Origin of the sequence: Brevibacterium sp. 91QC2O2 (assembly GCF_024580695.1) — a bacterium.
GTDB lineage: Bacteria > Actinomycetota > Actinomycetes > Actinomycetales > Brevibacteriaceae > Brevibacterium > Brevibacterium moorei.
Window position 1 is genome coordinate 1 of record NZ_JANIJY010000020.1, and the last position, 57671, is coordinate 57671.

Here is a 57671-nt window from a genome sequence, read left to right on the forward strand (position 1 = left end):
GATCAGGAGGTCCTGCAGATGCAGGACCTCCTGAATGATCGTCCGCGGCGGACGCTTGAGTTCCGTACGCCTCGTGAGAGACTGGATGAACTTATCAGTGGTGTTGCACTAGCACCCTGAAACCGCCGCCCGGATTCCAGACCAAATCGCCTGCGAATCAGGGCGGGACCAGACCAAAGTGACTGCTCACCGGGAGGGTCCGAAGCTTGCCCGGTTCTCAGAAGGCGGACTGGGCCAGGTCCAGGCCCGGCAGCGCCGAGTCGGTGTCCTTGACCTTGCGGCCGCCCTGCAGGACAACGCGCACATTCGCCGGGTCTGCCAGCGCGGCGATGTCGGCCAGCGGATCCACGTCGGTGATGACCATGTCGGCCAGCTTCCCGGCCTCGACCGTGCCCAGGTCCCCGTCCAGGCGCAGCAGCTGCGCGGCATTGCGGGTGCCGGCGGTGATCGCGTCCAGCGGGCTCATGCCCAGCGACACCAGGTGCTTGAGTTCCATCAGGTTCTCACCGTGGGGGCAGATGCCCGAATCGGTGCCCGTGGCGACCTTGACGCCGGCCGCGATCGCAGCGGTCACGCGTTCGCGCGCGATCGCCGACCACTTGACCTTCTTCTGGTACAGGTAATCGGGAACCAGGGCGGGATCCGGCACGCGCAGCGCGCTGGAGAGGGTCGGCACCAGGAAGGTGTCCTTCTCCAGCATCAGGTCGATGCCCTCGTCGTCGATGCCGTAGCCGTGCTCCACACTGGACACACCGCCGCGGATCGCCTCCTTGATTCCCACCGGGCCCTGTGCGTGGGCCGCCACGGGCTGGCCGGCGCGCTTGGCCATCTCCTCGACGATGATGGCGATCTGGTGGGCGCCGATGCCCACATCGTCCGGGGTGTCGGACGGGCTGGACACGCCACCGGTGGCGCAGACCTTGATCGCGTCGGCGCCGGTGCGCACCAGCGTCCGCACGGTCTTGCGCACTTCGTCATCGGAGTCCACCACGGGGTTGACACCGGCGACGGTGGCCGACAGCCCGGAGTGCACGCCGTTGGCCAGGTGGGCATCGGTGTGGCCGCCCGTGGGCGACAGGGCCGCGAGCGCCAGGTGCATGCGCGGGCCGATGATCTGCGCGCGAGCGACCGCATTGCGCAGGCTGGGGTCCTGACCGCCCAGGTCGCGCACCGTGGTAACGCCGGCGAACAGGGTCTTGCGAGCCACCAGGGCGGCTTCGAAGGCGGACTCGCCGGGGAACCGGGCCTCGACCTCGGCTGCGGGGGCCTCGATGTTGAGGCTGAAGTGGACGTGCGCGTCGATGAAGCCCGGCAGCAGGAACTTGCCGGTCAGGTCGTAGACCGGGGCCGAGGTCGCAGGCGCCTCGGTGCCCGCGTAGACCGCCGCGATGCGTCCGGCGGCCACGTCGACGGTGGCGTTTTCAACCGGGAGTGCCCCGGTACCGTCGATCAGGGTGACGCCGGTGAGGCGGTATTCATCGGTATTGGCTGGAGTGGCTGGTAGGCGGACCGGGTTCACGGTGCTTCACGTCCTAGGTTATGAGATCGGTATTGGATCGGTTGGAGATCACTTCTGACCGGGTTCCAACCTACCAAATGCGCCTGGCCGCCGAGCCGCCGCGTATGACGTCGGGTGACGTCACGTGTGACGTCGGGTGACTCCGTATGTCATCACCGTCACACATCACGGGGCCGGAGGTGTTCACTGGGGTTCACCCATCCGACAGGGAGGACTCACCATGACCTACGCACCCGGCTTCACCACCCGCTCGATCCACGCCTCGGCCGCGGCCGATACCGATGCCTTCGGTTCCGTGGTCGCGCCGTTGTACCTGAGTTCGACCTTCGCGATGGAGTCCCCCGGCGTGATGCGCGGGCCCTATGACTATGCCAGGGCGGGCAATCCGAACCGCACCGCGTTGGAGGACACCCTGGCCGGGCTGGAGGGCGCGGACTTCTGCGCCGCGGTGGCCAGCGGGATGGCCGCCGAGACCGCCGTGCTCAGCGCCCTGCTGTCCCCCGGCGACACCCTGGTGCTGCCACGCGATGTCTACGGCGGCACCGTGCGCCTGGCCGAGGACGAGTACGCCCGCTGGGGCGTGCGCATCGTCACCGTCGACACCACCGATGATGCGGACCTGGACAGGGTGCTGGCTGACGGTGCCGCGCTGGTGTGGATCGAGACGCCCTCGAATCCCTGTCTGGACGTCCTCGACATCGAATCGATCGCGGCGCGGGCCCATGCCGCGGGCGCGCTGTTGGTCGTCGATTCGACCTTCGCCTCGCCCTATGTGCAGCGGCCGCTGGAATTGGGCGCGGACGTGGTGCTGCATTCGACGACGAAGTTCATCGGCGGGCATTCGGATGTGATCGGCGGGGCGGTCCTGCTGCGTACCGATTCCCCGCGCACCAGGGAGGCCGCGGAACGGATCGAGCGCTGGATCTTCAACTCGGGGGTGGGGCAGGCGCCCTTCGACACCTGGCTGACGCTGCGCGGGGTCAAGACGCTGGCGGTGCGGATGGAGCGCCACTGCGCCAATGCGCTGGCCGTGGCCCGCTGGTTGGAGGGGCGGCCGGGGGTGGCCGAGGTCTATTACCCCGGGCTCGAATCGCACCCGCGCCACGGGCTGGCTTGCCGGCAGATGAACGGCTTCGGCGGGGTCGTGTCCTTTCGGGCCGATAGTCCGGAACTGGCCGCCGAGGTCTGTCGCAACACTCGGGTATTCACGCTGGCCGAGTCCCTGGGCGGGGTCGAATCGCTCATCGACCATCCGGCCTCGATGACGCACCGGGTGCTGGCGGACACCGAGCTGGCCGTGGACCCGGCCGTGATCCGCCTGGCCATCGGCCTGGAGGACGAGGCCGACCTCCTGGCCGACCTCGCCCAGGCCCTGCAGGCGGGGCTGGACTCTACTATCCGTCAGCTCTGAAATCGACCATTGGCGATCACTGAACTCGCCGATCGGTCAGACTGACTCGCCCAGGCCCTGCAGGCGGGGCTACGGGCGGGGCTGGAATCTATTTGATCCCGTACTTCTTCCAGCAGGCAGCCAGCGACACCAGGCTCAGCGCGGCGGAGAACATGACCCAGTACGACGGGGACTTGGCCTCGCCTGTGACCTGGGTCAGCCACAGCGCGATCGTGGGTGTCAGCCCGCCGAAGATCGCCACGCCCAGATTGTAGGAGAACGCCAGGCCGGTGCCGCGGGTTTCGGCCGGGAAGATATCGGCCATGACCGATGCCATGGGCCCGTAGTAGAACGCCTTGAACAGTGACAGCACGCTGACCAGGATGACCAGCACGATGAGCAGCGGAACCGCCTGGACCCAGGCGAAGATGCCGTAGACGCACAGCAGGATGGCCAGGCCGGCGGGCACCATCATGAGGAAGCGGTTCGTCCGGTCGGCCAGGATCCCGGCGGTGGGGCTGAAGATGAACAGCACGATGCCACCGGCCAGGGCCGCGATGAAACCGGTCTCCGGGCCCAGGCCCAGGTTCTTCACCGCGAAGGTCGGGATGAACGTGATGATGTAGTTCAGGCACGTGGACACGGCCAGCACGCCCATCGCGATGAGCATCCGCAGCTTCTGGTGTGCGAACACCTCCTTGACGGCCTGCCAGCCGGATTCCGGGGCCCTGTTCTTGTCGAACTCGGGCGATTCGGGCACGTGTCGGCGGATGATCAGGCCGGCCAGTCCCACCAGCAGGCCGATCAGGAAGGGCAGTCGGAAGCCCCAGGATTCCAGGGCCTCGGCGCTCAGGGACGTCGTGAGGAAGACGCCGATCAGGGCGGCGACGATCGTGGAAACCGCCTGGGAGGCGAACTGCCAGCTGGCGGCGAAGGCCTTCTTGTCCGGCAGGTGCTCCATCATCAGCGCGGTGGCCGCGCCGAACTCACCGCCGGCGGCGAAGCCCTGGATCAGCCGGGCGACGATGATCAGCAGGGGTGCTGCCAGCCCGATCATGTGGGCCGGCGGGGTCACGACGAAGATCAGCGTGCCGATGAACATGAGCGTGATCGTCATGGTCAGGCCGGGTTTGCGCCCGTGCCGGTCGGCGTAGCTGCCCAGCACCAGGGCGCCGATGGGCCGGATGAAGAAGGACAGGGCGAAGGTCGTCAGCGTCAGCAGCAGGGAAACGAACTCGTTGTCCGACGGGAAGAACGCCTTGGACAGGTAGACGGAGAAGTACGCGTAGATTGCGATGTCGTACCATTCCAGCGCATTGCCCACGCAGGACGCCAGGATGATCTTCCAGGGTTTGAGCTGCTTGCCGGTGGGGGCTTCAGGGTTCTGCGCTGCGGTCTGTGCGCTCATGCCCTATCGCCGAACCAGTCGGCGGGGTTGCGGCTCAGGTCGGCGAAGACCTCGCGCATGATGGCGTAGCCGGATTCCAGGATCGAAACCAGCGCGTGCTCATTGGGCGCGTGCTGATTGCAGCCGGGGTAGGAGTGCGGCAGCCAGACCGTCGGCAGGTTCAGCACCTCGGCGAACACGTCGTTGGGGATGGTGCCACCCAGGTTCGGTTCGATCGCCGCATCCGTGCCCGAGGCCGTGCGCACCGCCCGCGCGGCCGCCCGGGCCGCGGGGGCCTCGGGATCCAGGCGCGTGGCGTTCATCTGCTCGCCGGCGCTGACCTCGACCCCGGTGATGCCGGCGTCGGCCAGGGCCCGGCGGACCGCGCCTGCCAGGTCGGTGTCGTCGGTGCCCACCACGTAGCGCAGCTGTATCACCGCGCGGGCGGAGCCGGGGATCGCGTTGACGGGGGCGTCCGGGTCGCCGGCGGTGAAGGCCAGGACCTCCAGGACGTTGAAGCCCAGGACCTTCTCATCGGGGGTCAGCCCGGGTTCGCCCCAGGTGGGGTCGACCGCGGGGTCGTCGGGGGCCGGGGGCAGGTCCGGCAGGGCGTCGATGGTGGCGCGCACGGAGTCCGGGATGCGGCCGGGACGCAGGGCGGCGGGGCGGATTCGGCCGGTGCCGTCGACCAGGGCGTTGATGGCCGCGGCGATGACGGTGGCGGGGTTGCGCAGTTTGCCGCCCCAGTTGCCGGAGTGGTTGCCGCCCTCTCGCAGATCGCAGACGAGGTCGAAGGTCGCGCAGCCGCGCGAGCCCAGGAAGATCGTCGGGGCGTCGGCTGCGTAGCGGGGGCCGTCGGAGCCGATGAACAGGTCGGCGGCCAGCAGGTCCCGGTTGGCCTCGGCGAAGGCGCGCAGGCCCAGGGAGCCGGATTCCTCCGCGGTTTCCAGGAGCACTGTGACGTTGTAGCCCAGGCGGTTGTCCGGGGCCGCGGCGATCGTGTCGGCCAGGGCGACGTGGTTGACGGTGTGCTGGCCCTTGTTGTCGGCGCTGCCGCGGCCGTAGAGCCGGTCGCCCTCGCGGGTGAGTTTCCAGGGGTCCAGGCCGGAGCGCCACTGTTCGGGGTGGGCGAACTGCACATCGGCGTGGCCGTAGAGCAACACGGTGGGCAGGTCGGGCGATTCGATCCGCTGGGCGACCAGCAGCGGGTGTTCGGTGGATTTCGGGTTCTCGTGGACGGCGGCGGTGAAGCCCGCGGCGGTCAGTTCCGGGATGATCTCCGCATTCAGATAGTGCAGCATGTTCTCCCGGCAGTTGCCGGCCTGGCTCTCCGTGGCGATGGCGACGCGACGGTCCAGAGCTTCGATGATTCGATCAATGGGAGTACTCATCCTCCCATTTTCCCACCGGCGTTCATGCAGGTGAGCAGCGAGGTGGGAAGAACAAAGCGACCCCCGCACTCCGAACCCCTGAAAGGGTTCGGAGTGCGGGGATCGCTTTGGAGTACGCCGGGGCTAGGTTAGCTCAGGCGTGCAGGTCGAACCGGTCCAGCTCGGCGACCTTGGCCCAGGCGGCCACGAAGTCGTTGACGAACTTCTCCTTGGCGTCATCGGAGGCGTAAACCTCGGCGACGGCGCGCAGTTCGGAGTTCGAACCGAAGACCAGGTCCGCGCGGGTGGCGCGGAAGACCTTCTCGCCGGTCGCGTCCTCGGTCGCCTCGAAGGCGTGCGAGCCCGGATCCAGCGGCTTCCAGGAGTACTTCATGTCGAGCAGGTTGACGAAGTAGTCGTTCGTCAGCACGCCCGGCTTATCGGTCAGCACACCGTAGTCGGAGCCGTCCCAGTTGGTGCCCAGCTGGCGCATGCCGCCGAGCAGCACGGTCATCTCCGGAGCCGAAAGGTTCAGCAGGTTGGCGCGGTCGACCAGCAGGTATTCCGCCGGCTGGCCCTGCGCGCGGGCGGATTCGTAGTTGCGGAATCCGTCGGCTGCCGGGTTCAGGTACTCGAACATGTCCGTGTCCGTGAGTTCCTGCGTCGTATCCACACGGCCGGCGTGGAACGGCACGGTGACATCGAAGCCGGCTGCCTTGGCAGCCTGCTCCACGCCCACATTGCCGGCGATGACGACGACGTCGGCGAAGGACACCTGCTTGCCGTCGGTGGCCTCGGCGTTGAAGGCCTCCTGGATGCCCTCGAGCACCGGGATGACCTTGTTCAGCTGTGCGGGGTTGTTGACTTCCCAGCTGCGCTGCGGTTCCAGACGGATGCGGCCGCCGTTGGCGCCGCCGCGCTTATCGGAGCCGCGGAAGGAGCTTGCGGCGGCGAAGGCGGTGGAGACCAGTTCGGACACGGACAGGCCGGACTCGGCGATCTTGGCCTTGATGGCGTCGACGTCGGCGGAGTCGATCTGCTTGTAGTCCGCCGCGGGGATCGGATCCTGCCAGATCAGGTCCTCGGCCGGAACCTCGGCGCCCTTGTAACGGGTCTTCGGACCCATATCGCGGTGGGTCAGCTTGAACCAGGCGCGGGCGAAGGCGTCGGTGAAGGCGGCCTGGTCGTCCTTGAACTTCCGGGAGATCTTCTCGTAGGCCGGGTCGACGCGCAGCGAGATGTCGGTCGTGAGCATGCGGGGCTCGCGACGGCCCGAACCCTGTGCCATCGGCACCATGTCGGAGCCGCCGCCGTCCTTCGGGCGCCAGTGGAAGTGGCCACCCTCGCCGACGACGCATTCCCATTCGTAGGCGAACAGGATGTGGAAGAACTCGTTGTCCCAGCGGGTCGGGTGGTAGGTCCAGGTGACCTCGATGCCCGAGGTGATGGTGTCGTTGCCCTTGCCCTCACCGAAATCGTTCTTCCAGCCCAGGCCCATCTGCTCCATCGGAGCGGCTTCCGGCTCCGGACCGTTGTGTTCGCCGTCGGGGGCGGCGCCGTGGGTCTTGCCGAAGGTGTGGCCACCGGCGATCAGGGCGACGGTTTCCTCGTCGTTCATGCCCATGCGGCCGAAGGTGTCGCGGATGTCCGAGGCCGCGGCAGCCGGATCCGGCTGGCCTTCGGGGCCCTCCGGGTTGACGTAGATGAGGCCCATGGTCGAGGCGCCCAGCGGCTTCTCCAGCCGGCGTTCCTCCGTGTAGCGCTCATCGGTGCCCAACCAGGACTTCTCCGAGCCCCAGTAGACGTCGTCGTCCGGTTCCCAGGCTTCGGGGCGGCCGCCGCCGAAGCCGAAGGTCTTGAAGCCCATGTGCTCCAGCGCGACGTTGCCGGCCAGGATCATCAGGTCGCCCCAGGACAGGGACTTGCCATACTTCTGCTTGACGGGCCACAGCACGCGGCGGGCCTTGTCCAGGCTGCCGTTGTCGGGCCAGCTGTTCAGCGGGGCGAAGCGCTGCTGACCGGTGCCGCCGCCACCGCGGCCGTCGAACACGCGGTAGGTGCCGGCCGAGTGCCAGGCCATGCGGATGATGAACGGGCCGTAGTACTGGAAGTCGGCCGGCCACCAGGGCTGCGAGGTGCTCAGGGTCTTGTCGATATCCGCCTTGACCTGGTCCAGGTCAAGGGCTTCGAACGCCGCGTTGTAGTCGAAGTCCGCGCCGTTGGGGTTGGCCACGGCGGGGTTCTTCGCCAGGATCTTCAGGTTGAGACGCTCGGGCCACCAGTCACGGTTCGTGGTGCCGAATTCCGCGGCCTTGTCCGCACCGGCGCCCTTGTAGTCCACAACGCTGGGCATGACCGGGCACTTGCCGGCTTCTGCACCATTGACATCAGTAGTCACTGTTATTTCCTTTCCTCGTGATGAGTGGAAGCTGTTGATTCGTGGGGGAACTGTGGGTCCCGGGTTTCCGGGGTTTCCTTGGGTTCCGAGGTGTCCCGGAGTTCCGGGGATTCCTGGGTTTCGCAGTCCCGGCAGATGCCGCGGAACGTCACCGCGGCCTCCAGGATGCGCATGCCGTGATCGTGATCCGGACGCAGGCAGGGGGCCTGACCGACGACGCACGCGACGTCTTCGATCCGGCCGCACACTACGCACTGCACATGGTGGTGGTTGTTTCCCACCGCCGGTTCGTAGAGGGCCCCACCGGAATCCGGGAGGTCCAAACGGCGCAGCAGTCCGGCGTGGGACAGGTCGCCCACGATGTTGTGCACGGACTGCGGGGACAGGCTGGGCAGTTCCGCACCCAGCGCCCGGTGAATATCGGAGGCCGAACAATGATGATGGCCGTCCAGGTATTCCAACACGGCAACCCGCCCCGCGGTCACCCGCAGGCCACCGGCGCGCAGGCGTTCGGCCAATGCGTCCGGGGTTGTCGTTCTGTTCATGTCTTCAGTGTACAACTTTTGAGTCATTCAAAAAAGGGGTTTGGGGAGGTTTTTTTGGGTTGGGCCACGTTCAGTCGGGGCACCCATTACCTGTCAGGAATGCATCCACGTGCTGCGCGGCTACGGCGAAACCAGGGCTGCCATGGACCCGCCCCAGCCGGTTGGCCCGCGCACTCAACCAGAGTAAGAACTCCTCGCGCGTGCTGGCACCGGACAGGGCGTCGTCGAGCGCTTCGGCGTAGGTCAGGGCTCGTGCGAGTCGGGGGCGATCGTCAGCGCTGGCATCGGCGACGTCCTCCCGGAGTCCGGCCAGTGCCTGAGTCCAGGGCGAGTTGGGGTCGTCACTGGGTTCAGCCTGGGTCTCCAGAGCTTGCAGCAGCTGAAACCGGACGCCGTAGGGAAACACGTGGTGGACTGCGTCTCCACCGCCGGCCTCACCGTCGGATCCGTCGTCGAGGCTTTGCCCGCTGGGCAATGCGAAGCCGATGAAGTCCCGCAGGGTGTGCACGTCTACTACCCGATATCCCGCACTAATGCGGGTGTCCGCCTCCGTCAGCTGTAGGGCTAGGACCAGCAGCTGTGCCTCAGGGCGCCCGCCGGGTTCGATCATCACGGAGCTACTCCCCTATTCCCTGGGCAGGTTTCCCAGTTTCGCTGCCACTTTATCTAGGAGATCCGACTTAGAGCGCATAGTCTGTCTCACCGCTGTCTTGGACCCGCATCACCCCACCGCACCCGCCTTACCAGCCACGCCCGCATTGCCCGCCCCCGAGGCCCCACCCGTGATCCGCCGGTACGCAGCCCTGAATGCGGGGTTGGGGTGGGGTGGGCGCCGGACAGTGCAGACACAACCTGGGCCATGGACTGGTCCGGGTCCACGCCCAGGTGCCGTGCCGCGTACAGCGCGGCTACCGTGGGCGTGCGACTGTATGCCTGGACGCAGTGCAGCAACACTGTGTGTCCTTCCGCGCGCAGGGTCGCCACCATGTCCGCGGCCTGTGTGAGCACATAGTCCATGTGGGCGCTACCCGCGGGGTCGCCGGCATCGGGCAGCCAGACGGCCACGCGGTCCTCGCGCGAAACCCGGGCCGGAACCTGTTTCCGGCCAATACGGCACAGCGATACGACTGCGTCCACCTCGCGGGGCAGATCGTCCAAGGCACGGACGCCGCCTAAGTACAGACCGGAATCGTGCGGGTCCTGCACACAGGTGGTGATCCTGTCCCAGGCCGAATAGTTCATCCGGTCGACTTGGGGCCAGAGGTTGTCCGTTACTTCCGAATCTTCTTCCGAATACTCAACCAGGCCTGCCTGCTCGATGGCGTTTTCGATCAGTTCCTCGCTGCGCCAGCCCGGCCAGCCGTGGATGGCCCGCTTCCAGTCCAGGGGGACTGCGCTGACGCCGTAGGTCGCGCCGATCAGCCCGCCGGCGATCGCCGCGACCGTATCCGTATCCCCGCCGCTGCGCACGGCCAGCTCCAGGGCGCGCTGCAGGTGGCGCGGGTCGTTATCGGCCCGGTCGCCTGTGTGCACGATGGACGACCAGGCCGCTTGGAGGGCGTGGACCACCCACCCGTTGCGGGAGAAGTGGGTGGGCGGGTTGACCTCGGCCTCGGCGATGCGGGATTCCCAGAGTTTCAGTGCGCTCTGCCAGCTCCGCATCATCGTCCACGCCGCCGCTGCTGACCGTGTTGTGAAAGAAGTCCGTGTCGTAGAGCCCCACCCGGATGTCCAGCTCCCCGGTGAGCACCGCGTGGGTGATCGCGGAGCTCCACAGGGCGCAGGCCTCGCGGGCGTCCTGGTGCGGGTGCGTCAGTGCGCTCTGTTCCTGGGCGTAGACGGCACCGGGACCGTGCAAGCCCGCCAGCCCCGCGGGTACGGTCCGCATGAGCGAGCCGTTGCCGGCCGCGTCAGGGAAGTGCTGCTGATAGGCGGCTGCGGCGGCCATGGCTTTGGCCGCCGACCCTTCGTCCTCGACTCCCCTATCCGTGACCGAGGCTCCACTGGACCGCCGCCGGGCGTCGCCCAGTACCGCGCGGGTCTGGTTGCCGACGTCCTTAGCGTCACGGGCCCAGTCAATCGACTGTTCCACGACCGGGTCCAGACAGTAGCTGCGCATCCGGTCTTGCAAGGTCAGCAACGGGATGGCCATGGAGGTGTCGTCGGTCCATTCGCCGGGTTCCCAGTCGAAGGCTCCGCCGCCCTTCATCTCGATGGGCATGTGGTCCGGGTAGGGTCCGCCGAATTCGTATCCAGCGCCCAGCGCATCGCCGCAGGCCATTCCCACCATGGCACCGGCAGCGCGATCACACCGAGCCCTACCGGGACTCCCACGGCAAGACCCTGGACGAATACCCCCGGCCTTCGGTGGCGGTGGACACTGCAGTGCTCACGGTTGCCGAGGATCGGCTGGGCGTGGTCGTCGTCGAACACGAGGGCGGACTCCGCCTACCCGGCACCTTTTTGCATCAAGGCGAGTCCCTGGCCGATGCGGTGGCCAGGGCTCTGCGCGACAAGGCCGGCATCACCGGCAGGATGCCGCAGCAGCTGCACGTTTTCGATGCCCAGGGGCGTGATGATCGCGGCTGGGTGATTTCCGTGGCGCATATGGTGGCCCTTCCCGCCGAGGCCATGGCCCGCTGCCGCATCATCCCCGCGGCAGGTGCCTCGGGCCTGGATTTCGACCACGATCAGATTGTGGCCCGCGCCGTGCAACAGCTACGACAGGACTACGCCGAACGCCCGGACCCAGGACACATGCTGGCCGACGAGTTCACCATGTTGGAGCTCCACCGCCTCCACAAGGCAGTAGACCCCGGCACCGCCCAGAAGGACACCTTCCGCCGGGCCATGTCGAAGCATGTCGAGGACACCGGAAGGCTGGAGGGCGGGACCGTGGGGAAGCCAGCACGGTTGTTCAGGCGGGTTGAGGGGTAGATTCCTGACGGCCGACGCCGTGGTCCGGGCGGACCCGACGCTACTTGCCGAAGCCTCCGAACTTTCCGATTGCATCCCGCACCGCAGTGGCCGTAACGCCTTCCTCCCCCACCGCGTTCAACGCTTTCTGCAATTCGCGCAGACCATTCTTGATGGCTCGTTCCTCTCCGGTCAGCTGCGATGCGAAGGATTTGTCCAGCAAGTACTCCCGGTTATCTGTGGACAGCGCCAGCACATAGTCCAAGAACATTTCCAGAATTCGTCCCGCAGTTCCCGGATCGGTGCCCTCCGGCGCAACGGGGCATAGCTGCAGCTTCCCGGCCCAGATCCGTTCGTCCAAGGAATCACGCGACAGCGTCAGCGCAACTGCGTTCCGTGAGATCTTGCCTGGTTCGACGGCCCGCACATCGTGCACGATCTGATGGAAGTGATCGTCTCCCAGGCCGAAGCCGACGAGCACCAACCGCTTGGTCACCAAGCTTGCCTTGACCAGGGCAGCCAGCACATTCCGATTGGCGTCGAAACCCAGGTAGTCATCGCGCGTCAGCACGATCGAGTCCTGGTCGGTCACAGAGCCGTGCATCTTCAACAGCCAGCGGGTAGCGTCGTCATCCGTTCCCCTATCGTCCATACTGGGGATGACCGCACAGGGTGCTCCCGCGTCTTCACTGGCCTTCTCGAAGAGGGTGTCGTAGTTCAGCGTGATGGCCTGTTCCAGCGGAAGCGAAGCCAACAGCGTCGGTGCCAGACCGTATCGGTCCACTTCAACGATTCCAGCCACGGCACGGTTGAACTTCGCTTGATCTCCATAGACGCTGAGCAGGATCTTTGCCTGGTCCAGCACGTTCTTCCCGGACAGCCTCTCGCGCTCACTATCAGTCAGACCAGCGCCGACGGCCAGATCATCCACCAGGCCGCCCCAGCTGGGGGCTCCTGCAGACATACTGACGCCCGCGCCCATAAATGGGACGATCTTCCCAGCGATTGTATCCTTCGCCAGGTCGCCGGCCATCGCCTTCAGCTCGCCGTTGAGCTCCGACCAGCCGGTCCCCGGATTCGCTCGCCGAATCCGCTGGGCCAGTGCCAGCTGGGCTGCGTCGCGGACGACCAGCACGATGTCGACCTGGTACCGTTCCGCCGCCATTACTGCAGCTTTCAGGATGGTCTGAATGAGGTCGCCGATGACCGCGGCCCCGCCACCACCGCTGGCCCCCAATACTGGCATTGCCAGCAACGGCAGAGGGCGCCCGTGCAATAGCGCACAGCTGCCCATCCCCCTGGCCCGCCTCTGTCTGGTACTCCATGCTGCGGTCGATCGCTCGTCGAGCGACAGCCGCGAATTCGTCAATGATCGGTGCGAACTCGTCGGCATCCCGAAACCTGTAGAAGGGCACCGCGGTGAACACCGGCAGTGGACCGGGCCCCGGCCAGGAATCAGGCGCTGCCGCACTAGTGCTCCCTGACAAGAAGTCCTCATTGTGAAAGCCCGCGATAGCCTTCTCAAGTTCCGAGTTATCCCTGCGCCAGTGTCGGCGTACGCTCAACGTCTGATCCGTCGGCACCATCCAGGCGCTACAGGCTACGTGCGTCAGGTCTCCACGGGTCACAAACACATGCGGGGTCACCATTGGTCTACTTTCTTCGAGTGAGCACCCCAATCTACCGTCACCCTATTCCGTACGCCGACGCGTCGAACACGCGCGGGCTCGTGTCTGAGATAGCGAGTAGCATTTGTCTTGTACCAGTCCCCACATCAAAACTATAAGCAGAGGCACCATGTCCGACCGTCCCCGCCCAGACGACCAGGCCACATCGTCCAACCACAACGGTGCACGCTCCAATGCATACATCCCAAACGGCACAGTGCCTCCTCAGCCGGTAGTGCCTCCCACAGCCAAGTTCACGGAAGGCTACACTGCCCCAGGCTTTCGACCGGTTGCGTCTTCTCCCGATCAAACCTCTTGGAAACCACCAAAACACATCATATGGGGCACCTGTGGTTTCATCGTCGGGCTCCTCGCATCTACAGTAGTCGTCGTCCTACAAGGAGTTTGGAGCTCCTCCGCTGACAATCCGAGAGAAACAGCCCGGCAAGGTCTTGCCGATGCAGTAGACCAATGTGACCTTGGAGCTTCCGATATCGCGGCAGTTGCAGGCGACGGACAATCCGTCAGTTTTGACGGGATCGGAAAGCATGGTGCTGAAGACTTCGATGACCTGCGCTGCCTCGGGAATTTTCTAGAGATGCCCGATTCCGTCACTGAGGAAATGGCACATACCCGCGCCCTCGATGGCCGACAGGAAGACGAGTGGGGAGACTACCGGGTGACTTGGAGTTACCATCCCGATGATGGCATGAATGCCGTATTTTCCGTACACGTCAACGAACATTAAAACGGCTACAAGGAAATACAGAAACATACGTCTTATTCCGGGCATTTCAAAGAAGTCTCAACTATTCCGGATAGAGGGTGTAGAGGAGTATCCAACAGGAATAGGCGTGTCGACCTCACGACTTTCACCAGACTCGGCCTACGTGCTGTTGGCCAGCACCTTGCACCGGACCAGGCGATCATCTCGTGTACCGTCGTCGAGCCAGACGACTAGTGCCACCGCTGCGGGTCTCCCAGTACTCCACGCGACATGCTGGTGCGCAGGCTTGCCCACCAACTGTCAGGCTGGCGACCGACCACTTTGCACGTCCGCCGGTATAAGTGCACAGAATGCGGACCGTCTGGCGGCAGGATATGAGCGCTACTGCCAAACCGCGCACGAAGCTGTCGTGGACGGGACTGCGGTGGGCGCTGGAGGAAATCGTCTGCCAACACCTCACCGTCGTTTGTGTTGCCGAGAGTCCGACAGCGTCCTGGGATACCGCCAGTTCCGCAGTCCTTGCTGAGGACCGCAGGGTGCTCACCAACAGACCGGAGCGCTTCACCGGTGTGAACGAACCCTCACGACGATAAATACAGCTCGAAACCGTGCCTCGCATCATGAGCCACTCTTCGGAAACAGACCCGGCCGCGACCTGGCCGACGCGCACTGCGGAATACTTCACCTGTCCGAGCTGCTGCTACCCGAACTGGCCAGCTATCTTCGTGACACCACCACAGTGACCAGGACCCTCGCAGAACGGCCTTGAGCGCTCAGGCCGAGTCTATGGGGCACTGCCCCACCGCATGTTCTACTCCCAGTCCTATGACACCCCCGTAGCCGGCACCAAAATAGGACTGGGGGTACAAAACGCGGCAGCAGAGCCCGGAAAACAAAAATGGCCCGGCATCTGCCGGACCATTTTCACACCGTGCGCGAGGGGGGACTTGAACCCCCACGACCTTGCGATCACTGGCACCTGAAGCCAGCGCGTCTACCAATTCCGCCACTCGCGCAACAAGGAATACATTACACAGCCGGGACCCCGCCGCAAAATCGAGAACCCCCGAAAATCCGCCCCACAGCCCCACTGAGACGAAGAACACACATGCAGGACGATTTCCACACCCTGTCAAATCGCCTGAGCCCCTGGTAAAACCTACTCAAGAAGGCTGTTTTACCGCTGTATTCAGCCTCAGCCGGTACCATGAACCCAGTAAAGAGCAGGTCCCGTTTGCCGGGACCTCTTGAAGTCTGTGTACGTACAGGCGGTCGACGGGACCGAGTCATCGGTACCGTGGGCCACCGGACCCTGTGGAAGGAGGCGAGCTGTATGAGCGTCATGGATCGCTTTGAGAAGCGCATCGAACGTTTCGTCAACGGGGCCTTCGCCAAGGTCTTCCGGTCCCAGGTCGAACCCGTCGAACTCGCCGGCGCCCTGCGCAAGGAAAGCGATACCCGCGCCGCCGTGGTCTCCCGCGGCCGCACGCTGACGGCCAATAGCTATGTCATCGAGCTGTCCCAAGGCGACTACGAACGCCTCGGGCCCATCGAGGACGACCTGCGCCCCGAACTGCGCCAAGTCGTCGCAGAACACGCTGCCGAACAGGGCTACAGCTGTGTCGGACCCATCACCGTGTCCTTCGAAATGGCCGACGACCTGGACACCGGCATGTACCGCGTCCGCGCGACCACCCGGCGCCCCGACGGCTCGCCCGCGGCCCAGCCGGCCAACCGGGGCGGCTACGACCCGCCATCGCGGGCCAACCCGATCGTCGCCGAGGCCTATGAGCAGTCCCAGGAGAACCGCGTGCGGTCCGGGCAGGGCAACACCTACCCCGGTCCCGCAGATTCCGCAGCCGCCGCTCGGCGCGCGGCCGGCGCCACCGGATGCAAGTACTTCTTCACGGTCGACGTGGGCGATCGCAGCTACAACCTCAAACAGGGCACCACCGTCTTCGGCCGCTCCTCGAACAGCGCGGACATCGTCTTGAGCGACCCCGGAATCTCCCGGCGCCACTTCGAGATCGCCGTCGACGGCAACCACGCCACCGCCAGTGACCTGGGTTCGACCAACGGCACTCTGTTCGACGGCCGCCCGATCACCAGCATCACCCTGACAGACGGCGTCACCCTGGTCGCCGGCGACACCCACGTGACCTTCCATCAGACGGAAACCGGAGCGCAATGACTGAGCTGACCGTCGTCACCCTGCGCCTGGGGTTCTTCGTCCTGCTGTGGCTGTTCGTGTTGATCACCGCGGTCGTGCTGTGCCAGGACATCTTCTCCCCGCGGGGCAAGCGCCGCGCCGCGCGCGCGGCGAAGAAGGCCGCACGCTCTGGAAAACCGGCGGCCGCCCCGGCGCAGCCCCGCCAGGAACCGGCGCACCAGACCGCCCCGCCCGCACCACCGGCACCGGCGGCCATGCCGCGCGAACTGGTCGTCACCTCGGGCCCCCTGGTGGGTGTCGCGGTGGCACTGGGCACCTCGGCGATCAGCCTGGGCCGCGCAGGTGACAACACCGTCGTGCTCGAAGACGACTTCGCCTCCGGCCACCACGCCCGTGTCTACCCCGGCCCGCAGGGCTGGATCCTGGAGGATCTGGGCTCGACCAACGGCACCTTCCTCGGACAGCAGAGGGTGACCGGCTCCATCCAGCTGCCCACCAACGTCCCCCTGACCGTGGGACACACGACTCTGGAGCTTCGCACGTGACCAACGATTTCATGCTCCGCACGGCTGCCCGGTCGAACACCGGGCTGGTACGGAAGAACAACCAGGACTCCGGTTACGCCGGTCCGAACTTCCTGCTCATCGCCGACGGCATGGGCGGTCACGCCGGCGGCGACGTCGCCAGCGCCATCACCGTCTCCCAGTTGGAGCCGCTCGACCACCCGGACCAGGGCTCCGACGCGATGGAGAACCTGCGGTCGTCCATCCTCACCGCCAATGAGCGGATCACCAATACGGTGGCCACCCAGCCCGAACTGGCCGGGATGGGCACCACCGTCACCGCCCTGCTGCGCAGCGGCGAACAGCTGGCCCTGGCCCACATCGGCGACTCCCGCGCCTATCTGCTGCGCGGCGGCATCCTGACCCAGATCACCTCCGACCACACCTTCGTGCAGATGCTGGTCGACGAAGGCCGCATCACCCCCGAAGAGGCCGAAACCCACCCACAGCGCTCCGTCGTGATGCGCGTCCTGGGCGATGTGGGCCAGGCCCCCGAACTCGATATGTCCATCCGCGAGGCCCGCCCCGGCGACCGCTGGATGCTCTGTTCCGACGGCCTCACCGGCTTCGCCGACATCGACGAGATCTCCACCCGGATGGAGCAGATCGACGATCCCGGCGCCTGCGCCGACGCGCTGATCGACCTGGCCCTGGGCGGCGGTGGCGGCGATAACGTCACCGTGCTCATCGGCGATGTGGTTCCGGCCGACCGCACAGGCCTGCGCACCCCGGGTGTCGCGGTGGGCTCCGTGGCGATCAACCCGCAGTACGCCCGGCTGGGCATCAGCGGCACTCCCACCGGGCAGATCCCGGAGGTCGACGAGGCTTCCGAGGACGACACCGTCGGCCTGCCCCGGGCGAACCAACCGGCGCCGGCCGCCCTGCCTGACGAGGCCTCGGCGGCAGAACCCGTGCCAGGCTTCCTCGCATCCGAGACCCCGGAAGCAGCCGCTGCAGCCGAAACCCCCGCCGAGGACGCGGAACCCGCCGCGTCCTCCGCCGCACACGATTCCGCAGACGCAGACGCAGACGCGGATGCCGAACGGGCCTGGCGCGAATCCGGCGCCCAGCCGGCCACCCAGCCCTTGACCGCGGCACAGCGGCCCGACGCCGGCCACAACGCTGGCGAACCGGCGGACTCCGAGTCCGCCCAGGACTCCCAGCGTGCCGCTGCGCGCTCCGCCGGCTCCGCGGACTCCAACTCCAAAGACGCCGATTCCGAGGGCCGGATCCCCGCCTGGCGGCTGTCGGGCACCGAGGACGAGTCCGAGGACCCGGAGCCCAAACACGCCAAGCACGCCGATTCGGCAGAAACGGAAGAGGACGCACCCGCCCCCCACGAGCCCAAGCGCCGCCGCGGCCTGGTCGCCACGATCACCACACTCGCGGTGATCGTCGTACTGGCCGCCGCCGGTTTCCTGGGCTGGCGCTATCTGCAAGCGCAGTACTACGTGACCGCCTCCGACGGCCGGGTGGCCGTCTATTCGGGGGTATCGCAGAACCTCGGACCGTTCTCTCTGAGCAACCTCTCGGAGACCACCGACGTGCAGACCGCGGACCTCAGCGACTACTCCCGAGAACGACTGGACCAGACGATCCCGGCGACCTCCAAGCAGAACGCCGACGAGATCGTCACATCGCTGCGCGAAGAAGCCCAGCAGAACAGCCAGTCCGGCGATACCATCAAGGGCGGCGCCACCGATGCGACCGCCAACGACCCCGCGCCCTCACAGGGCGGGGGTGACCAATGATGTCCGCCGCACCTTTGGCGGTGGACGCGGCGCAGGCCGAGTCCACGCCGCAGGAGCGCCCGCCGCACACCTACCGCTGGGTCGAACTGATACTGATCCTGGTAGCCGTGGGCATCAGCGCCCTGGCCTATGCCCTGGTGGGCATCGGCACCCAGGACACGGTCCCGGCCAACGTCTACGAATACACCGGCTGGCTGCTGGCCCTGGGCCTGTTCCTGCACCTGCTGACCTGGTGGCGGGCCAAGTACGCCGATCCGATCATCACCCCGGTTGCGGTGCTGCTCAACGGCCTGGGCCTGGCCATGATCTTCCGGATCGACCAGACCACCCTGGGCCGCGAACACCCCACCCACGCCGCGCAGAACCAGCTGATCTGGATGACCCTGGGCTGCATTCTGGCCTGCGTGGTGATCTTCTTCCTGCGCGACCACCGGATCCTGCGCCGCTGGATCTACCTGTTCGGCCTGGCCGGCATCGTGCTGCTGCTCCTGCCCATGGTCCCCGGCCTGGGCAAGGAGGTCTACGGTGCCCGGATCTGGATCCACATCGGCTCGAATTCCTTCCAGCCCGGTGAGATCGCGAAGATCTGCATGGCCATCTTCTTCGCCGGCTACTTCAACACCTACCGCGATCAGCTGACCCTGGCCGGCAAGAAGATCCTGGGCCTGCGCCTACCGCGCCTGCGCGACTGCGGCCCCATGGCCATCGCCCTGGTCTGCGCCTTCGCAGTGTTGGTGGTGGAGAAGGATCTGGGCACCGCCCTGCTGTTCTTCGGCATGTTCGTCGCCATGCTCTACATCGCCACCGGCATCAAGACCTGGATCGTCATCGGCCTGGCGGCCTTCGGGGCCGTGGCCTTCCTCGCCAGCCGGATCTTCACCCATGTGCAGCAGCGCGTGGACGGCTGGCTGCACGCGCTGGACCCCGAACAGTACGACAAGAAGGTCGGCAACTCCTACCAGCTGGTCCAGGGCATGTTCGGCATGGCCCAGGGCGGGCTGGGCGGTACCGGCCTTGGCAAGGGCCGACCGCAGATCGTGCCCTTCGCCAACTCCGACTTCATCTACACCAGCCTGGGCGAGGAACTGGGCATGGTTGGCCTGTTCGCCATCCTGGTGCTCTACCTGATCTTCGTGCAGCGCGGCTTCAAGACCGCCCTGAAACTGCGCGACGGCTTCGGCTCCCTGCTGGCCGCGGGCCTGGCCTTCGCCGTGGCCCTGCAGGTGTTCACGGTGGTGGGCGGCGTGACCCGCCTGATCCCCCTGACCGGCCTGACCCTGCCCTTCATGGCGGCAGGCGGTTCCTCGCTGATCGCCAACTGGATCATCCTGGGCCTGTTGCTGCGCATCAGTGACTCGGCCCGTCGCCCCCTGTCCGAACTGCCGGCGGGCTCCCTGCGCGCAGCCCCTGTGACCAGCGAGAACCCGATCGTCAGTGAGCGCGCGGCCGCCCGGGCCTCGGCGGATTCCGGCATGCTGCCGGCGGTAGCCGAGGACGCGCCCGGTTCCGCCGCCCAACCGGGCGGCCCCTGGTCGCAGGCAGCACAGGCCGGCTCCGGCCTCGGCGACCCGTATGGCACCCCCGACCCGCAAGAGGACATGGCGACCGAGGCCTTCCCCGCCCTGCGCGCCCGTGCCCAGCACAGACTCGACGAGCAGGGTTACGAACAGCGGGGCCACGACCAATCCCCGGCAGAGAACTACGATCCGTACTCCAGCCCGCAGGAGACGAACCCCGATGGAGGTGAGAACCGATGATGAAATCACTGCGCCACGTCAGTATCGTGGTCCTGATCATGTTCGGTCTGCTCTTCGGTTCGACCAGCGTGCTCCAGTACGTGCAGGCCGACTCGTTGCGCGCGGATGGACGCAATTCGCGCACCCTGATCGACGATCTGTCCCGCCCACGCGGCCCGATCCTGATCGACGGCACCCCGATCGCCAAATCGGTGCCCGTGGACGACGCCTATAAGTATCAGCGCGAATACGGCACCGGCAAGTACCCGGCCGCCATGTACTCCAACCTGACCGGCTACTTCTCCATCACCTCGGGCACCTCGGGGCTGGAGAACAAAATGAACGGGCTGCTCTCGGGCACCGACGACGCCCTGGCGTTCTCCCGGGTCCAGGATGTGCTCACCGGCGAACAGACCAGGGGTGCCGCGGTGGAACTGTCCATCGACCCCAAGGCGCAGAAGGCGGCCTGGGACGGACTGGGCGACCAGAAGGGCGCGGCCGTCGCCCTGGACCCCAAGACCGGGAAGATCCTGGCCATGGTCTCCAAACCGGGCTGGAACCCCAATAAGCTGGCCACGCACGACCGCGACGCGGCCGTCAAGGCGGCGGAGAACTACAGCTCGGATCCCGAGAAGGCCTATTACAACCGCGCGATCGCCGGCAACCGCTATCCCCCGGGCTCGACCTTCAAACTGGTCACGGCCTCGGCTGCCCTGGAAGCCGGCAAGACGGAGGATTCGACCGTCGCATCGCCCAATCAGCTCAACATCGGCAGGTACTCGATGCGCAATGCCGGTGGCGAAACCTGCGGCGACGGCAAGACGACCACGATCAAGGACGCCCTGACCATCTCCTGCAATACCGCCTTTGCCAATCTGGGCATCGACAACGGCTACGACAAGATGCTGGCCCAGGCCAAGAAGTTCGGCTTCGAGAAGAGCAATCTGCAGATCCCGCTGGACGTCGTGAAGTCGGTCTTCCCGTCGACCAACGACGACAAGTCGATGCTGGCCAAGGCCTCGATCGGCCAGCAGGACGTGCAGGTCACCCCCTTGCAGGTCGCCATGGTATCCGCTGCGATCGCCAATCAGGGCACGGTGATGGAACCCCAGCTGATCAAGCAGGTGAAGAACCAGAAGACCCTCAAGGTCATCGAGAAGCCGGGCAAGAAGAGCATGGGCCGGGCGATCAGCAAGAAGACCGCCTCGCAGCTGACCGACATGATGGAAAGCGTCGTGGACAAGGGCACCGGCCGATCGGCACAGATCTCCGGAGTCAAGGTGGCCGGCAAGACCGGCACGGCCCAGCACGCGGAAGGTGGACATCCCCACGCCTGGTTCACCAGTTTCGCCCCGGCCGACGACCCACAGGTCGCCGTGGCCGTGGTCGTGGAGAACGGTGGCAATGCGGGCAGTGAGGCATCGGGCGGCCGGGTGGCCGGCCCGATCGCAAAGGACATGATGGAAGCGGTGATCGATAAATGAGACCTCAGCCGGGAACCGTGCTGGGCGGTCGCTATGAACTCACGAGCAAGATCGCCGTGGGTGGCATGGGCGAGGTCTGGAAGGGCCGCGACACCGTGTTGGAACGCGACGTCGCCGCGAAGATCATGAAGGAGGAGTACCTGTCCGACCCCGCCTTCCTGGCCCGCTTCCGTGCGGAGGCCAGGTCGATGGGCGCCGTTTCGGACCCCGGCATCGCCGGCGTCTACGACTACGGTGAGGAGAACGGCTCCCCCTATCTGGTGATGGAGTACGTCCCGGGCGAGGCACTGTCGAACATCCTCGACCGCAACGGCAAGCTCAGCGTGCCCGATTCCCTCGAGGTGGTGGCCCAGGCGGGCACCGCCCTGGGTGCCGCGCACCGGGCCGGGGTGGTCCACCGCGACATCAAGCCGGGCAATCTGCTCATCACCCCCGATTTCAAGGTCAAGATCACCGACTTCGGGATCGCCCGCGTGGCCGACCAGGCCCCGCTGACCAAGACCGGCCAGGTGATGGGCACGGCCCAGTACCTGGCACCGGAACAGGCCACGGGCAAGGGCTCCGTGCCCCAGTCCGACCTGTACTCCCTGGGCATCATCCTCTACGAGTGCCTGGTCGGCAAGCGCCCCTTCATGGGCGAGTCACAGGTGGAGATCGCGATCGCGCAGGTCAACTCCCCGCCCCCGCCGCTGCCCGATTCGGTTCCGCTGCCCGTGCGCCGACTGGCCGAGTGCATGCTTGCCAAGAAGCCCGAGCTGCGTCCTGCCAGCGGTTACGCCCTGGCCGAGGCCGCCCGCGCGTTGAAGGCCGGGGACTTCCCCGCTGCCGCCGCCGCGGTCCCGCAGCTGGACCCCGGCTCGAACGGCACTCAGGCCGCGACCACGGTGATGCCTGCAGGCGGCGATGCGCCGACCACGGTGATGAATGCGACCGGAAGCCAGCCGACCACCGCCTACTCGCCGGCCACCGCGGTCAACCCGTCGGTGAACACCGGGGCCTATCAGCCCTATGCGCAGTACCCGGCCACCAATGCGACGGGTAATCTGCCGGTCGGCGGTGACGAGCCCGCGGCTCCCAAGAAGAAGTCGGCCGGCGCGATCGTGGGCCTCATCGTGGCGATCCTCGTCGTACTGGGGCTGCTCGTCTGGGGCGGCACCGCGCTGCTGGGCAACCGCTCGGGCGGCACGGCCACGCCCGGGTCCGGCGCATCGGCGACCCCGGGGACCATCAAGCTGGACCCTGACGACTTCATCGGTTTGAGCAGGACGGCCGCCCGCAAGGAATTGAAGGATCTGGGGCTCAAGGCCAAGTTCAAAGAGACCAGCTCCTCCCAGGAGGCCGGCACCGTCATCCGGGTGGGCAAGAACGACGACGGGGAATACGAGTTCGAGGCCGGGGACACCGTCACCCTGACGATCTCCACCGGCGATTCCTCGGATTCCGACTCCTCCGGCTCCTCCTCATCCTCGGGTTCCAGCTCGTCGAGCTCGAACGGGTCCTCGTCCTCCAGCGGCTCGTCCAGGTCCTCGGGCTCCAGTTCGTCCTCGGGCTCCAGCTCCTCCTCGAACGGGTCCTCGTCGTCCAGCGGTTCCTCGCGGTCCTCGGGATCCTCCGATGACGAGGGCGGCTCGGATTCCGAGGGCAGCAGCTCCTCTAGCGGATCCTCGAAGTCCTCCGGATCCTCCGATGACAACGGCGACGACGATGGCTCCGACAGCGGTTCCAAGGGATCGGATGAGGATTCGAACGGATCCGCGGAGTCCAGCGGCTCGTCGAGTTCGAGCGACTCGAAGGGTTCAAGCTCCAGTGCGAACGGGTCGTCGCAGAATTCCGGGACCTCGACGTCCAAGGGTGGTGCCGACAACGGCGGCTCCGGGAACAACGGTGAGGCCGCAAAGGCCGACAAGGGTTCAAACGGCTCCGACGGCTGAGGACCGCAACCGGTCCCATATGACAGGATGACCCTACAGGATTCGGAACTGACCGATTGATGAAAGGAAAGCGCACGTGACTGGCGAACGGCTGTTATCCGGGCGATACGAGGTCCGGCAGTTGCTGGGTCGCGGCGGCATGGCGGAAGTCCATGCCGGTGTGGACACCCGGCTGGGACGCCGCGTGGCCATCAAACTGCTGCGCTCCGATCTGGCCCGCGATCCGTCCTTCCACGAACGCCTCAAGCGCGAGGCGCAGTCCGCAGCGGGCCTGAACCATCCCGGCATCGTCGCGGTCTACGACTCCGGCGAGGAGACGCTGGTCGAATCCGGCGGTTCCGAGGTCCAGGTCCCCTTCATCGTGATGGAGTACGTGGAGGGCCAGACCCTGCGCCAGGTGCTCAACGAGCACGGCCACCTCACCGTCTCCGAGGCCCTCGACGTCACCGCCGGCGTCCTGGCGCCGCTGGACTACAGCCACCGCAACGGCATCGTCCACCGCGACATCAAGCCGGGCAATGTGATGCTCACTCCCGAGGGCGATATCAAGGTGATGGACTTCGGCATCGCCCGCGCACTCGAGGACACCGGCAGCCTGACCGGAACCCAGTCGGTACTGGGCACCGCACAGTATCTGTCACCCGAACAGGCCCGCGGTGAACTGGTCGATGCGCGCTCCGATCTGTACTCGACCGCCTGCCTGCTCTACGAGCTGCTGACCGGCCGCCCGCCCTTCAAAGGCGATTCGCAGCTGGCAGTGGCCTATCAGCACGTGGGTGAGGCCCCCCAGCCACCGTCCGCCTTCAACCCCGAGGTCCCGGAGCACGTCGACCGGCTGGTCCTGCACGCCCTGGAGAAGGACCGCGACAACCGGTACCAGGACGCCTACACCTTCCGCGAGGACGTGCTGGCGGCCAGGGACGGCCGACCCATGACGATCGACGTGCCGGGCCAGACCTCGGGCACGGGCTATGCCGCGGGTGCGGCAGGTGCTGCGGCGGGATTCGCCGCCGGCGATGCCGCCACCCAGGTGTTCAACCAGCCCCAGGCCTATGGCTCCCAGGGCGACCCCTACGGGTCCCAGGGACAGCCATACGGCTCGCAGGGCCAGCCCTATGGTTCACAGGGGCAGCCCTACGGTTCGGCCCCGGCCACGCAGTACACGCCGCAGGCCGCGGAGTCCGTCGGCAGTGCCGGGCCCTACGATCCGAACCAGCCCGGGCAGTTCGCCACCGTGGGCACCGGCTACGCCCAGCAGGCGCATCCGGAGACCAGTGGCATGTCCACCCTGCCCAATCGCGAGGAGGACCATGATTCCTCGCGTCGCAAGCGCGGCTGGATGTGGGGGCTCGCGGCGGTCCTGGTGATCGTGCTGGCCGGCTTGGGCGGCTGGGTCTACGTGATGACCAAGGGCCCCGAGCCCTTCGCGCTGGAGGATCTGAAGTCCAAGAGCACCGCGGAGGCCAAGCAGTACCTGCAGGACAACGGTTTGAACTCCCAGACGGAGGAGACCCACGACGACGAGGTCGACGAGGGCGATATCGTCAAGACCGACCCGAACGCCGGGACCGAGGTCACGGCCGGGCAGACGGTCACCCTCTACGTTTCGATCGGCCCCGATGTGGTCGAAGTGCCCGATGTCGCAGGCGATACCGAATCCTTGGCCAGACAGCGGCTGACCGATGCCGGGTTGAAGGCTGGGGCCAATGAGGAGAAGACCTCGGCGGACAAGGAGAAGGGCACCGTCCTGTCCACCAAGCCCAAGAAGGGCAAGGAGGTCAAGCGGCAGTCGACGGTGGACCTGGTGATCTCCAACGGCAAGGTCGAGGTGCCCAGCGTGACCGGCCAGAAGCAGGACGAGGCCTGTGAGACGCTGCGCAGCAAGAAGTACCAGCTCGAGTGCAGCGTGAAGGTCGTCGAGACCGAGGACCACAAGGCCGGCGAGGTCTACGAACAGTCCGTCAACGGCGGCAACTCGGTGGACCAGCACGCGACGATCACGATCACGGTCGCCAAGGCCAAGCCCAAGCCGACCCCGCCGCCCACGCCCTCACAGGCGCCCATCCCCACCACGGGGATCCTGCCGGGCACCACACAGCATGGTCCGGGCAGCGGTGGCTGGTGGACAGGCAACCACTGAGGCGGGCCCGCGGCGGCATCACCAATGTGACGACTCTGGGCACCGGCGTGCTCGGCTCGCAGATCGCCTTCCAAACCGCCTACGCCGGCTTCACGGTCACGGCCTATGACATCGATGAGGCCGCCGTCGCAGCCGGCAGCGCCCGGTTCGACGGCATCGCCGAACCCGAGGACATCGACCGGGTCTGGAGGATCGGCACCGGTGCACCCAACGGCCCCTTCGAGATCTTCGACGTCGTGGGCCTGACCACCGCCTACAACATCTCCAAGATGGGCGATGAGGCGTCCCAGCGCTTCGCCGACTACCTCAAGACCAACTACATCGACCAGGGCAAGCTGGGCCGGTCCTCCGGCGAGGGCTTCTACCGCTACGGGGCCTGAGCAGTCACTTAGGTCTGCTCCCCTCCCCGTGAGCAGTCACTCTGGTCTGGAATCCGGGTGATTTCTCAGACCAAATCGCCTGCTCACGGAGGGGCGCCTCAGCCCAGGGCGGCCGCCGAGGCGATCGGCGAACGTCCGGCGGCGCGCTGCGCGGCCTCGGGCAGCCCGGCCGTGGCCAGGAAGTTCCCGACCATGAGATATCCGTCCTGGGTCAGCACGGATTCCGGGTGGAACTGCACCCCGGCCAGGGGCGCGGTGCGATGCTGGATCGCCATCACGATGCCGTCCGCGGTCTGCGCGGTGACCTCGAACACGTCAGTCGGCAGGGTCGTGTCGACGATCGCCAGCGAATGGTAACGGGTGACCGTCACGGGGTTGCGGACCCCGGCGAAGATCCCGGTGCCCGTATGCGTGATCTCAGAGGTCTTCCCGTGCATCAGCTGCGGTGAGTGGGCCACGGTGGCCCCGAACACCTCGCCCAGTGCCTGATGCCCCAGGCACACGCCGAACAGCGGCTTCGAGTGCGCAGCGCACCAGCGGATCACGTCCGGGCACACGCCGGAGTCCGCCGGTGTGCCGGGTCCCGGCGAGATGAGCACCCCGGCGAACCCGGGCAGGTAGGTCTCCAGGTCCTCGGCCGCGATGTCGTCGTTGCGGATCACCGTGGTGACCGCGCCGAGTTCCTGCAGATAGCCCACCAGGGTGTAGACGAAGCTGTCGTAGTTGTCGATGACCAGGATCTGCGTCTTCGGCATCTCAGGCCCCTTCCCCGGTGCCGACGGTGGCGTTGTTGAATGGCATGAACGGAGCGATCAGCGGGAACACGTACTCCATCAGGACGTAGACCGCGGCGACCACCAGAGCCAGGCAGATGAGCAGTTTGATGAACCAGTTGCCGGGCAGGGCGCGCCAGATGAGTTCGTACATCACTTGCCCCCGGCCGTCTTGTAGGCGGGGCTGTCCTTGATGGCATCGGGTGGTCCGTCCGCCGCCGGGTGGAAGTCCGACAGCGTCGCATACGCGACATAGCGTTCCCTGGCCGAGAACATCGGATTACAGGCGGTCAGCGTCATGATGCGGTCCTTGCCGTGATATTCGGGGAAGCCGGGGACGGGGTCCAGGACGTCCACCTTGTTCGGCAGCACGATGTCGAAGTTGCGGAAGGTGTACGTGTAGTAGCCCTCCTTGGTCTGGACGACGATGTCGTCGCCCGGGCGCAGCTCAGCGATCTGGTTCAGCGGCTTGCCATAGGTCACGCGGTGGCCGGCGATCGCGAAGTTGCCCTTGTCGCCCGGCATTGCGGCTCCCGGGTAGTGCCCGGTGCCCATCCGGTTGAGCACCGGTTCCATGGCCACGCCCTCGGCGATCGTGCGATAGTAGCGGTCGCCGAAGCGCGGGATGTAGAGGATGCCGAAGCCCTTGTTCTCCGCCGGCGCCTTGCCCACCACGGGGTGGTCGGGGTCTCCCTTGGCCTGGGGCTTGTCGTCCTGCCAGTCGTTCTGCAGCTGGGTGGTCAGATCGCGGTTGTCCTGATCGGCCGCGATGTCCGTCCACCACAGCTGCCAGCCGACGAACAGGATGAGCACCAGGCCCAGTGTGATGCACAGTTCGCCGAAGGTGCGCACGCTCCCGCGGAAGAATCCCAGGGGCTCGGGCTCGGGCTCGGACTTCCCTCCGCCGTTTCCCCTGCCGCCCCCAGCCGCGCCCGGCTGTGCGGCGGGCACGGGCTGTGCGCCCGAACCATATTGTGCGCCCGGGGTATACGGCGAGGCATGGGCAGCCTGCGCGTAGGAACCCGCCTGTGCGTACTGTCCGGCGGGCGCGGCGGGGAACTGTTCGGTTGCGGGGAACTGCGGGGCGACCGGTGGCAGGTACTGGGTTGCGGCATCGGATGCGTGCTGCGCTGCTGCGGGATCCGTGCCCTGCTGTGCATAGGCGCCCTGCTGCGCATAGGGGTCGGGCTGGATCGGAATGGGCGCGGTCGAGTGAGCGCGCCGAATATTCAGGGGCGAAGCGGATGCGGAACGACCATCTGATGAGGGAGCCTCCGCCGGGGCCCTGTCGGCTTGGGACTGCGGCTCATTGCCCGGCTGGGGTGTTTCCTGCTGTGCTGCCGCGGGGTCCGGGGATTCGACGCCGGCAGCCGCAGCGGCGCGTTCACGCGCGATGCGCTCACGACGAGTGAGGGGTTGGTCCACGGAGTGCACTTTCGGTAGGTCAGCTCTTAGTCCATACTAAGACCATTCCCTGAACGCCGCCCAGCCGCCGCGCCAGGGCACCCCACCCCTTTAGGTCCACCTAAGGCGGACATGCGCATTCATGGCACAACCGTTAGACTCGGGGCGTGCGTACTGAGTGCCGCCCAGGCGGCGGTGCCCGGCGCTGAGCATGGAATACGCGGAACACGCGGCATGGATCTTCACTGAGGAGTATTGTGGCCAACTCTAATTCGACGGGCAAGGCGGACGACGTCAAGGAAACCGTCGACGACAGCGCCCTGGTCGACGGGGCCAAGGCCGCAGACGCCAAGGGGACCGAATCCAAGGCGAAGTCCTCGGCCAAGAACGAAACCAAGGACTCCAAGGACAAGGCTGCGTCCAAGGACAAGGACAAGAGCCCCAAGGATAAGGACTCCGCGACAACCGCTTCCAAGGACAAGGCGGCATCCAAAGACAAGGCCGCGGCCCGTTCGAAGGCCCGCCAGGAGTCCAAGTCCGGCAATCCGGCCAAGCGCTCGGAGGCCCGGAAGAAGGCAACCTATAACTCCGCGGAGAACCAGGCGGCGCTCAAGCCCAACGGCCGCTGGTTCGTCCCCACGATGCTGTCGGTCTTCGCGATCGGTCTGCTGTGGCTCATCGTCTTCTACATCACCCAGGGCAAGTGGCCGGTCGAGGCCTGGGGCAACTGGAACCTGCTGGCGGGCTTCGGCATCATCGTCGTCGGCCTGGGCATGACCACGCGCTGGCGGTAGGGGGCGGTGGCCCCCTCACCTCGGAGCCCCTCCGACTTCCGACTGCTGGCCGATAGGCCCCTGTGGATCCGACTCATCGCCCTGTACGTGGGGCTGGTGTTCTTCGGGACCTCGTGCGGGTTGATGATTCAGGCGGGCTTGGGCAATATGCCCTGGGACGTCCTGCACCAGGGACTGTCCAACTACCTGCCGCTGAGCGTCGGCGCGATCGCCGTCATCCTCTCGCTGGTCGTTCTGCTGCTGTGGATTCCGCTGCGGCAGCGCCCCGGCCTGGGAACCATCTCCAACGCCCTGCTGGTGGGCACCTTCATCTCCGTGACCATGGCCGTGGTCCCGCCCGCGCATGCCCTGTGGCTGCAGATCACCTATATGGTGTCCGGAATCGTGATCAACGCGGTCGCCACCGTCCTCTACATCGTGCCGAACTTCGGGCCCGGACCCCGTGACGGTCTGATGACGGGACTCGTCGAGGCCACGGGCAAGCCGGTGTTCGCGGTGCGCACCACGATCGAGGTCGTCGTGATGGCCGCCGGCTGGCTGCTGGGCGGCCGCTTCTTCATCGGCACGATCCTCTACGCCCTGGCCATCGGCCCGCTGACCCAGCTGATGCTGCGCCTGGCCGTCAGGCTGTTCGGTCCGGCCGATCCCCTGACCTCCGACGAAGCCTGAGGACCCACAGCACCGGCCTCGTCTCCCGACCCTTCGGCAGGCGATTTGGTCTGGAGATTCCATGAATCCTCGGACCAAAGTGACTGCCCCCCTCTTTGTCAGACTGTTTGTGAGTCACTCAGCGTGAGTGAGGAAGTGAGCAGTGATGGCAGGGAGAGCGGGCTACACGGCCGAAGAGATCCGAGAGCTAGTCGCGCAGTATCAAGCTCAGCCGCATGGGACGAAGGCACTATGGCTGGCCGAGCAACCGTTCACGGTCCATCAGTTCCGGCGGTTGCGGCAAATGGTGTATGAGGGGGATGTGGACAGGGAACTGATTCCCCGCGAGCATGGTGGAATGACACGCACACATGGCCAGTTGGCAGCTTTTGAGAGGGCTCGCGCCAAGGAACTCGCCGAGCACGAACTCGAGGTCGCGCGGTTGCAGGCCCGGATCGAGCAATTGGAGGGTTCGAACGAGGCCTTGGGAAAAGCTATCGGGCTCTTGCATCGGCTGAGCGGTCAAGAGCCCGATACTGCCACGACGACCGACTCGCAGGATTCATCGCAGCCGAAAACCGACTCGTGACCGAGCTGACGGGACTCCTGGGGTCGCAGCGCCGGGCGCTGGCCATGGCCGGTGTGACACGGTCGACGTGGCAGTATCGGCAATCGCCGCGGTCACCGGTTCCCGATCCTGTGCATCAGGCGGATCGGGCGTATGAGTCGCGGATCGCGGCCGGGGACCGGGACCGGATTGAGGAGTTGATCAAGCTGGCCTGGGCCCGGGGCGAGTCGGTGGACTTCGCGTACGCGACGGCATGGGACCGGGGCGTGATGTTGGCGTCGCGCCGGACGTGGTGGCGCATCGCCGCGCAGATCGAGGACCAGGTGCTACGGCCGAGGGCCCCGCGGAGGAAGGGCAAGTCGCAGCGCAGGGATGCTCCGACGGTGATTGCCACCGCGCCCGGGCAGGTGTGGTCGTGGGATATCACCGACGTGTACTCGCCGTGGAAGGGTCGTGTGTACAAGGCGTACACGATCATCGATATCTTCTCCCGCGAGATCGTGGGCTATCGCGTCGAGGACTGGGAATCCGACCGGTTGGCCGTCGAGATGTTCGCTACGGCGATCGCCGCGCGCGGTGCGCCGCGCATCGTGCACGCAGACAATGGTGCGGCCATGACGTCGACGCGTCTGCGTGACCTGCTGGCCGGTCACGGGGTCGAGACGACGTACAACAGGCCGTATGTATCCAATGACAATCCGTTTTCCGAATCGGCGTTCAAGACGATGAAGTACCGGCTGGGCTACCCGCGGATCTTCGAGACTCTTCAGGACGCGCGGGAGTACATCGACGACTACGTCGTCTGGTACAACACCGAACACAAGCACTCCGGTATCGCCTTGTTCTCCCCGTCTGAGATCGCAGACGGCGTATGGGAAGAGAAGTGGACGATCCGCGATCGGGCACTTCAGGACTATTACGAACAACATCCCGAACGATTCCGGTGCCGGCCCGTGACACCGTCACCAGCCGACACCGTCGGAATCAACCACAGGGCCAGGAAAATCGCCTAGCAGGAACCAACATGACTCCGCACAGCTTGACAACGAGCGCCCACCGCGGGGAACCGGACCAAGGTGACTGCTAAGTGGAGCGGGAACGGAGTTTGCGGACCAGGAAATAGCAGCAGCCCAGCACGAAGCCGGTGATCAGCCCGCCCAGGTGGGCCTCCCAGGCCACCTGCGGATTGAACAGCGGGTAGAGCGCGCCCAGCAGGATGAACACGAGCACGCTGCTCCAGTTGCGGTCCAGTCGCCGGGTCGGGACCAGCAGCACGCCCACCAAGCCGTACACCGCTCCCGAGGCGCCGACGAACACAGTGCCCGGTGACACCACGGCGGGCCACAGGATCGACAGCAGCAGCGGGCACAGGGATCCGCCCAGCGCGGCCAACAGGTAGGTGCCCAGGACGAAGAAACGTCCCAGGGACCTCTCCAAGAAGCTGCCGAAGAAGAACAGGCCCACCATGTTGAACAGCAAATGGGTGGGCCCGGCATGGACCAACACCACACTCAGCGCGCGCCAGGGCTCGGCGGCCGTCAACACCGGCACGAAGGCCAGGCGGGAGGTGAGCCCGGTGCCCGGCAGCAGGTTCACCAGATAGGCCAGGACGGTCAGCGCCACCAGGGACAGGGTGACAATGGGCACGCCCCGCCACCTGCGTGATGAGGTGGCGGGGCGCGGGGTTTCGCTCACGGGAGTGACCGGGTCGGACTGCGGCGGGCCTCAGGCCTTGGGCAGGACCTCGACGGTCTCGATGAACGCGGGCTCGGCCGGGGCGTCCTGGAAGCCGGTCTTAACGGCCTCGAGGGCGTCGACGACCTTCTTCGACTCATCGTCGGCGACCTCGCCGAAGATGGTGTGCGCGCCATTGAGGTGCGGGGTGGGAACGGTGGTGATGAAGAACTGGCTGCCGTTGGTGCCCTTCTTCACCCGGTTGCCGAAGGCGTCCAGACCCACACGCGTTCCGGCGTTGGCCATGGCCAGCAGGTAGGGGCGGTCGAACTGCAGTTCGGGGTGGATCTCATCGTCGAACTGGTAGCCGGGGCCACCGGTGCCGCGGCCCAGCGGGTCGCCGCCCTGGATCATGAAGTTCTTGATGATGCGGTGGAACTTCACGCCGTCGTAGAACGGGGTGGGGTTCGTCCGACCGGCGTCGTCCTTGTACTCCTTGGAGCCGTCGGCCAGGCCGACGAAGTTCGCGACGGTCTTGGGGGCGTGGTTGCCGAACATGTTCAGCTTGATGTCGCCCAGATTCGTGTGCAGGATGACCTGCTGCGTGGAGATACTCATGCCCCCTATTCTTCCATGCACACCCCGCCGTAGACGTCCAGCCCACGTTCAGCTGGGCGCGCAATACCGCCGAAAACCCCGCCCCTCCCCCGCTGTACAAGGACTTGTGCGAGGACTTGTGCGGAACTTTCCAGCTCGGCAGGCGGAATCCGGACCATAAACGGCGAGCGGATGAATAGACTAGGGGTAACAGTTTTTCCACGTTGGAGGGTGAAATGTTCAAAAAGGCCAGCCAGAAGAACAGCTGCAAGCTGCTGTCGAGCAATGTTTCCGACGTCGTCACCGGCGTGACCGAGGCGGTCCGCGAGGGCTCCGCCCAGGCGATCGAGAAGAGCGGCCCCTATCTGGAGAAGGCCAATGCCTTCCTGCACGAAACGGCCGAGCGCCTGCACGCCGCCGCCGACGATGCCCGCCCCAAGGTCACCGCCGCACTGGAATCGGGCAAACAGCGGGCGACCGAGGCCGTCTCGGATGCCCGTGACCAGATCGACGCCCGCTACGGCGACCAGATCGCCGACGCATCCGTCGAGCTGACCCGCAAGCGCGGAAAGCTGCTGGCCCAGTCCGGTGACCAGCTGACCCGTCTGTCCGCGCTGGTCGCCGGCGCCAAGACCCCCGCCGCCGTGACCGACCTGGCGACCAGGCTGACCGGGGACAAGAAGGCCCTGAAGAAGGCGCAGAGCGCTCTGGCCGAACGCGGCAAGGAACTGGCCAAGGCGGCCAAGAAGCAGGCGAAGATCGACGCCAAGGCCGGCAAGAAGGGCGGCCGTTGGTTCATCTGGGTCCTGTTCCTGGGTGCGGCCGGCGGTATCGGCTACTTCGTCTACAAGGCGCTCAAGCCGGTCGAGGATCCCTGGTCGACCCCGCTGCCGGGCAACCGCCCCGCCGACGCCCGTCCGGTCGGTTCGACCCCGGCCTCGGAAGCGGCCAAGCCGGTCGTGTCCAAGGTCGAAGAGCCCACCGCTGACGACGCAGGGGAAGTCGAGGCCGAGGTCGAAGAGGACTGACCCCAGCCGGCGCCATCGGTGCCCGGTGAGTCGCACCGGGCACCACAGGTGAGCACACGAACGCCCGCGGGCCGTGTGGACCGCCCCTTTCGGGGGAACCGTCCACACGGCCCGCGGGCGTTCTGCGCACCTGCCCGTCCAAGGGTGAACCGACCACCCGTGGATGAGCAGGCACTTTGGTCTGCTTTCGATGGGTTTTTTCGGACAAACTTGACTGCTGACGAATAGCCGAGGCCGCGCCCGGGTGCGGAATGAGTGGTACCCGGGTGCGGCCGCGGGCGCGGTATCCGATAGAGTCGGCGGAGGCCTTATCGTCTCTGCACAATGACTGCGCAGTAACGCAGATCACGTGCGTGACGACGGGGCCGTTTTGTTTGCCCAATTCGATCTCACCCAAAAGGTAGTGATTCTTTCCGAAAGGAGCCGCGTGCCCAACAGCACCCAGGTACCCATCGACGACCAGATCAGCATCATGGCAGCACAGCGCGAAGGTGCCCTGCCCGATCAGGACAACCCCACGCGACAACCTGTGAGCCCGCGCAGGGCGATCGGCTCGATGGCATTCACCGAACTGTGGGAGCGGTTCTCCTTCTACGGACTGCAGGGGATCCTGAGCTTCTACCTGCTGTACTCCCTGGACCGCGGCGGTCTGGAAGTGCCCGCAGCGGCGGCCGCCGGAATCGTCGGAGCCTATGGCGGCGCCGTGTACCTGGCCCAGCTGCTGGGCGCCTGGGCAGGTGAGCGCCTGCTCAGCCCGCGCACCATGGTGCTGCTGGGCGGCATCATCATCACGGCGGGGCACGTGTGCCTGGCCGCCCTGCCCGGCATGCTGGGGCTGGGCGTCGGCCTGGTGCTCATCATCGCCGGAACCGGGGCACTGAAGACGAACATCACCTCGATCGTGGGCTTCGTCGTCGCCGACAAGCCCGCCGCGGCGCGCGATGCGAGCTTCTCCTACTTCTACATGGCGATCAACGGCGGAGCCGTGCTGGGACCGCTGCTGACCGGCTTCGTGCAGAACGAGTGGGGCTTCCACTGGGGCTTCGGGCTGGCGGCCGTCGGCATGCTGGGCGCACTGATCCAGTACCTGTTCGGGATGCGCGGCCTGCCGGAGCGGGCCAAGCACCCTTCCAATCCCCTGCCGATCGCTGCCATCTGGAAGCCCGCGACCACGGCCATCGCGGCCCTGCTCGTCATCGCCGTGGCGTCCCTGTCCGGCTGGCTCAAGGCCGCGAACCTGTCCTCGCTCGTGACCATTGTGGCGCTGGTGGCCGCCGCCGGGTACTTCCTGGTGATGTGGACGTCGTCCACGGTGAGCCGGGACGAGAAGAAGCGGACCGTGGCCTACCTGCCGCTGTTCCTGCTGTCGGGCTGCTACTTCGGGTTCCTGTTCCAGAAGTTCACCGCCGTGTCCATCCTGATCAGCGAGCGGGTCGATCTGAGCGTGGGCGGCTGGACCTTCCCCGTCGCCTGGATCACCATGGTCAGTCCGCTGGCGGGCGTCCTGGCCACCCCGTTGATCGCGCGACTGTGGCAGCGCCTGGGCGCCCGCCAGCCCGGAGCACCGGCGAAGTTCGCGATCGGCCTGTGCCAGATCGGCGTGGCCTATCTGTACCTGCTGTTGGTGACCACGCTGACCGGGGATGCGACGATCCCGGTGTGGTTGGTGCTGTTGTTCATGGTGGTGGCGGGGTCCTCCGAGGTCTTCGTCGGCCCGATCGGCCTGTCGCTGGCCACGAAGATCGGTCCCAAGCGCTTCGGCACGCAGATGGTGGGGTTGAACTTCCTGACCCTGGCCCTGGGCTCATCGCTGTCAGGCCTGCTGGGCCAGCTGTTCACCGCGATCTCGAATACCGCGTACTTCACCTTCGTGTCCGGTGCGGCCATCGTGTTCGGCCTAATCCTCCTGCTAGCGCGGCGGCCCCTGGCCCGCGGGTTGAACGCGGGGCTGTAGGCGGGCTACCCCGGTGACAGCGGGGTGGCGCGACCGTCCGTGTGCACATAGCGACTGCCGTCGGGCAGGTGCAGGAAGGAGACCGCGGACCAGGCTCCAGTCTCCTTGCTGTAGCGGGCGAACCGGCCGTCGGCCCCGTCGGCCAAGGGCGCCAGGACCGAGGTGGCCACGGGGATGTCCTCGACCTCGGTGAAGGGACTCGTGTCCACCTGTCGGATGCGCAGCACTTCTCGAGCCGAGGTTCCCGGGGCTCCGGGTGCCCCGGGCTCCCCCTCCTCCGGTCCGAGCATCACCTCGATGCGTTCCTCCGCCCGGACGTACGCACCGGTCAGTTCGGCCGCTACCTCGGAGGACAGTGCTCGGTCCCGCCAGTCCTCCGGAGGCGCGACCCGGCCGGGCTTGGCGATCCCCGCCAAATCTGCGAAGACGCGTTCGAACAGCTCCTCGTAGACCATCTGGCCATTGCCGCCGTTGGTCAGCAGCACCACCGCGGTGCCGGAGTCCGGGTGGATGCGCAGATAGGCCGTCTGGCCCATGGTGCCGCCATCGTGACCGTAGACGCGGGCGCCGTTCCAGTCCGAAAGCACCCAGCCCAGGCCCCGGGCATCTCCCGAGGTCCCGCGGTCGGGTTGGGCGACCTGTTCGGTCTGCATCAGAGCCACCGCCTCGGGTCCCAGCACCCGGGTCCCGGTTTCCGCCCGGCCCTCGGCCATGTGCATATATGCGAAGGCCAGGACGTCCGCGGCCCGGGCGACCACTGCGCCGGCCGGACCGGAACTACGCGGCAGGTGCCACTGCCGGATCACCCTGGTGGAGCCGGCGATGTCCTCGTGGCCCACCGCGACATCGCCCAAGAGGATCGCGTCCTCGGGCAGGGTCACGGAATGGTCCAATCCCAGCGGGTCCAACAGCGATTCGCGCAGGGCTGTGTCCCAACCCTTACCGGTCAGGCGTTCGATGACCAGCCCGGCCAGGGAGAATCCGGAATTGCAGTAGGAGTACATCGCGCCCACCGGATGGATCTGAGCGGCCTCGGCTAGAACGTCCAGGTACTTCTCCAAGCAGTCGTCGCCGCGCCCTGTGTCGATGAACAGGTCTCCGTCGATCCCGCTGGTGTGGGTGAGCAGATGCCGCACGGTCAGCTCTTCGCGGGCGCGCGGGTCACGCAGCTCGAACTCCGGCAGGATGTCGCGAACCCGTGTGTCCAGGGTGATCGCCTCCCCGCTCGCCGGAACCGGGGTGTCTGCCTCGATCAGCTGCATGAGCAGCGTGGTCGTGTAGATCTTGGTGATCGAACCGATCTGGAAGATCGAATCCGGGGTGACGGGCGCCCCTGTGCGCAGGTTGACGCTCCCGTGGACCGCCACTGCGATCTCCGGAGTGCCGGCTGCACCGCCGGGTGCGGTCGGATCCATCCGGAGGATGCCCAGTTGGGCGCCCGGCACCCCATGGCGCTCGCACAGTTCGGCCAACAGGTCCCGGTAGGCGGCGGTAAGCCTCTGGTGCACACCCTGCGAATACTGCCCCGGCACAACCGCGCCCATCAGGCTCCGGCCTCGCCCGGAATGGTCCCCAGTCCGTCGACCTTCGGGATCGCGGCCAGCAGCCGTTGTGTGTACGGGTGACCCGGTTCGTTCCAGATCTGCTCGGTGTCGCCGACCTCGACGATCCGTCCCGCCTCCATCACCGCCACACGATCGGCGATCTCCCTGACCACCGAGAGGTCGTGGCTGATGAAGATGAGCGAGGCGCCCGATTCGATCGCGAGGTCGCGCATCATCTGCGCCACGCGCGACTGCAGGAAGGCGTCGAGGGAGGCGATCGGCTCATCGCCGATGAGCACCTTGGGCCCTGCTGCCAGGGCCCTGGCGATGGCGATCCGCTGCCGCTGCCCGCCGGAGAAGGCGTGGGGGAAGCGGTTGGCCGCAGTGGTGGGCAGGTCCACTGCCGCCAGTAGGTCCTTGACCGTCCACCGGCCGGCCGGATCCAGGGCCAGTGCGTCCTCGATCTGCTCTCCGATCCGGCGCCGCGGGTTGAGCGAGGCGTAGGGGTTCTGGAAGACCATCTGGATGCCCAGCAATTCGGCAGGGCGCCGACGGAATCCCAGGGGCCGCACCGGGGTGGACTCGAAGGTGATGGTGCCCTCCGAGGTCTTCTCCAGGCCGCAGATCAGCTTCGCCAGGGTCGATTTGCCGCAGCCGGACTCCCCCACCAGGCCCAGGACCTCGGATTCGGCCAGGTTCAGGGAGACGTCGTTGACGGCGCGGAAGCGCCCGCCGCCGTCCAGCTTGTACTCGCAGGCGACGTGGTCGACGGCGAGCACGGTGGGGCGCGTGGGCGCAGGGGCTGCCGGGCTCATCCGGCCACCTCCGTTCCTGGCAGGGATTCGATGAGTGAGCGGGTGTAGTCGTGCTGCGGATTCACGATCACCGAGTGCCGGTCGCCGGTCTCCACGACCCGTCCGTTCTGCATCACGACGATGGTGTCCGCGACCGAGGACAGCACGCCGAAGTCGTGGGTCACCAGCAGCACGGCCAGTTCGAGGTCGTCGCACAGATCGCGCAGCAGGCGCAGGATCCCGGCTTGGACGGTGACGTCGAGCGCTGTGGTCGGTTCGTCGGCGATGAGCACCCGGGGTTCGCAGATCACCGCCGAGGCGAAGGCGATGCGCTGCAGCTGTCCGCCGGAGAACTGGTGCGGGTACTTCTTGACCGCGCCCTCCGGGTCGGGGACCCGGGTCTTGGCCAGGATCTCCACTGCGCGGGCGAGTGCTTCCCTCTTCCCCATCTTCCGATGGTGCCGCAGGTGGTCGGTCAGCTGGGCGCCCACCGAGAGCATCGGGTGGAAGGCCGAGGACGGGTCCTGGAAGACCATCGCCAGGGAAGTCCCGCGCAGCGCATTGTGTGCCTTGGGGCTCAACCCCACCAGTTCGCGGCCTTCGAAGTCGATGCTGCCGGACAGCCTGGCGCCGGCCGGGGACAGCCCCATGATGGCCATACCGGTCTGGGTCTTGCCCGAACCCGAGGCCCCGGCGACGCCGGTGATCTTCCCGGCTTCCAGCGTGAAGGACACATCGTGCAGGATGTGGTTCTCGTTCTTGCCCTGGCCGACGACCAGGTTGAGATCCCGCAGGGTGACGACACTCATCCGTTGGCTCCTTCCACCTGTTTGGCGGTTCGGGGGTCCAGCGCGTCGCGCAGGCTGTCGCCCAGGAAGTTGAAGGCCATGACGACCGTCAGAATGCAGATGCCGGGGAACAGTGCGATCCACCAGGCGTTGAATTGCGATACGCCCTCGCTGATCATCGCACCCCAGTCGGGTGCCGGAGGCACCACGCCCAGGGACAGGAAGGACAGGCCTGCCATCGTCAGGATCGCCTCGCCCACACCCAGGGTCGCCAGCACCACGACGGGTGAGACCACATTGGGAGTGATGTCGCGGAACAGCGACTTCCAGGGGCTGAAGCCCAGCAGGCGGCCGGCGACCACGTATTCGCTGTTGCGCGCGGTCATGACCAGGGCTCGCGTGGTCCTGGCGTACTGCGGCCAGGACACGATGAGGATCGCGATGATCGCGTTCTTCAGACCGGGCCCCAGCGCCGCGGCGATGACCATGGCCAGGATGATCGTCGGGAAGGCGAAGACCAGGTCGGCGATGCGCATGATGACCTCGTCCACGGCCTTGCCGAAGTATCCGGCGATGGCGCCGAGCACGGAGCCGATGATGGCCGAACACAGCACGACGAAGATCGCGGCAGGCAGGGTGGTGCGCGCGGAGACGATGATGCGCGAGAGGACATCGCGGCCCAGGGTGTCGGTGCCCAGGGCATTGTCCCCACCCGGTGCCTGCAGACGGGTGAAGCTCTGCGCCAATGGGTCGAAGGGTGCCAGCAGCGGGGCGAGGACTGCGATCAGCAGCCACAGCACCAGGATGATCCCGCCGGTGACGCCCAGCGGGGTGCGCAGTGCCTGGGGAACCCGGAAGCGCCAGCGCTTGATGCCGAGCTCCACCGCCTCCTTGCTGCTGAGTTGACTGTGCGGGGCGCTCATCGGACCCTCACTCGGGGGTCGATGAGGCCGTAGATGACATCCACGATGAAGTTCACTCCGATGTAGACAATGCCGATGACCAGGCCGACGCCCATGATGACGGGCAGGTCCAGCGAGGTGGCGCCGCGATAGGCGAATTGGCCCAGACCGTTCCAGGCGAACACGGTTTCGGTCAGCACCGCCCCTGATAGCAGGGACCCGAAGGCCAGGCCCACCACGGTGATGATGGGCACCAGGGCACCGCGGAAGATATAGCTGAAGACCACGGTGCGCCCCGGCAGGCCCTTGGCCTTGGCCGCGGTGACGTAGTCCAGGTTCATCACGTCCAACACGCTGGAACGGCTGAAGCGGGTCAGCAGGCCGATGGTGAACAGGGCCAGCACGCAGGACGGCAGGACCAGATGGGACACCGCATTGGCGAAGGTGCTCAGCTGTCCGGCGAACAGGGCGTCCACCGTGTACAGGCCCGTTACCTTGGGCGGCGGAGTGACCCAGGGGTCCAGACGCCCGGCCCCGCTGACGATTCCGGCCTTGAACGACAGCAGATAGTAGGCGATCGTGGCGATCCAGAAGGTCGGAGCCGAGATCCCGATGAGGCTCAGCGCACGGATCACGTAGTCCAGAACCGTGTTCTGTTTAAGAGCCGCCAGCAGGCCCAGCAGCAGGCCGATGACGACCGCGATGACGATCGCGCCCAGGCCCAGTTCGATGGTCGCGGGGAACACGTTGCCGATCGAGTCCAGGACGGGCACCCTGGTCTGATTGGAGACGCCCAGGTCACCCCGGAGCAGATTGCCCAGGTAGGTGAAGTACTGGATCAGCAAGGGTTGGTCCAGGCCCAGATCCCGCCGCGTCTGTTCGACGATGGCGGGATCTGCTGCGGCCCGGTCCCCCAGGATCGCCTGGACGGGATCGGCGGGGACCAGGTTGGTCAGCAGGAAGGTCACGACGGTGACACCCCAGATGAGCAGTGCGCTGATGGCCAGGCGGATGAGAACGTAGCGCAGCAGCGGATGAAGCTTGGGCGGCTTGATCCGCTGCTGCGCGCCGGTGACGGCGACGGTCATACTGGTCGGTCCCCGCCTATTCGGCCTTGGCGAAGTCGAAGTCCGCATCCGCGTTGGACACGAACTTGGTGATCGACGAGCCGATCACCACGGTCTGCACGGGCTGGACCAGCGGAATGAACGGGCCGTTGGCAGTCGCCGATTCGAAGGCCTTCTGGTAGGCCGGACCACGGGCGTCGCCTGCGGTCTTGTTCGCCGCGTCGATCAGCTTCGTGGTGGCAGGATCGGCATCGCCGACCCAGCCGGCGCGTTCGGACACGGACTGGCCCGGGGTGAACACCAGGTAGTTCGTCGGATCGGGGAAGTCAGCGCCCCAGGTGCTGATACCCATGGGCTGCTTGCCGGACCGGAAGCCGTCGAGCTGGGTGGCGCTGGGTGCGGGTTTGAGCGACAGTTTGATGCCAGCTTCCTTCACCTGGGCCTGCACGGACTCAGCCAGCTGGGACAGGTTCAGCCCGTTGACGGTCTGATCGCTGCTGTAGTGGAAGGGGATCTCCTCGCCCTTGTACCCGGCCTTGCTCAGCAGTTCCTTCGCCTTTTCCACATCCCGGTTGGGCGCCTGGTCCTTCGGCACCGAGCCCACGAATTCGTTCGGGACGACGCTGGCCATGCGCTGCGCGCCCTCGCCGCCGAGTCCCACGACCTTGTCGTAGTCGACCGCGTAGCGCATCGCATCGCGGAAGTCCTTCTTGGAGGTGATATCGCTGACCTTGGAACTGTCATTGGCGAAGATGTAGATGCTCTTGGTCGACGGCAGGGATGCGACCTGGGCCTTGGACTGGTCCAGGGTCTTCACCTGGTCCGGACCCAGGTCGAAGGCGACCTGGGTCTGGCCGGACTGGATGTCGCTGAGCTGCGTATCGGCGGAGACGTTGTTGATGACGACTCGCTTGTATTTGGGAGCCGGGCCGTTGTAGTGCTCATTGGCCGCCAACACGACCTTGCTCTCCGCGTTGTAGCTTTCAACCTTGTAGGGGCCGGAGCCCTGCGAGTTGTTGTCCAGGAACTGTTCGGCCTTGTCCTTCTCGTCCGTCGTGCCGCCGTTGGCCTTGACCTCCTTGGCGTTGAGCACGCCCAGGTTGGAGTTCGGCAGGATGTAGGGCAGGGCAGGGTTCGGATCCTTGCTGGTCAGCGTGATCGTCTCATCATCGACCTTCTTGACCGTCACCCCGTCGAGGTAGAAGGAAGGATTGCCCTTGACGCCCTGCAGACGCTGGTAGCTGAAGACGATGTCGTCGACGGTCACCGGATCGCCATTGGAGAACTTGGCGTCCTTCTCCTTGAACTTAAGCGTGAGGACCTTGTTGTCCTTGGACATTGTGTACGAGCACAGGCCGTCGGTGGGCTTCTTGAGGTCGCCGTCGGGGAAGGTCAGCGCGGTCTGGTAGAGCGCGTCCTCAATCCGGGAACCGCTGAGCTCGAACTGCCGCGCCGGGTCGATGGTCTTGAGGTCGAAGGTCATTTCGGCGACCAAGGTGTCGCCGGCGGCGGAGCCTTCGTTCGAACCGCCACCGCTGCACGCGCCGAGGCTGACGGTCAAGCCGACGGCCACGGCCGCGGAGAGGATCATTGTGGGGAGACGTCGCATAACCGAACTTTCTTCAGCAATCAGTGGGACTCGTTACATTATGTACGATGCCTCACAGATTTCTGAAATCCGGCTGAACCCCGGCGGTCCTCGGTTGCGTCCCGTTCACAAACCCGCCGCGGCGAATGCCCTGGCGTAGATCTCGCGCAGCACAGCCTGCTTGCGCGCGTTGTACTCCATGACGACCTCGCCGGCCGCGTTCGAGGTCCGAGCCGCGGCACGCTTCGCCGTCGCGTAGAGGTCCCGGTCGGCAGGCTCGCGCCGCAGGTGGTCGCGGAAGATCCGGTGCCGCCATGGCTCCGGGGAATCCGGGCCGAAGACGTGCAGATTCGCGCGTATCGCCTTGGCATCCGAACCGCCTGGCTCCGATGCACAGGACTCCGCCGCCCCCGGCTCGAACCGCAGGCACCGGTGCTCGTACCACCAGGGTTCGCGCACGGTCAGGATGAACCCGGCCGCCTCCAGCCCCGGCAGCCACGCATCCTCCGCGGCAGGGTCGGCCACGATCAGGTCCATGTCGATCACCGGTTTGGCGGCCAGCCCCGGCACCGAGGTCGATCCCACGTGCTGCAGCGCCAGCACCCGGGCGCCCAGGACCCCGGCGATCCGCGTGGCCAGCGCCTCGTAGTGCGCCGGCCACGCGGGGTCGTACTCGTCCACCGCGATGGGGGCGGCCACCGGTTCCACCACCCACGGCGAGCTGCCCGCGGGCGGCGCATCGTCGACGAAGGTCACGATGTCGCGCGCCCGGGGCACCGGGTCACCGCCCGATGCTCGTGAGGAAGGCCGCAGCGCCCAGGGCGATGTCGGCCTCGGCGGCCACCGCGATCGGCAGGCAGGCCTCGTCCACGTCGAAGTCCTCGGTGTGGTGGCCCCACGGGGTGTCCATCCCGACCTGCACATAGGTCTCCAGGCCACCGCGTTCGGCCACGCGCTTCATCATCGCCGTCGCGTCCTCGGAACCGGAGCCGCCGCCGGAGTCCTTGACGTTCTTGACTCCCGCGGTGTGCGCGAAGGCCTCGTGCACGTAAGGCAGCAGTTCCGGGGTCGGCAGCGCGGTGTCGGCCTTGCCTGTGATCGTCAGTTCGTAGTCCACGTCGTACATCCGCGCGGCGCCTGCCACGACGTCCTGCGCACGGGCGAACATGAAGTCGTTGATATCCGAGGACGCGCCGCGGCACTCCGCCCGGATCACGGCCTTGCGCGGGACCACATTGCGGCCCTCGCCGGCGACGAACGTGCCGACGTTGATCCGGCTGGCGCCCGCGGAATGACGCGGGATCGCGTGCAGGTTCAGCGTGGCCGCGGCCGCTGCCAACAGCGCGTTCTTACCCTTCTCCGGGTCGCCGCCGGCGTGCGCGCCGACCCCGGAGAACTCCACGTCGAACTTCGTGCTGGCCAGGTACTTGTCCGCACCCGTGCACACATTGCCCAGGCCCTCGCCCGCGCCAACGTGGGTGGCCAGGAACAGGTCGACATCGTCGAACCAGCCCTTGGCGACGATCGAGTGCGATCCGCGCACTCCCTCCTCGGCCGGCTGGAAGATGATCTTCACGGTGCCGGTGAGTTCGTCCTTGTGCTCGGTCAGCACCGTGGCCAGGCCCAGGCCGATCGCGGCGTGCCCGTCGTGGCCACAGCCGTGCATGGCCCCGGCGTTGACCGAGGCGAAGCCCTCGGCGGTGGGCCGGTGCTCGTCCGAGGGGTTCTCGTTGAGGTCGTTGGAGTCGATGTCGACGCGGAAGCACACGACGGGGCCGGGCCGACCGGTCTTCAGGATGCCCAGCACGCCGGTGAAGCCATCGCCCATGGCCTCGACCAGTTCGGGATCGCCGCCCTGGGAGATGGCGCGCTCACGGGCCGCGGCCAGGACCTCGGCGCTCGGCACGCCCAGGCGCTCATCGGCGACGTGCAGTTCCGGACCGTAGACCGTGTCCCAGCCCAGGTCGCGCAGCACGTGGATGATCTTCGAGGTGGTGCGGAACTCCGTCCACCCCGGTTCCGCGTACTTGTGGAAGTCGCGCCTCCACGCTGTCAGCTGTTCGGTGAGTTCGGGCGTGAGTTCCATCTGTTCCTCCAGGTCGGGACGGTGTCCGCATCAGGGTGTTCGCGTTCACACCCAATCTACCCGGCGGACCCGCGGCGCCTGCGTGCAGGTTCGGGACAACGGCGGCGGCTACCGTTCGAACGGGTCGTCACCGCGGATCGACCAGCTGAACCCGCGATCGTAGAGCACAGATGCGTCAGGGGTGCGGCTCAGCTCCATGGTCCGGTCCCCAGTCAGCGCAAGCCCATCCGTGCGGTCGGTCGTGTAGGTCAATTCGACTCTCTCGCCTGGCGCGCCTGCGTATTCGAGTGCCGTTTGGCCCGGTTTCCGCAGGGGTTTGAGCATCAGGGTCAAAGTGTCACCGTCGCGCACATAAGTGCCCACCAGCAGGGCGCCATCGTTCTTCCGAACCTGCGCGGTGGCCGCGCCGTCGGTCAGAGTGTTTCCGAGTGCCAGCTGGGACCAGGAGGCATCGGCACCGGCATCGTCGGATTCGACCGTCCACGCGCCTGCGGGAGCCGCGTCATCGACGCCGTAAACGGGCTGGGCTAGGAACACCGGGATTCCGGTCAGCGCCAATGCCGCCATGCCCACCGGCATCGCGATGCGGCCGGCAATCCGATTGGCGCGAGGGCTGCGGAACGGGCGCGGCTCGATCGAAGCGGAGACCGCACCCCGGCCCAGTAACGCTACGACTACGCGTTTCACCCACGGGGCCAGGACGACCAGGCTCATCGCGAGCAGGACGAGCGAGAGCTGCTTCGCGGGCATGTCATAGCCCAGATTGAGCACGGCTATGAAAGTCATGGACGCGGCGGAGATCAGTGCGCCCAGCACCATCGTGCGCCGCCACATGAGGGCGACGGCCGCACCCAGCTCGGCCACACCCGCAAGGGTTTGGAATAACGGCGAGAAGCCCACCATATGCGAAAGCAGACCCATCGGACTCATTTCACCGAGGGTGATAAGCGATTCGCCGACGTCCGGCCCGCCGAACTGCCAGAGCCCGATCTTGATCACTCCGTTGAACAGCAGCGTGATCGCAAGGACGAATCGTGTCGCTGCGTGTAACCACCACAGCAGTGTGCGCCCCGCTGACTGGCGATTCGCGGGCCGCTCCTTAGGTGCAGTTGAGACACGCGGGGTGCCTTCGATCGTTGATGTGCGGTTCATTTCCATTCTCCATTCGGTTGGTTGACGGACCAAGGCAGTGCGTGAGCGTTTAGATGCTCAGCCCACTGAGGACCGCCACGGCGGTTCCCCAGGACCGCGGCGCCGGGATCGGTCCAAGACCGGTAGCACACCGTGCTAGTCACCCACGGTAGCACGCTGTGCTACGGTGAGGTCAACCCGATTCACTGAACTTTGGAGGGATTGTGGACACACGACGCAAGATCCTGAGCGCGGCGACGTCTATGGTGGAGGAGGGCAACGGACAGCACCTGACGGTCCGCGCGGTGGCCGGCCGGGCGGGGGTCGGGATGGGGACGCTGCGGCACCATTTCCCGAATCAGCGCGCCTTGCTCGACTCGGTGCTCGCATTGATGTACGAGGTGGCGATGCCCGACGACCGCATCCACGACACGACACTGCCGGCGCGGCAACGCCTCACGGAGAACCTGGGCAGGCTCGTCGCCACCATCGGCACGGGGGACGAGGCCCGGGAGAGATTGTCGGAGACGTTCCGGAACTACATCAGCCCCGATGCACCCGACGACGTGCGCGCCTCCTATGCCGCCTTCGACGAGCAGGCCACGCGACGTGTCGAATCGTGGCTCTCCGTCCTCGTTGAGCAGGGCGCGCTCGAAGAGGGAGACAATACGGCCAGGGCGCATTTCCTCCTCAGCGTCGTGGGCGGCCTCGTCTTCTGGAGAGCACTGCCGCTCCCGGAGTCCGCTCTCACGCGGGAAATCGACGCGCTGGCCCTTGCCGTGGAGGCCCTACCCTTCACGGGCTAATCCACGACACCGGTCTCCCGTAGGTATCGGGCGATTCGGGCGATCCGCTCATCGGGGTCCGCGCACAGCCGGTCCACCTCGGCCGCGCACAGGTTCCAGGGGAGTTCGCCCAGGGCCTGCACCAGGCGCAGACGGGACTCCGGCCGGTCCCCCGCCTCCTCGATCCGCCGTGCCAACCGTTCCACGATCCCGGGTTCGGCCTCTGCCAGCTCGGCCAGGACCTCGGCGGCCTCCACATCGGCGATGCCGCGGTCGATCGCATCGAGCAGCGCCTCACCCGCCGCGCCATCGCCCAGGCCGCCCAGGAGCACCGCGGCCCGTGCGGCCACCTGGGCATCGGCGTCGGCCAGGCACTCTCGCAGGGTCCGGCGGGCGAGCTCGGCCGATTCCGCCGATTCGGTCTGGCCCAGGGCGACCAGCGCCCTCAACCGGCGGCTCCTCCCCCGCCCGGCTGCCGCCCCGGCCAGCAGCTCAGTCGCGGCACCGTCGAACGGTTCCTGCCGCGCGGCCCACAACAGGGCTCCGGCCGCATTGTCATCGGGCTCGTCCAGATAGGCCCGCAGCAGTTCGAGGCCCGACTCGCGCGGGAGCCCCACGGCGGGGCCGACCCGCAGCGCAGCATTCTGCCGTGCCCGAGAGCCGCCGTGGCGCAGGGTCGTCAACAGGTCCAGCGCGGTCAGCAGCTCACCCGTCGTGTCCGTGGCCGACAGGGACGACGACAGGGAGCTCAACAGGTCCACCAGGCGTTGTTCCCCGGCGATCCGCCGTTGCAGATCATCGCGCAACCCGGCGATCGTAGCGGCAGGATCGAAGTCGGGATCGTCCAGCGCGGTGCCGACCTCGGCCAGGCCCAGCCCCAGCGAGCGCAGCGCCTCGATGTGCATGAGCCGGGTGATGTCGGCCTCCGTGTATTCGCGGTAGCCCGCCGAGGTGCGTCGGCCCGGGTGCAGCAGGCCCACACGGTCGTAGTGGCGCAGCATCCGCACGCTCACCCCCGAGGCCCGGGCCAGTTGTCCGATCAGCACGGCTGCCCGCCGGGTTCGAACCCGCCCAGCGCACGCACCCGCCGGGCCTGGGCGAGGTCCGGGGCGAAGGCGGCCTCGGGATCGTCGAACAGTCGCAGGATCGCCAGGGCATGGGCCAGCCGCCGCTCGGCGGACCCGCCTTGGGCTCCTTCCACGGCTCCGCCGGCCGACACGATCCTCTCCACGACCGGACGGGCGCTCTCCCCCAGGTCGAGGTGGACCCGCGCCAGGCTCAACCATGTCTCACGCCCGCCACGTCCCAGCTGGGACGCCAGGCGCTGGGCCAGGGCGGCCTCGGCGCCGGCGGGAACGAGTTTCGCAGCGGCCCGCCAGGCGGTGCGGGCCAGGGTGTCGTCGGGATCGGCGAACATCGCGTCGGTGATGGCGGGCCAGCCGCGGACGTCCCCGATCTTGGACAGGGTGTGCAGTGCCTGGGCCACCGCTTGAACCCCAGACCGGACGCAGCCGGATGCCTCGGCCCCGTGCCGAGTCCCCTGATAGCCGGCCAGGATCCGCAGCAGCTCAGGCACCGTGAGATCGGTGGGCAGCCGGGTGATCGCCCAGGTGAGCATGTCGCGGACGAAGAAGTCCGGTTCCACCGCGCAGCGCTCCAGGAGCACGGGCAGCAGTCCCGGCTCCGGGGCGCTGCCCGTGGCCAGGGCCGCCTGCAACCGGGTGCTGGAGCCGGGCGCCGCCAGTCCTGCGGCCAGATTGTGCGCGTGTTCGCTCATGGTCGGCATGTCCTCGGTGTTCATGCCTTAAGACTGAACCCTGTCACCGTGTCAGGGTCAAGGGGTGGGTCGTGATTGGCTCAGCGCGAACCACGACCTGCGACCCCGGACCGGCTACCGGTGCAGCACCCAACTGGCCAGTTTGTTGCCCACGAATTGCGCCAGCTGGACCAGCACGATGATGATGACCACCGTGACCAGGGTGACCTGCCAGTCGAACTGCTGGTAGCCGTAGGTGATCGCGAAATCGCCGATTCCGCCGCCGCCCACGACACCGACCATCGCGGACATGTCGACCACCGCGATGAGCATGAAGGTGTAGCCCAGGATCAGCGGAGCCAGGGCCTCGGGCACCACCACGCCGAACAGTGTGCGCAGTCGACCGGCCCCGCAGGCGCGCGCGGCCTCGACGATCCCGGGGTCCACCGCCACCAGGTTCTGTTCGACCACCCGGCCGATCACCACCGAGGCCATGAGCACCATCGGCACGATCGCCGCGGAGGTGCCGATGGTCGTGCCGACCACCAGCATGGTCAGCGGCCCCACCGCGGTGATGAAGATGATGAAGGGGATGGGGCGGATGATGTTGACCAGGAAGTTCAGGATCTGGAAGACCACCGACTGTTCCAGCAGATTGCCGGGCCGGGTGGCGTAGAGGGCCGCGCCGATCAGCAGGCCGACGATGCCCGAGGCGATGATCGTCACGAGCACCATGATGAAGGTCTGCCCCAGCGATTCCAGTAGCACGGGGCTCAGCAGTGACCAGTCGGTTTTCATCGTGTCTCTCCGTTCGTCTCGGACTTCGGTTCGGCTGTGGCCGAGGTCCCTGCCGCGCTTGCGGGCCCGGCCTCACCGGCGGGCGGCCCGGCCTCGACGGCGGACCCGGTCCCGTCGAGGAATTCGATCTGGGCGTGCGCGCCGATGTCCGCGGCGGCGGCCGCGATGTCGGCGGGCCCACCGGTCAGTTCGAAGACGAGCGTGCCCACGGTGGAGTCGCTGACCTCGGTCAGCCCGCCGAAGACCAGTCCGTACTCGACGTCGTATTTCTGGAACAGCCGGCCGGTGGCGTCCGAGGACAGCCGGTCGGTGATCCGCACGGCCAGCAGCCGGCCGCGGTGGTTCGCGCGCAGCCGCTGCAGCGACTCCCCCGTGGGCGCCGAGGGGATCGCGGTGGACACGAAGCGCTTGGTGACCTCGGCCTGTGGATCGGCGAAGACCCGGTAGGTGGGGCCCGATTCCACGACCCGACCGGCCTGCAGGATCGCCACATCGGTGCACAGGTCCTTCACCACCGCCATCTCGTGGGTGATGACGACGATCGTGGTGCCGAAGCGGCGGTTGATCTCCCGCAGCAGCGCCAGGACCTCGGTCGTGGTGTCCGGGTCGAGGGCGCTGGTCGCCTCGTCGGCCAGCAGGATGTCGGGCTGATTGGCCAGTGCCCTGGCGATGCCCACCCGCTGCTTCTGCCCGCCGGACAGCTGACCGGGGCGCATCCTGGCGCGGTCGGACAGGCCCACGAACTGCAGCAGTTCGGCCACCCGCTCCTTGATCTGCGCCTTCGGCACACCCGCCACGCGCAGCGGATAGGCGATGTTGTCGGCCACCGTGCGCGAGGAGAACAGGTTGAAGTGCTGGAAGACCATGCCGATGCGCGAGCGCACGGGGCCCAGCTGGTTCTCCGTGAGCGTGGTCAGGTCCGTCCCGTCGACGATCACCTGCCCGGCGGTGGGCCGCTCAAGGGCGTTGATGAGGCGGACCAGGCTGGACTTGCCCGCGCCGGAGTACCCGACGATGCCCAGCACCGATCCACGCGGCACGTCGAGGCTGATGCCGTCGACGGCACGGACCTCGGGCTGCTTCGCGGCCTTGCGCGCCGGATAGACCTTCTCCACGTCCACGAACCGGATATGGGGTTCTCGAGTGACACTGTTCATGGCCACACCGTAGGCAGATCAACCCGCTGACCTGGGGCTTCGCCGTCATATACGGGGTCGCCGCGCGTCATCGGACGTCATCTTCGAACACGTGGCGCAACACTTCGTCACGCCGGGCTCCCCACCCCGACTTTTATGACAGCCCCAGCCGATATATCCCCGCATCGGCATAGTGTCCGATGCCAGAACAGCCGTCCAAGCACCTACCGAAACGAGATCCGCCATGAGCATCCGCAAGAACCGCACGACGTCCCCGACTCAGTCCCACGCGCAACCCCGCGGCAAGAAGCGGACACCCGTACGCCTGGCCCTGGGCACAGTGGCCGCGGGCCTGGCCCTGGCATTGAGCGCCTGCGGTGGCGCGGCGCGGGTCAATGACGATTCGAGGGTCGTCATCGGCACGGATTCGGGCACAGAGGAGTACTTCCAGCTCCTGAAGTCCAAACTCAAGGACGAGGGCATCGACCTGGAGGTGAAGAACTTCACCGACGGCGTGCAGATCAACAACGCCACGCAGAACGGCGACGTCGACATCAACCTGTTCCAGCACATCGCCTTCCTGTCCCAGTTCAACGTCAAGAACGGCGGCGACCTGGTCCCGGTGGGTGCCACTGCGGTCTATCCGCTGCCGTTGTACTCGAAGAAGTACAGCTCCTTGGACCAGCTGCCCAAGGACGCGACGATCGCCCTGCCCAGCAACCCCACCAACCAGGCCAGGGCCCTGCTGAACCTGCAGGCGGCGGGCCTGCTCAAACTCAAGGGCGGCGGCAATTCCCTGTCCACCCCGGCGCAGATCGAATCGAGCAGCCTGAAGATCAAACCGGTCGACACGAATCAGACCGTCAACGCCCTGGCCGGCGGCGCCGATGCCGCGGTCGTAAACAACACCCAGGCGCAGAAGGGCGGACTGACCTCCGATCAGATCATCTACCAGGAGGATCTGGGCTCGCACGTGGGCGACGCCTATATCAACGCCTTCGTCGTCAAGGCCGAGAACAAGGACGATGAGCGCTGGAAGAAGATCACCGACGCCTACCATTCGCCCGAGATCGAGGAATCCGTGCGCAAGCTCAACGGCGGTGCGCTCGAGTTCAAGGCCGACTGGACCCCGGAGAAGCTCCAGAAGCTGCTCGACCACGAGGAAGAGGTCGCCAAGCAGGGCTGAGGTTTCCGCCTCAGCGGGAGTTCAACGCGGGTCGAGGTGGTCGCGCAGCCGGTACTCCGCGACCCGGACATCGCCCGAGCTCTCGCGCACGACCTCGGCCACCCGGTCCAGGATCCGGCCGGCCGGGGTCCACTTGGCCCCGCCGGCGGCCCGCACCCTGCCGCGCTGGGTCCGCGGCTCCGGGGCCGAGGCCCGGGGGTAGGCGGTGCGCAGGTGCCGGGAGAAGTCCCGCACCCAGGCGAACGTCACCTCGCCGCGCTTGGCCTGGCCGTGGGCGATCGCGTCGAGCGCATCGGCCCACGGATTGCTCAACGGACGACGCTTGACCGCGGCATCGCGGAAGGCGGTGCGCAGGTCGGTGAAACCGGCCGGACGCAGCTCCAGCCGGGCCCTGTTGAGTTCGGGATCCGGCCGGAACACGCAGGCATCGCAGCCGGCACGGCAGGTCTCGAAGGACTGCCAGACCCGTGCCCGGGCGAAGCTCGCGGCCTGCCCGGCATCGGTCCTGGTCGGTTCGAGCCCGCAGCCGTAGTCCTCGAGGAACTCCCTGATGTGTCGATGCCAGTCCGGGGGCGCGGCCGCGAAGAGTTCGGGGAACAGATCACGGACGTGGGCCCGCGGCTGTACCCTGCGGTGTTCGATGATGAGGAAGCGGGCGCGTTCGGCGATGAGCGCGCCCACCGCCACGCGTTCGGTCATCGCGCGCACGAAGTCGTCCGGGATCTCCTCGGCCGGAGACACGCCATAGAACACTGTGCAACGTCCCCTCAGACCCCGAAGGCCCAGATCAGCGTCCGGGCCCGGGTCCCGTCCCACCAGGCGGCGTCGTGCCCCCCGCGGAACTCGTGGTATTCGGTCTCGAACCCGCCGGCGACGATGGTCTGGTGCAGCCAGCGGTTGGCCAGAATCTGCCAGGCGTGGGCCGGCGGCGGGCCCAGTTCCAGGTCCCCGCACTCCTGGTAGACCCGCACCCGCGGGGCGCCGGCCGCGGCCTCGGTTCCGGCGCGCCGGAACCGTTCGACCAGGAACAGCTCGGGCTCGCCCTGCCCCGCGCCCTGGCCGTGCTGGGCCCGCGGCACGCCGGGCAGCAGTTCCGCCTGACGCTGATACCAGGCCGAGGGCGAGTGCATGATCGCGTTGCCGAACAGATCGGGGCGGTCCAGGGCCGTGACGGCCGCACACAGACCGCCCAGACTCTTCCCACTGAGCGCAGCATCGGCCGGGTCGGTCGACAGATCGAAGCGCTCGCGCAACAGCGGCAGCAGTTCCTCCGCCAGGGCCCGGGTGAAGGAGTCGTTGGCGGTCAGTTCGCTGTCGCGCAGCCCGGCCTCGTCGACCAACACGATGGTCACCGGCCTGATCAGCTCCGCGGCCAACAGCGCATCGCGCAGGCGCGGTGCCGAATGATCGGGGACTCCGTCGAACAACAACAGATAGGGATGGGGGCCAGCGTACTCCGGCGGCGGTGGGGAGACCCAGACGGACCGGGAATTGCCCAGGATCCGACTGTCGAAGGTCATCTCCTCCAGGCGCGGGGCCACCGGTGCGCCGGTCTCGACATCCGTGCGGACCTGCTCCAGCGCCTGCCGGACCACGGGCTCGAAGGACTGGGCCTGTGGCAGTTCGGCGATATGGCGGCCCAGCTTCGGATCGCCGATCTGGGCCACCCTGTTGTACACATCGTCGGCCAGCCAGGCTCTGCCGTCATCGGCCAGGTCGATGAGTGCATAGGTGAATCGCAGCTCCGCCGGCATCGTGATGGTCTGCACCCGCAGTTCGGTGCCCGGGATGTCGGTGAACACGCCGCGGGCAGGCAGAGCGCGATCGATCAGGGTCATCACGGTCGTCTGGGTCTGGCCCGAGGCCGCTCTAGTCCCCGGGCCCACCGCGCGGCTGCGCACCTTGGCCGGGATATCGGAGTGCGGCACCGCCAGATCGCGCACGAAGGTGACATTGACCAGCGGCGCTTGGCCCGCGGCGATGCGAGCCGCCGGGTCCGGGTCCTTGACGGGGTCGATCAGCGGGGTGCCGACCTCGCGCAGGTGGGCGCGGAAGTCGTACGGGCTCATCAGCCCGTCCACCAGGGCGCGCACGGCGGCATTGGGATGGGCCGCGGCTGGGGCCTCGATCATGGAACTCCTTGTGGCGCCCAGACGGCGCAGACGACAGTACTAAGGTCACCCTACCCTATTGGGCATGGCCGGGCCAGGAGCTTGTTAGGCTTGATGCCACCATGGACAAAGAAGCATTCACCTTGCGCCCCGGCGAAACGATCCTGCACTCCGGCCGGGCGAACGTGCAGCGCGGGATCGACCATTCCGCCGGCGACCTGGTGCTGACGAACCAGCGCCTGCACTTCACGCCACACGTCTACAAGGCGAAGTCGAACCCGGTCGTCGAGATCCCGCTGCAGCGGATCACCGCGGTCGAACACGCCACGACCAAGGCATTCGGCTTCATCCCCCTGGTGGCCAACGCACTGCTCATCCACCAGGATGCCGGCGGTACCGACGGCGCGAGCGGCTCGGGCGGCACCAAGGGGTCGGGTGGCGCCGACAGGCCCTACCGGATCCTGCTGGACAAGCGAAAGGTCTGGGAGGACCTGATAGAGAAGGCGCGCGCAGCGTTGTAGCAGCGTCATAACAGTGATGCGCCTCATAGACTCGGCCTCGGCAGCAAACATATAATTACATACTGATACGTGCATATCACGCGGGTCCACATCCCGCTCCACGGCTCGAAAGGGAGGCGGCATGCACGAACACGATCCCCACGCCGAAAACGACGGGGCCGGCACCGGCGCACCCGGCCACCACGGCCACGGCGGGCTGGGCCACGATCACGGCGGCGCGCACGGCCCCGGCGGCGCGGCCTCGCACGTCCGGCTGCTCATCGCCTTCTCCATCACGGCGCTCGTCTTCCTGGCCGAACTGGTCACCGGACTCGTCTCCGGCTCCCTGGCTCTGCTGACCGATGCCGGGCACATGGCCGCCGATGCGATCGGCCTGGGCATGGCGGTGTTCGCCGCGAACATCGTGCGCCGTCCGCGCACCGACACCCACACCTGGGGCTGGGCCAGGGTCGAGGTCCTCGTCGCCGGTGCCCAGGCCACCCTGCTCATGATGGTGGGCCTCTACGGCGTCTACGAGGGAATATCCCGCCTGTTCCACCCCGCCGAGGTGCACTCACAGGGAGTGCTCGTGGTGGGGATCGTGGGCCTGCTGGCCAATATCGTCAGCGCCCTGGTGCTGTTCGGCGCCAGGGACGGCAGCCTCAACCTGCGCGCGGCCTTCCTCGAGGTGATGGCCGACGGGCTGGGATCGGTGGCCGTCATCATATCGGCCATCATCGTCTGGTCCACCGGCTGGGAGTACGCGGATTCCCTGGCCGGCCTGCTCATCGCCATCGTCATCGTGCCCCGCGCCTGGGCCCTGCTGCGCCGGGTATACGGCATCCTGGTCGAAGAGGCCCCGCCCGAACTCGACCTGCGCGAAATCATCGAACACATCGAGGGGATCGACCAGGTGATGGCCGTCCACGACGTCCACCTGACGCGCGTGGGCTCATCCCTGCCGGTCCTGTCCGCCCATGTCACGCTGCGCAACCACTGCTTCCACGACGGCAGCACCCTGGAGATCCTCACCCGGATCCAGGACTGCCTCAAGGAGCACTTCCCGCTGGCCATCGAGCACACGACGATCCAGTTCGACAGCGTCCGCGGCGCCCAGGAGGAGACCCTCAAACACGGGCAGTGAGACGCGGGTGCGCGCAGCACTCCCCGCCGCTCGGCCCGCGCGGGTCCTCCCGCCGCAGGCCCGGGGCCCGGGGCCCTACCGCTTGTTCGAGGTGAACAGCGCGCGGATCAGGAAGTAGACGATCACTGCCACGCCCACCACGATCACGCCTTTGAAGGCCAGGCGCATGAGCGAGAAGATCGCGCCCACCAGCCACCAGGCGATGACAAGGGCCAGGATCGCGCCGATGATGCTCCACAGGTTCTTCATGCCCCCAGCCTACGGGGCGAAGCTGAGCGGCGCCTCGGCCAGGACGGTGACCATGCCGCCCACCCGGGCCTCGGCGCCGGCCAGGGCCGCGACCTCAGCGAGGACGAAATCGCGCATCGCGGCCGCCGCGAACCCCGCGCCCACGCCGGCGCGCGCCCCCAGGTTCACGGTGCGCTCCAGGGGCGGCTCGACGACCCTGGCGTGGTGCAGTTCGGGGTGGCCGGCGACCACCATCGCCGGAACCACCGCGATCCCCAGCCCGCGCGCCACGAAGCGCAGCACGGCGTCCATCTCCGCGCCCTCGACGGCGATCCGGGGCACCAGGCCCGCCGCGGCGAAGGCCGCATCGGTGGCCTGGCGCAGGTCGTAGCCGCGGGAGAACGCGACCTGGGGCAGGGCCGCCACCTGTGCCAGGGACAACTCCTCCGGCAGCGCGCGGTGGCCGATGACCACCAGCCGCTCGTGCAGCAGCGGCGTCAGCTCCACCTGCGCCGAGGCCACCCCCACCCGAGTGTGGGCGGCGCCCTCTCCGGACGGCCCGGATCCGGCCCGGGCGCCCATGCCCTCCCGGGTGACGATGAGCGCCAGGTCCACCTCCCCCGACTCGAGCCGCTCCGACAGAACATGGGAACCGGCTTCCATGATCTCCAGGTCCACCCCCGGATGGCGGGTGCGGAAGCCAGCCAGGACCTCGGCGACCAGGGAGACGCACAGGGTGGGCGGGGCGCCCAGGCGCACGCGGCCGCGGCTCAGGCCGGCCAGTTCCGCGATCGTCAGGCGCGCGGTGTCCGCGTCGGCGATCATCCGGGTGGCGATCGGCAGCAGTTCGACACCGGCTTCGGTCAGCCGGGCGCCGGCGTGGTCGCGTTCGAACAGCGGTGCGCCCAGGTCGCGCTCCAGCGCGGCCACCTGCCGGGTGATGGTCGGCTGGGTGGTCACGAGCTCCTCGGCCGCGCGGGTGAAATTGCCCAGCCGGGCGATCGACAGGAACGTCTGCAGGTGGGAAATGTTCATGCGTCCCCCGAATGGACTCCATAGAAAAAAATCATTGGCAGAATACAGCCTAACCTAACTATGGTTGCCCCTATGACGAATGCAGCCTCACAGAGCACATCCCACAGCGCCCCTCGCACCACCCACCACAACGGCCCCGCCACCGGCGGCGAGCGCCTCATGACCACCGGCGTGCTGGTCATCGGAACCGGCGGCGCGGGCCTGCGCGCGGCCATCGAACTGGCCGAACGCGGCATCCAGGTACTGGCCGTGGGCAAGCGGCGCAAGCACGATGCGCACACCACGCTGGCGGCCGGCGGCATCAACGCGGCACTTGCCACCATGGACCCGGAGGACTCCTGGCAGCAGCACGCCGCCGACACCCTGCGCGAATCCTATTTCCTGGCCGACCCACGGATCGTCGAGGTCGTCACCAAGAACGCCGCCCGCGGCATCGAGGACCTGGAGCGCTGGGGCATGCCGTTCGCCCGCGAGGAAGACGGCCGGATCAGCCAGCGCTTCTTCGGGGCGCACAAGTACCGTCGCACCTGCTATGCCGGGGACTACACGGGCCTGGAGATCCAGCGCACCCTGATGCACCGCGCGACCGAACTCGATGTGCCGATCATCGACACCGTCTACATCACCCGGCTGCTGACCGCCGACGGCAAGATCTTCGGCGCCTACGGCTTCGATGTGGTCGACGGCACCCCCGTACAGATCCACGCCGATGCCGTCATCCTGGCAGCCGGCGGCCACAACCGGATCTGGCGGCGCACCTCGAGCCGCCGCGATGAGAACACCGGCGATTCCTTCCGCCTGGCGGCCCTGGCCGGCGGCAAGATCCGCGACGCCGAGCTCGTGCAGTTCCACCCCTCGGGCATTCCGGAGCCCGAGGACGCGGCCGGCACCCTGGTCTCCGAGGCCGCGCGCGGCGAGGGCGGGATTCTGACGAACGCGCTGGGCGAGCGCTATATGTCCAAGTACGACCCCGAGCGCATGGAGCTGTCCACCCGCGACCGGGTGGCCCTGGCCGGGTACACGGAGATCGCCGAGGGCCGCGGGACTGAGAACGGCGGCGTCTACCTGGACGTCTCGCACCTGCCACGCGAGGTCATCATGGAGAAGCTGCCGCGCGTCTACCGCACGATGATCGATCTGCAGATGCTCGACATCACGACGACCAAGATCGAGATCGCGCCCACCGCGCACTATTCGATGGGCGGCGTCTGGGTCACCGCAGAGGAGCACTCCACCGGGGTCGACGGCCTCTACGCGATCGGCGAGGCCTCCTCCGGGGTGCACGGTGCGAACCGACTGGGCGGGAATTCGCTGATCGAACTGCTGGTCTACGGACGCATCACCGGTGAGGCCGCGGCGGAGTACGCGCTGAACAATCTGAGCGTGACCCGCGACCTGGCCGCCGTGGACGAGGCCAGGGCCGAGATGTCCGCGCTGCTGGAGTCGACCGGCACGGAGTCCGCGCGCAAACTGCAGCGCGAGATCCGCGATCTGATGACCGAGCACGCCGGCGTGGTCCGCTCCGAGGACAGCCTGCGCGAGGGCCTGGCGAAACTGGCCGACATCGCCGAACGCGAG

Annotated in this window: 51 protein-coding genes, 1 tRNA gene and 2 pseudogenes (1 of these 54 running past the window's edge); 22 read left to right on the top strand and 32 right to left on the bottom strand. The window is 67.0% G+C overall.

The features are described from left to right. Nucleotides 1–217 precede the first annotated feature (217 nt). Nucleotides 218–1519 (bottom strand): amidohydrolase family protein, encoded by a 1302-nt coding sequence (locus tag NQ036_RS12220; protein WP_257059313.1) that lies wholly within the window; start codon nt 1517–1519, stop codon nt 218–220. Between the two features lie 220 nt (nt 1520–1739). Between NQ036_RS12220 and NQ036_RS12225 the strand changes: the two genes are divergently transcribed. Continuing rightward, entirely contained in the window at nt 1740–2930 is a 1191-nt protein-coding gene (locus tag NQ036_RS12225) for a PLP-dependent aspartate aminotransferase family protein (RefSeq protein ID WP_257059316.1), read from the top strand. Between the two features lie 88 nt (nt 2931–3018). Here the strand turns inward: NQ036_RS12225 and NQ036_RS12230 are convergent, their stop codons facing one another. The 7 genes and pseudogenes from NQ036_RS12230 to NQ036_RS12260 all read right to left on the bottom strand — a co-directional run. After that, nucleotides 3019–4317, bottom strand: a complete 1299-nt coding sequence (locus tag NQ036_RS12230; RefSeq protein WP_257059318.1) for an MFS transporter — start codon at nt 4315–4317, stop codon at nt 3019–3021. After that, nucleotides 4314–5687 (bottom strand): M20/M25/M40 family metallo-hydrolase, encoded by a 1374-nt coding sequence (locus NQ036_RS12235; RefSeq protein ID WP_257059321.1) that lies wholly within the window; start codon nt 5685–5687, stop codon nt 4314–4316. Before NQ036_RS12235 ends, NQ036_RS12230 begins: the two co-directional genes overlap by 4 nt. A gap of 133 nt (nt 5688–5820) precedes the next feature. After that, a complete protein-coding gene (gene katG / locus NQ036_RS12240) occupies nt 5821–8019 on the bottom strand; it encodes a catalase/peroxidase HPI (RefSeq protein WP_257059430.1) in 2199 nt (732 codons plus the stop codon). Between the two features lie 47 nt (nt 8020–8066). Continuing rightward, nucleotides 8067–8609: a Fur family transcriptional regulator gene (locus NQ036_RS12245; protein WP_257059325.1), complete on the bottom strand. Its 543-nt coding sequence runs from the start codon at nt 8607–8609 to the stop codon at nt 8067–8069. A gap of 70 nt (nt 8610–8679) precedes the next feature. Next, nucleotides 8680–9222 (bottom strand): hypothetical protein, encoded by a 543-nt coding sequence (locus tag NQ036_RS12250; protein ID WP_257059327.1) that lies wholly within the window; start codon nt 9220–9222, stop codon nt 8680–8682. 86 nt (nt 9223–9308) lie between these two features. Further along, the gene (locus tag NQ036_RS12255; protein ID WP_257059329.1) at nt 9309–10271 is read right to left on the bottom strand and encodes an ADP-ribosylglycohydrolase family protein; all 963 of its coding nucleotides are present in this window, start codon (nt 10269–10271) and stop codon (nt 9309–9311) included. A gap of 127 nt (nt 10272–10398) precedes the next feature. Next, nucleotides 10399–10899 (bottom strand): annotated as a pseudogene (locus tag NQ036_RS12260) (ADP-ribosylglycohydrolase family protein); the annotation flags it as partial. Between the two features lie 95 nt (nt 10900–10994). Between NQ036_RS12260 and NQ036_RS12265 the strand changes: the two are divergent. Continuing rightward, a complete protein-coding gene (locus NQ036_RS12265; protein WP_257059345.1) occupies nt 10995–11546 on the top strand; it encodes an NUDIX hydrolase in 552 nt (183 codons plus the stop codon). Nucleotides 11547–11586: 40 nt separating this feature from the next. On the opposite strand, the gene NQ036_RS12270 is transcribed toward NQ036_RS12265, so the two are convergent. Then, complete coding sequence (locus tag NQ036_RS12270; RefSeq protein WP_257059346.1) at nt 11587–12690, bottom strand: SIR2 family protein; 1104 nt, start codon at nt 12688–12690, stop codon at nt 11587–11589. Between the two features lie 1313 nt (nt 12691–14003). Between NQ036_RS12270 and NQ036_RS12275 the strand changes: the two are divergent. After that, nucleotides 14004–14491: pseudogene (locus NQ036_RS12275) on the top strand (ISL3 family transposase); the annotation flags it as partial. A 360-nt stretch (nt 14492–14851) separates the two neighbouring features. On the opposite strand, the gene NQ036_RS12280 reads toward NQ036_RS12275, so the two are convergent. Then, nucleotides 14852–14935 (bottom strand) — tRNA-Leu (locus NQ036_RS12280). A gap of 317 nt (nt 14936–15252) precedes the next feature. Here NQ036_RS12280 and NQ036_RS12285 point away from each other — a divergent pair. The 8 genes from NQ036_RS12285 to NQ036_RS12320 all read left to right on the top strand — a co-directional run bounded on the left by NQ036_RS12285 (nt 15253) and on the right by NQ036_RS12320 (nt 26074). Beyond that, entirely contained in the window at nt 15253–16110 is an 858-nt protein-coding gene (locus NQ036_RS12285) for a DUF3662 and FHA domain-containing protein (protein WP_257059347.1), read from the top strand. Then, complete coding sequence (locus tag NQ036_RS12290; protein ID WP_257059348.1) at nt 16107–16634, top strand: FHA domain-containing protein; 528 nt, start codon at nt 16107–16109, stop codon at nt 16632–16634. Before NQ036_RS12285 ends, NQ036_RS12290 begins: the two co-directional genes overlap by 4 nt. After that, a complete protein-coding gene (locus NQ036_RS12295) occupies nt 16631–18403 on the top strand; it encodes a protein phosphatase 2C domain-containing protein (protein WP_257059349.1) in 1773 nt (590 codons plus the stop codon). Before NQ036_RS12290 ends, NQ036_RS12295 begins: the two co-directional genes overlap by 4 nt. Further along, nucleotides 18403–20160, top strand: coding sequence for an FtsW/RodA/SpoVE family cell cycle protein (locus tag NQ036_RS12300; RefSeq protein WP_257059350.1), 1758 nt, complete (start codon nt 18403–18405; stop codon nt 20158–20160). The genes NQ036_RS12295 and NQ036_RS12300 overlap by 1 nt, the downstream gene beginning before the upstream one ends. Next, on the top strand, nt 20157–21623 hold the full coding sequence (locus NQ036_RS12305) for a penicillin-binding protein 2 (protein ID WP_257059351.1): 1467 nt from the start codon (nt 20157–20159) through the stop codon (nt 21621–21623). Before NQ036_RS12300 ends, NQ036_RS12305 begins: the two co-directional genes overlap by 4 nt. After that, nucleotides 21620–23554 carry a protein kinase gene (locus NQ036_RS12310; RefSeq protein ID WP_257059353.1) on the top strand — a complete coding sequence of 645 codons (1935 nt, stop codon included), beginning with the start codon at nt 21620–21622 and terminating at the stop codon, nt 23552–23554. The genes NQ036_RS12305 and NQ036_RS12310 overlap by 4 nt, the downstream gene beginning before the upstream one ends. Before the next feature lie 76 nt (nt 23555–23630). Further along, entirely contained in the window at nt 23631–25694 is a 2064-nt protein-coding gene (locus tag NQ036_RS12315; RefSeq protein ID WP_257059354.1) for a PASTA domain-containing protein, read from the top strand. Beyond that, a complete protein-coding gene (locus tag NQ036_RS12320; protein WP_257059355.1) occupies nt 25676–26074 on the top strand; it encodes a 3-hydroxyacyl-CoA dehydrogenase family protein in 399 nt (132 codons plus the stop codon). The genes NQ036_RS12315 and NQ036_RS12320 overlap by 19 nt, the downstream gene beginning before the upstream one ends. A 98-nt stretch (nt 26075–26172) precedes the next feature. On the opposite strand, the gene NQ036_RS12325 is transcribed toward NQ036_RS12320, so the two are convergent. From NQ036_RS12325 to NQ036_RS12335, 3 genes are read right to left on the bottom strand one after another with little or no spacing between them, the layout of a single operon-like run. Then, a complete protein-coding gene (locus NQ036_RS12325; protein WP_257059356.1) occupies nt 26173–26829 on the bottom strand; it encodes an aminodeoxychorismate/anthranilate synthase component II in 657 nt (218 codons plus the stop codon). Nucleotide 26830: 1 nt separating this feature from the next. Then, nucleotides 26831–27001, bottom strand: coding sequence for a hypothetical protein (locus tag NQ036_RS12330; protein ID WP_257059359.1), 171 nt, complete (start codon nt 26999–27001; stop codon nt 26831–26833). Further along, the gene (locus NQ036_RS12335; protein ID WP_257059362.1) at nt 27001–28272 is read right to left on the bottom strand and encodes a class E sortase; all 1272 of its coding nucleotides are present in this window, start codon (nt 28270–28272) and stop codon (nt 27001–27003) included. The genes NQ036_RS12330 and NQ036_RS12335 overlap by 1 nt, the downstream gene beginning before the upstream one ends. A 236-nt stretch (nt 28273–28508) precedes the next feature. Here NQ036_RS12335 and NQ036_RS12340 point away from each other — a divergent pair, with 236 nt between their 5' ends. From NQ036_RS12340 to NQ036_RS12355, 4 genes are all read left to right on the top strand, one after another. Then, the gene (locus tag NQ036_RS12340) at nt 28509–29045 is read left to right on the top strand and encodes a cell division protein CrgA (RefSeq protein WP_257059363.1); all 537 of its coding nucleotides are present in this window, start codon (nt 28509–28511) and stop codon (nt 29043–29045) included. Between the two features lie 6 nt (nt 29046–29051). Then, complete coding sequence (locus NQ036_RS12345) at nt 29052–29714, top strand: hypothetical protein (RefSeq protein WP_257048489.1); 663 nt, start codon at nt 29052–29054, stop codon at nt 29712–29714. Nucleotides 29715–29859: 145 nt separating this feature from the next. Continuing rightward, nucleotides 29860–30282: a hypothetical protein gene (locus NQ036_RS12350; protein WP_257059433.1), complete on the top strand. Its 423-nt coding sequence runs from the start codon at nt 29860–29862 to the stop codon at nt 30280–30282. After that, nucleotides 30279–31274, top strand: coding sequence for an IS3 family transposase (locus tag NQ036_RS12355; RefSeq protein ID WP_257059365.1), 996 nt, complete (start codon nt 30279–30281; stop codon nt 31272–31274). The genes NQ036_RS12350 and NQ036_RS12355 overlap by 4 nt, the downstream gene beginning before the upstream one ends. Nucleotides 31275–31344: 70 nt before the next feature. Here NQ036_RS12355 and NQ036_RS12360 read toward each other — a convergent pair whose 3' ends face one another. After that, nucleotides 31345–31908, bottom strand: a complete 564-nt coding sequence (locus NQ036_RS12360) for a rhomboid family intramembrane serine protease (protein WP_257059367.1) — start codon at nt 31906–31908, stop codon at nt 31345–31347. Nucleotides 31909–31986: 78 nt separating this feature from the next. Beyond that, nucleotides 31987–32553, bottom strand: a complete 567-nt coding sequence (locus NQ036_RS12365; protein ID WP_257059369.1) for a peptidylprolyl isomerase — start codon at nt 32551–32553, stop codon at nt 31987–31989. Nucleotides 32554–32768: 215 nt separating this feature from the next. Here NQ036_RS12365 and NQ036_RS12370 point away from each other — a divergent pair, with 215 nt between their 5' ends. Both NQ036_RS12370 and NQ036_RS12375 read left to right on the top strand, forming a co-directional pair. Then, nucleotides 32769–33560, top strand: coding sequence for a hypothetical protein (locus tag NQ036_RS12370; protein ID WP_257059371.1), 792 nt, complete (start codon nt 32769–32771; stop codon nt 33558–33560). Nucleotides 33561–33987: 427 nt separating this feature from the next. Then, complete coding sequence (locus tag NQ036_RS12375) at nt 33988–35514, top strand: oligopeptide:H+ symporter (protein WP_257059372.1); 1527 nt, start codon at nt 33988–33990, stop codon at nt 35512–35514. A gap of 5 nt (nt 35515–35519) precedes the next feature. On the opposite strand, the gene NQ036_RS12380 is transcribed toward NQ036_RS12375, so the two are convergent. From NQ036_RS12380 to NQ036_RS12420, 9 genes are all read right to left on the bottom strand, one after another. Continuing rightward, nucleotides 35520–37022: a serine hydrolase domain-containing protein gene (locus tag NQ036_RS12380; RefSeq protein WP_257059374.1), complete on the bottom strand. Its 1503-nt coding sequence runs from the start codon at nt 37020–37022 to the stop codon at nt 35520–35522. 35 nt (nt 37023–37057) lie between these two features. Beyond that, nucleotides 37058–37873: an ABC transporter ATP-binding protein gene (locus NQ036_RS12385; RefSeq protein ID WP_257059376.1), complete on the bottom strand. Its 816-nt coding sequence runs from the start codon at nt 37871–37873 to the stop codon at nt 37058–37060. Then, nucleotides 37870–38661, bottom strand: coding sequence for an ABC transporter ATP-binding protein (locus NQ036_RS12390; RefSeq protein WP_257059377.1), 792 nt, complete (start codon nt 38659–38661; stop codon nt 37870–37872). The genes NQ036_RS12385 and NQ036_RS12390 overlap by 4 nt, the downstream gene beginning before the upstream one ends. Then, a complete protein-coding gene (locus NQ036_RS12395) occupies nt 38658–39563 on the bottom strand; it encodes an ABC transporter permease (protein WP_257059380.1) in 906 nt (301 codons plus the stop codon). Before NQ036_RS12395 ends, NQ036_RS12390 begins: the two co-directional genes overlap by 4 nt. Next, the gene (locus NQ036_RS12400; protein WP_257059383.1) at nt 39560–40630 is read right to left on the bottom strand and encodes an ABC transporter permease; all 1071 of its coding nucleotides are present in this window, start codon (nt 40628–40630) and stop codon (nt 39560–39562) included. Before NQ036_RS12400 ends, NQ036_RS12395 begins: the two co-directional genes overlap by 4 nt. 16 nt (nt 40631–40646) lie before the next feature. Further along, nucleotides 40647–42218 carry an ABC transporter substrate-binding protein gene (locus NQ036_RS12405; RefSeq protein WP_257059386.1) on the bottom strand — a complete coding sequence of 524 codons (1572 nt, stop codon included), beginning with the start codon at nt 42216–42218 and terminating at the stop codon, nt 40647–40649. Between the two features lie 105 nt (nt 42219–42323). Next, nucleotides 42324–42974: a GrpB family protein gene (locus NQ036_RS12410; protein ID WP_257059388.1), complete on the bottom strand. Its 651-nt coding sequence runs from the start codon at nt 42972–42974 to the stop codon at nt 42324–42326. A 4-nt stretch (nt 42975–42978) separates the two neighbouring features. Beyond that, on the bottom strand, nt 42979–44283 hold the full coding sequence (locus NQ036_RS12415) for an amidohydrolase (protein ID WP_257059390.1): 1305 nt from the start codon (nt 44281–44283) through the stop codon (nt 42979–42981). 108 nt (nt 44284–44391) lie between these two features. Then, entirely contained in the window at nt 44392–45435 is a 1044-nt protein-coding gene (locus tag NQ036_RS12420) for a hypothetical protein (protein ID WP_257059393.1), read from the bottom strand. Between the two features lie 203 nt (nt 45436–45638). On the opposite strand from NQ036_RS12420, the gene NQ036_RS12425 reads away from it, so the two are divergent. Beyond that, entirely contained in the window at nt 45639–46220 is a 582-nt protein-coding gene (locus NQ036_RS12425) for a TetR/AcrR family transcriptional regulator (RefSeq protein WP_257059395.1), read from the top strand. On the opposite strand, the gene NQ036_RS12430 is transcribed toward NQ036_RS12425, so the two are convergent. The 4 genes from NQ036_RS12430 to NQ036_RS12445 all read right to left on the bottom strand — a co-directional run bounded on the left by NQ036_RS12430 (nt 46217) and on the right by NQ036_RS12445 (nt 49910). Then, nucleotides 46217–47245 (bottom strand): MerR family transcriptional regulator, encoded by a 1029-nt coding sequence (locus tag NQ036_RS12430; protein WP_257059397.1) that lies wholly within the window; start codon nt 47243–47245, stop codon nt 46217–46219. The two genes, NQ036_RS12425 and NQ036_RS12430, sit on opposite strands and share 4 nt — an antisense overlap. After that, nucleotides 47239–48000 (bottom strand): HEAT repeat domain-containing protein, encoded by a 762-nt coding sequence (locus NQ036_RS12435; RefSeq protein ID WP_257059399.1) that lies wholly within the window; start codon nt 47998–48000, stop codon nt 47239–47241. Before NQ036_RS12435 ends, NQ036_RS12430 begins: the two co-directional genes overlap by 7 nt. Nucleotides 48001–48090: 90 nt before the next feature. Beyond that, the gene (locus tag NQ036_RS12440; protein WP_257059401.1) at nt 48091–48753 is read right to left on the bottom strand and encodes a methionine ABC transporter permease; all 663 of its coding nucleotides are present in this window, start codon (nt 48751–48753) and stop codon (nt 48091–48093) included. Continuing rightward, nucleotides 48750–49910: a methionine ABC transporter ATP-binding protein gene (locus NQ036_RS12445; protein ID WP_257059404.1), complete on the bottom strand. Its 1161-nt coding sequence runs from the start codon at nt 49908–49910 to the stop codon at nt 48750–48752. The genes NQ036_RS12440 and NQ036_RS12445 overlap by 4 nt, the downstream gene beginning before the upstream one ends. 223 nt (nt 49911–50133) lie before the next feature. Between NQ036_RS12445 and NQ036_RS12450 the strand changes: the two genes are divergently transcribed. Continuing rightward, nucleotides 50134–51075: a MetQ/NlpA family ABC transporter substrate-binding protein gene (locus NQ036_RS12450; protein WP_257059407.1), complete on the top strand. Its 942-nt coding sequence runs from the start codon at nt 50134–50136 to the stop codon at nt 51073–51075. A gap of 21 nt (nt 51076–51096) precedes the next feature. Here NQ036_RS12450 and NQ036_RS12455 read toward each other — a convergent pair whose 3' ends face one another. After that, a complete protein-coding gene (locus tag NQ036_RS12455) occupies nt 51097–51816 on the bottom strand; it encodes a hypothetical protein (protein WP_257059410.1) in 720 nt (239 codons plus the stop codon). A 26-nt stretch (nt 51817–51842) separates the two neighbouring features. Then, entirely contained in the window at nt 51843–53207 is a 1365-nt protein-coding gene (locus NQ036_RS12460; protein ID WP_257059413.1) for an esterase family protein, read from the bottom strand. Between the two features lie 101 nt (nt 53208–53308). On the opposite strand from NQ036_RS12460, the gene NQ036_RS12465 reads away from it, so the two are divergent. Continuing rightward, nucleotides 53309–53707 carry a GRAM domain-containing protein gene (locus tag NQ036_RS12465; RefSeq protein ID WP_257059415.1) on the top strand — a complete coding sequence of 133 codons (399 nt, stop codon included), beginning with the start codon at nt 53309–53311 and terminating at the stop codon, nt 53705–53707. A gap of 121 nt (nt 53708–53828) precedes the next feature. After that, nucleotides 53829–54830: a cation diffusion facilitator family transporter gene (locus tag NQ036_RS12470; RefSeq protein WP_257059418.1), complete on the top strand. Its 1002-nt coding sequence runs from the start codon at nt 53829–53831 to the stop codon at nt 54828–54830. A 75-nt stretch (nt 54831–54905) separates the two neighbouring features. Here the strand turns inward: NQ036_RS12470 and NQ036_RS12475 are convergent, their stop codons facing one another. After that, entirely contained in the window at nt 54906–55079 is a 174-nt protein-coding gene (locus tag NQ036_RS12475; protein WP_257049892.1) for a hypothetical protein, read from the bottom strand. Nucleotides 55080–55088: 9 nt separating this feature from the next. Further along, nucleotides 55089–56093, bottom strand: coding sequence for a LysR family transcriptional regulator (locus tag NQ036_RS12480; protein ID WP_257059420.1), 1005 nt, complete (start codon nt 56091–56093; stop codon nt 55089–55091). A 159-nt stretch (nt 56094–56252) separates the two neighbouring features. On the opposite strand from NQ036_RS12480, the gene NQ036_RS12485 reads away from it, so the two are divergent. After that, nucleotides 56253–57671 carry the 5' portion of an FAD-dependent oxidoreductase gene (locus tag NQ036_RS12485; RefSeq protein WP_257059435.1) on the top strand. 300 nt of this gene lie beyond the right edge of the window, so 1419 of the gene's 1719 nt are visible here — the first part of the coding sequence; the start codon lies at nt 56253–56255; the stop codon falls past the right edge of the window.

Coding starts and splice junctions, on each gene's coding strand:
- NQ036_RS12225 (WP_257059316.1), top strand. CDS start 1,740: ATGACCTACGCACCCGGCTTCACCACCCGCTCGATCCACGCCTCGGCC.
- NQ036_RS12230 (WP_257059318.1), bottom strand. CDS start 4,317: ATGAGCGCACAGACCGCAGCGCAGAACCCTGAAGCCCCCACCGGCAAG.
- NQ036_RS12235 (WP_257059321.1), bottom strand. CDS start 5,687: ATGAGTACTCCCATTGATCGAATCATCGAAGCTCTGGACCGTCGCGTC.
- katG (WP_257059430.1), bottom strand. CDS start 8,019: ATGCCCAGCGTTGTGGACTACAAGGGCGCCGGTGCGGACAAGGCCGCG.
- NQ036_RS12245 (WP_257059325.1), bottom strand. CDS start 8,609: ATGAACAGAACGACAACCCCGGACGCATTGGCCGAACGCCTGCGCGCC.
- NQ036_RS12255 (WP_257059329.1), bottom strand. CDS start 10,271: ATGCGGAGCTGGCAGAGCGCACTGAAACTCTGGGAATCCCGCATCGCC.
- NQ036_RS12270 (WP_257059346.1), bottom strand. CDS start 12,690: ATGGCGGCGGAACGGTACCAGGTCGACATCGTGCTGGTCGTCCGCGAC.
- NQ036_RS12285 (WP_257059347.1), top strand. CDS start 15,253: ATGAGCGTCATGGATCGCTTTGAGAAGCGCATCGAACGTTTCGTCAAC.
- NQ036_RS12290 (WP_257059348.1), top strand. CDS start 16,107: ATGACTGAGCTGACCGTCGTCACCCTGCGCCTGGGGTTCTTCGTCCTG.
- NQ036_RS12300 (WP_257059350.1), top strand. CDS start 18,403: ATGTCCGCCGCACCTTTGGCGGTGGACGCGGCGCAGGCCGAGTCCACG.
- NQ036_RS12305 (WP_257059351.1), top strand. CDS start 20,157: ATGATGAAATCACTGCGCCACGTCAGTATCGTGGTCCTGATCATGTTC.
- NQ036_RS12310 (WP_257059353.1), top strand. CDS start 21,620: ATGAGACCTCAGCCGGGAACCGTGCTGGGCGGTCGCTATGAACTCACG.
- NQ036_RS12325 (WP_257059356.1), bottom strand. CDS start 26,829: ATGCCGAAGACGCAGATCCTGGTCATCGACAACTACGACAGCTTCGTC.
- NQ036_RS12330 (WP_257059359.1), bottom strand. CDS start 27,001: ATGTACGAACTCATCTGGCGCGCCCTGCCCGGCAACTGGTTCATCAAA.
- NQ036_RS12350 (WP_257059433.1), top strand. CDS start 29,860: ATGGCAGGGAGAGCGGGCTACACGGCCGAAGAGATCCGAGAGCTAGTC.
- NQ036_RS12365 (WP_257059369.1), bottom strand. CDS start 32,553: ATGAGTATCTCCACGCAGCAGGTCATCCTGCACACGAATCTGGGCGAC.
- NQ036_RS12370 (WP_257059371.1), top strand. CDS start 32,769: ATGTTCAAAAAGGCCAGCCAGAAGAACAGCTGCAAGCTGCTGTCGAGC.
- NQ036_RS12385 (WP_257059376.1), bottom strand. CDS start 37,873: ATGAGCCCGGCAGCCCCTGCGCCCACGCGCCCCACCGTGCTCGCCGTC.
- NQ036_RS12390 (WP_257059377.1), bottom strand. CDS start 38,661: ATGAGTGTCGTCACCCTGCGGGATCTCAACCTGGTCGTCGGCCAGGGC.
- NQ036_RS12395 (WP_257059380.1), bottom strand. CDS start 39,563: ATGAGCGCCCCGCACAGTCAACTCAGCAGCAAGGAGGCGGTGGAGCTC.
- NQ036_RS12400 (WP_257059383.1), bottom strand. CDS start 40,630: ATGACCGTCGCCGTCACCGGCGCGCAGCAGCGGATCAAGCCGCCCAAG.
- NQ036_RS12405 (WP_257059386.1), bottom strand. CDS start 42,218: ATGCGACGTCTCCCCACAATGATCCTCTCCGCGGCCGTGGCCGTCGGC.
- NQ036_RS12415 (WP_257059390.1), bottom strand. CDS start 44,283: ATGGAACTCACGCCCGAACTCACCGAACAGCTGACAGCGTGGAGGCGC.
- NQ036_RS12420 (WP_257059393.1), bottom strand. CDS start 45,435: ATGAACCGCACATCAACGATCGAAGGCACCCCGCGTGTCTCAACTGCA.
- NQ036_RS12435 (WP_257059399.1), bottom strand. CDS start 48,000: ATGAACACCGAGGACATGCCGACCATGAGCGAACACGCGCACAATCTG.
- NQ036_RS12440 (WP_257059401.1), bottom strand. CDS start 48,753: ATGAAAACCGACTGGTCACTGCTGAGCCCCGTGCTACTGGAATCGCTG.
- NQ036_RS12445 (WP_257059404.1), bottom strand. CDS start 49,910: ATGAACAGTGTCACTCGAGAACCCCATATCCGGTTCGTGGACGTGGAG.
- NQ036_RS12450 (WP_257059407.1), top strand. CDS start 50,134: ATGAGCATCCGCAAGAACCGCACGACGTCCCCGACTCAGTCCCACGCG.
- NQ036_RS12460 (WP_257059413.1), bottom strand. CDS start 53,207: ATGATCGAGGCCCCAGCCGCGGCCCATCCCAATGCCGCCGTGCGCGCC.
- NQ036_RS12465 (WP_257059415.1), top strand. CDS start 53,309: ATGGACAAAGAAGCATTCACCTTGCGCCCCGGCGAAACGATCCTGCAC.
- NQ036_RS12470 (WP_257059418.1), top strand. CDS start 53,829: ATGCACGAACACGATCCCCACGCCGAAAACGACGGGGCCGGCACCGGC.
- NQ036_RS12475 (WP_257049892.1), bottom strand. CDS start 55,079: ATGAAGAACCTGTGGAGCATCATCGGCGCGATCCTGGCCCTTGTCATC.
- NQ036_RS12480 (WP_257059420.1), bottom strand. CDS start 56,093: ATGAACATTTCCCACCTGCAGACGTTCCTGTCGATCGCCCGGCTGGGC.